The following is a 42,661-nucleotide window of genomic DNA, read 5'->3' as shown; positions in this document are numbered from 1 at the left end:
TATTAAACAACTATGGGCAAAAACCAAAGGTAACTCGGAGGTTTGCGTTGCAGTACTTGACGGTTTAGTTGACCTCAAGCATCCCTGTTTTGCAGGAGCCAATTTGACCAAACTACCAACCTTGGTGGAGGGCGAAGCTAGTCCTACAGATCAAATGTCCCTCCACGGTACTCATGTTGCTAGTATAATTTTCGGCCAGCCAAATTCTCCCGTATCTGGTATTGCCCCCCATTGTCGAGGGTTAATTATTCCTATTTTCTCAGACTCTCGTCACCGAGCTTCTCAACTAGACTTGGCACGGGCGATCGAACAAGCTGTGAATGCAGGAGCCAATATTATTAATATCAGTGGGGGCGAGCTGACAGATGATGGTGAAGCTGAAGACTGGCTTAACCATGCGGTAAATTTGTGCCGAGACAATAACGTTTTGCTTATTGCTGCTGTAGGTAATGATGGCTGTGAATGCTTGCACATTCCCGCAGCACTTCCCGCTGTATTGGCAGTAGGAGTAATAGGAGAAAACGGACAACCTCTAGATTATAGTAACTGGGGTCAGACTTATCAAACTCAGGGTATTCTCGCCCTGGGGGAAAATATTTTAGGCGCTCAACCAGGAGGCGGTACAATACAATTAAGTGGGACTAGCTTTGCAACGCCAGTAGTATCAGGAGTGGCAGCATTACTGATGGCTCTACAGTTGCAGAGGGGAGAAAATTTAGACCCACAAAAAGTCCGTACTGCCTTGCTCAAGACAGCTATTCCATGTCTGAGTGAAGACACGCGCCGTTGTTTAGTAGGTCAGCTCAATATCTCAGGTGCTGTTGCACATTTAACAGGAGAAACAATGTCAGAATCAGAACAGCAAAATAATAGTATCGAAGCCAGTGGTTGTGGTTGTGAGTCAACTCCAGAAGTGAACTTGCAAGCCTCAGCTAGTCCAGAAAATAATAATGAGATTCCATCGGACACTGGCGTGGTAGCTGCTGGCACCATTGAAGCTAGTGTCACTGCCTCACAACCATTATCAACAACTAATACATCAGATAGTCAAATTTCTTCTATGCCAAATAATAATACAAATGGAATAACTGCCAGTCAACCCCCTCAAGAAATGGGAAATTTAGTCTACGTTATCGGTACATTGGGCTATGACTTTGGAACAGAAGCCAGACGCGACTCATTTAAACAGTTGATGCCGGCGGTTACTATTGAAAATACCCAAATTCCAGCTAACCCTTATGATGCACGCCAGATGGTGGACTATTTGGCAGCTAACCTTTCAGAAGCTAAGTCTCTGATTTGGACTTTGAATATGGAGTTAACTCCCATCTACGCTCTCGAACCTTCGGGGTCATTTGCACGGGATGTTTATGAAGCTTTTCAGCAGTTGCTATCAGGGGAAGTGCAAGCAGAAGATGCTGAGGAGTATATTGAGCGGGTGAGTATTCCCGGACGACTAACTGGGCGTACAGTGAGGTTATTTTCAGGGCAAGTGCTGCCTGTAGTTGAGCCTGTTAGTCCTCGTGGTCTTTATGGCTGGCGGGTTAATACTTTAGTGAATTCGGCTTTGACAGCAGTGCGTGGGGAACAAGCAGAAGCTGACGATGAGCAAATGCGGAGGAGTTTGAGTAGTTTCTTGAATCGAGTTTATTACGATCTACGGAACTTGGGCCAAACTTCTCAAGACCGGGCGTTGAATTTTGCTGCTACTAATGCTTTCCAAGCAGCTCAAACTTTTTCTCAAGCGGTGTCTGTGGGCATGGAGTTGGATAGTATTGCGGTGACAAAGAGTCCATTCTGTAGGATGGATAGTGATTGTTGGGATGTGCAGTTGAAGTTTTTTGACCCTGAAAATAACCGTCGGGCGAAGAAGGTATTCCGGTTTACTATTGATGTGAGCGATCTAATTCCGGTGACTTTGGGTGAGGTTCGCTCTTGGTCTTCTCCTAATTAAATGCTGCATTGAAATCAGGAGTCAGGAGGGAAGAAAGGAGTCAGGAAGAAAGAAAGAAGAAGAAAGAGAAAGTTTTTTTGGTCGCGTAAACGGAACAGAGTTCTATCGCGCTCTTATCCGGACATGATATAATTTCAAGAAATTATATAGCAGTCGAAGTAAAGCTTAAGACAGTTCAAAAGTTAAAAACTTAGACAAGGTAATACTTTTCCTTCTTCCTTCTTCCTTCTTCCTTCTTCCTTCTTTATCCTAAAACAAAAAAATCATCCGATAAAGAAAATTTTTGACATATTTAACTCCTTAAAAAAATTAAATTTATAGTGCTGTGCGCAGGTAACAGGCAACAGGCAACAGGGAAGAAAGATAAAAGTACCTCACTTACCTGAGAAATCCTATAATAGAACTCTAAAAAAAATGCTACTAATAATTTTTATCTCATATCATGTCCGGTAGCATCGGAGCGTGTATAAAATCAAGGTGACAATGGGAGAAAACCTTCTGCCTCCTGCCTCCTGCCTCCTGCCTTCCTTCCACCAAAGTCTAATTATTCAACCGGACATGATATCACTAAGGAAATGGGGAGTGTAATTACCAAACTCCTAGAAAAAACTGTTTTCTTAATTTTTATCCGTTAAAATAGACTTTATTTCCTTACCAATAAATCAAATTATTGGTTTGCTACATATAGCATTTTAGGGAACAGCTTAACTAGGAAATGTATCTCGTTGATTGGAGAAATTATATATCTATTATTGCCTGGTAATTAGTTTCTTCAGCGATTAAAAAAATCTGTCATATTTATCATCCATAATAAAATTTATCGTCGGGCAAACTGCCACCAAAAAGTTTAGGATTTTGCTCCAATAAACGAGAATACCAAAACTCTAAATCCTCTTTTGCATCCTTAGCACTCACCATTTCTAATGGAGTATATCCCAGAGATTTTTTAATAACAGGAGCTTTCAAACCTAGATATTTTGCTCCCAAAGCAGCAGCATCATCAGGATTTTTTTGAGACCAATTTACCGCTTCAACTAATCCATTTTGAATAGTCTGAATTATATCGGGATATTTATCAATTAAAGAAGTTAAAGCTAAAGTTCCTGCCTGGGGAAAACGAGGCGCTCTACCTGTTACTTTTCCCCATTCTTCTTGTAAATTAATCGCCAGTTTTATATCTAATCCTTGTTGTTGACCGCGAAGTTCAGCACCAGTACCAGCAGGTTCAGATAAAAGAGCTGCATCACCACGACCAGCTAATAATAATTGCACTGCTTGAGCAAAGTCTGTGGTGTATTGAATTTTTAAATCTTTTTCTGGATCTAATCCATTTTCTTTGGCTAAATAAAAGAATAATTGAGCAGGCAAACCGCCCCGGAAAGCTATTAGTAATGTTTTGTTTTTTAAATCTTCAAAACTGCGGATATTTTGGCTAGACCAAATATTTAATACTCCCCAAACCAGTACATTAAGTAATTTTATCGGAACTTTTCTTTGATATAGATTTGCTGCAAGGGATGTGGGAGTTGCTGATACTTGTAGCTTTCCAGAAACAGCATCTGCTCGGAGTTGGTCGTGAGTTTTCCAAATGCGGAAGTCTACTGTTTCTACTAAGTTTTTAATTGAACTTTGTTCTGCTAAATAGGCTAGCAGAATTGTAATCATAATTGGAGAGCCACCAATGGCTAAGTTTGCCAGTTTTTCCTGAGACTGAGCGATAACTTTTTCTGCTTTTCCCTCAGATAAATTAGTAGTAAATGTTAAACCAGTAGTAGCTAATATTAATTGTAAAAATTGACGACGTTTTTGATTAAGCATTCTTAATAATTAATAATTAATAATTAATAATTAATAATTAATAATTTCCTCTCCTTGAAAAGAAGAGGATTGACTCAAAGGAAAAATTTTTCTCTCTTGGTCGATTGGATATGGTTAGGAAACCCATCCATCCCTCGACCGCTTGTTTCTCCTTGAAAGGAGAGGCTTTAAATCTTTATTATTCGGTAAAATTAGAATCAAAAAAAGTAGGCGACTAACGTAAGCAGTCAGCTAGCCTCTTCCAGAGGAACTGCGTTAACAACAACAAGAATATCTCCTTCAGAAAAGTGTTTAAATTAATAACTGACTTTAAGAGCAAGGGAGGTCACTTTTGTAGTAAGACAATTAATAAAGCTTTGCTCCTAAACTAAAAGCAATAGCTGATAACTGATAACTGATAACTGATAACTGAAATGACTAACTGCTAGAACCAACAAATAATCCAGTTGATAGTCGGAAACAGGTCGCTACTTCTGGAATCATCAAAAGTTGAGAAAGTGTTTTGTAAATGTATGCCTCATCTCTTGCTGTTGGCGGTCGATCGGGTTGCCACTCATAGACAATGTTACTAGGAGAGGGTGATAAAATAATCAAGTTGTCTGCTACTAAGACTGCTTCTGCTAAGTCGTGGGAAACTAAAATAGCCGCCATATTACGTTCGCTCAATAACTTTAACAATAGCTTCTGGAAATCGCGTTTTCTACCAATATCTAAAGCACTAAAAGGCTCATCTAGCAAAAGTAGATCGGGTTCCACTGCTAATGCTCTACCCAAAGCAACTCGCTGCTGCATTCCACCACTAAGTTGATGTGGGTATTGGTTAGCTGCTTCGTTAATACCTAATTGTTGAGCTAGAGCGATCGCTATTTTTTGACGTTGTTTTTTCCTTATTCTTTTTGCTTTTAAACCAAAAGCAATATTTTCTAAAGTGGTACGCCAGGGAAGTAGTCTTGCTTCTTGGAAAACATAACTTGTCTGTACAAATTGATTTTTTACCTTACCTGAAGTTGGTTTAATTATGCCTGCTATGATTTGTAAAAGAGTAGTTTTTCCGCAACCAGAAGGTCCTGTCAAACATAATATTTTACCTGGTTTTAGGTGAATATTAATATTATTAAGTACCGTGAGGTTACTGTATTTATGGTGAATGTTTTCTAAGACAATCATATTAGCATAATTACTAACTATAGGAATATTTTTTAACTCTTGGTTTAGTGGTATTTTGGAGACCTGCTTCTTAAATTCCTAGATTTTATTCTCTAATGAATTATTTTTAAGCTCCTAATATAATAGCGTTATATATTATAAACAATAGGTTTAACTCTGTCAAAAGACAAACTGTCAAAGTTCCTCTTAACAGGATTTGATATGACTGGGAAACTTTCAACTAAATACATTAGGTAGATGAAAAAATTAACAGAAGAAGAAAAAGCAACCTATCAATGGCAGATGTGGGTACCTGGTTTCGGCGAACAAGGACAGGAAAAACTCAAACAAGCATCGGTTTTAATATCCCGTGTTGGTGGTGTTGGTAGCGTCGTAGCTTTAGAACTCGCAGCTGCAGGAATAGGAAAACTTGTCTTAGCTCATGGAGGCAATATTAAACCTTCTGACTTAAACCGACAGCTTTTGATGACTTATGATGGTATAGGTAAATCGCGATTAGAATCAGCAGTACGTCGGTTAAAGGAGTTATATCATGTCCGGTTGAATACTTACACTTTGGAGGAGGTAAGGCAGGAGGCAGGAGGCAGGAGGCAGAAGGAAAGAAAAGGTGAGAAGAGAAAAGGTTTTTTTATCACGCTATTATCCGGACATGATATTAAACCCTCATGTAGAAATTGAAGTTATTCCTGAAAACATATCTAAAAGCAATGTAGAGCGCTTGGTGAGAGAAGTCGATTTAGTTGTAGACTGTGCTCCACTCTTTGAAGAACGTTTTGCCATGAACTCCGAAATAGCTCGCCAGAAGAAACCTCTGGTAGAGTGCGCCATGTATGAAATGGAAGCGCAGATTACAACTATTATTCCTGGTCAGACACCATGTTTGTCTTGTTTGTATCCCGAAAAACCTAACATTTGAAAAAGAGAGTTTCCAGTATTTGGAGCTATTTCAGGAACAATTGCTTGTATGGCCGCGATGGAGGCGATTAAAGTAATTTCCGGACTAGGAGAACCTCTGTTAGGAAAACTATTAATTTGTAATTTACGACAGATGACATTTCGGAAACTTGATATTTATAGGCAGCCAAATTCTTCAGTTTGCGGAGATATTTGAAGAAGGAAGAAGGAAGAGGGAAGAGGGAAGAAAAAATGGATGGGGACAGTCAACTACCTGCCACTTCCTGTCTACAAACCCCAATTAAAAAAAATAATGTTACGAATAATTTGGGGTGATTAAAATATTTTACCGAATAATTAAGGTTTAAAGCCTCTCCTTTAAAGGAGAAAAAAGAAAAAATTTTCCCTACCGCGTCAATCCTCTTCTTTTCAAGGAGAGGTAATTATTAATTATTAATTGTTGAATCCTACCTCCTCGCTCATTCTCATTTCTCCTGTTTTCCCCTCCACCGGAGGGGCAGGGGTGGGTTGTCTCCTGTCTCCTGTCTCCTGTCTCCTGACTCCTTCTTTCTTCCCTACTTATTTTTTTCACCATAATGCCAAGGTTCTAAAAATCTGCGGATAGGGCGAATAACTAAATATTCAGATATCAAAATCAATACCACTGTTACAACCACCCATGCCATTACTTCCGCTGTATCAAGATTAATTCTAGCTAGATTCATTTCTGCACCAATACCTGTTTCTGATGATAATAACTCAGACATTATTGCTACTCGCCAAGCTAATCCTAATCCAGATGATATTGAAGGAAATAAACTTGATAATAAATGTGGATAATATAAGTCTAATAATAAATTTTTAATGGGAATTTTAAAAGTAAAAGCCATTTCGATTAGCTGTGAATTGATATTTATCACACCTTCCACAGCACCAATAAAAATAATTGGTAAAGTAGCAACAGCAACGGTAAATATTGAAGTAGAATTACCAGTGCCAAACCAAAGTAATGCAATTACAATCCAAGCAATAGGTGGTACTCCTTGCAAAGCAGTAATCAGAGGTCTGACTGCTCGACTAATCAATGGTTTTATACCAGCTATTATTCCGAGGAAACAGCCACTTAATGTTGCTATTGTGAAACCACTAATTGCATTTAAAGTAGTAGTTGAAATAGCCAGAGTTAATTTATTTGCCGTTGTCAAATTTTTCAGAGCGACTAGAGTTTCTAGAGGAGAAGGTAGAATGATTGAACTATAGTGCATTGCTAGTAGTTGCCATATAGCGATCGCTCCTAGAAAGCCGATTAATTCAGGTAAAATAACTTGAATTAGTTTGAATATATTTTTATCAAATTTATCAGATTTAATCATCAACCTGACTCTGCTATTTTCAACTTGAATATAATCTTGACAGGATTTAATATTTGCTACTACATATTTTCCAGAATTATACTTGAGATGATGAGCCCATGGGTAATATTATGTCCGTTTAATTAGATTTTTAGTATTTTTCTATTTTGGCGCGATCGCTCTCTCATAGCAGAAGATAATAGAGATTACAGTAATACTCGGAAGGAAGCAGAAACTTTCCTAATTATGTCGCGGAGTGAGTGGAGCAAAATGCCCCTACTCTTATCTTTAATACTGAATAACACCGATGCTACCGGATTTGATATCAGCTCTTAAGAAAATACCAATCTGCGTAATTCAAAAAAGAATAACATTTCAGAATCTCCTACTACTCTGTCTATGTGAATTACTTTATTGCAAATGTGAAAGGCTAGATGCTTCTCAGAATCTGTTAAAGGCTTTAATGCCTCCAAAGCAAAATTAAGAGCTGCGCCAGGATTTTTTGCAGCATCTTTAGATTGATAAATTCCAATCCATAGGTCGCTCAAGTTTCTTATTTCATCTTGGGAAGTTCTCAACAAATAAGAACCTTCATCAACAATGAATTTCTTTTCTTCGTCTGTAGCTTTACCATCTATAACTGCAGCTAGCGTAGCCAATTTTACAATATTTTCAGCAGCAATATCCATAATTTCCTTCCATTAAGGTGATTAGAGAAGTGGTTATTCATTGAGGCAATTACATCAATAACTAACTAATCTTCCTATCCCCTAGCCTAAATCAAAATCATCAATTTTCAGTTAATTCACCTATCAATATTTCGCAGAAAATATTCCGATGGCAATTAGAAATTATCATAACTTCTGGTGAACTAATTTTTCCTATTTGTAGTAAAATAATTTTTTCTCAAAATATAAATAATATATAAAATTTTATTACTTCTAAGTCAGTTCTTGATATAATAAATATTTATCTTAATTATAATCATGTGATGGGGCTTCTTTCTAAAGCCTGAAGAATGAAAATCAATCAAAATCAACTAAAAAATAACCTTTTATTCCTCTAATTACAGCCATTTATTATCTGCTAGCCTAGTCATAAATCAAGAATTATTAAACCTCAAAAAAACAGTACAATTATTAACTATAAATACCTAAATTAGATTTTTTGTGTTTCTCTATACATTGTGATAATTAAGATTATCTCTAAGATAAAAACAGTTTCCAAACAAACCTATTTCCTGTTTGACAGCAGAAATAATAATGTCAATAAAAGTCAGTATTAATCATCAACTTATTTATAACTTTGACCGCCCGATTATTCTCGGTCCCCATTTATTATGCTTACCGAATTATTAATTATTAATAATTAATAATTAAACAATTCTGGTTTAAAGCCTCCCCTTTTAAGGGGAAAAAAAGAAATAATATTTCCTTATTTTCAATTCCGTAACGGTTTTAACCAGAGGTAATTATCAATTATCCATTATCCATTATCAATTAATGAAGACCTTCTCCTCATTGTCGTACCCCCATTCAAAATTATTCACTAAAAATTGAACCTCAAGAACATCAAATTACTTGGCAACAAGACCTCTACAGTAATTTCATTAGCAAAATAAACTTTCTACAAAAAACAAATAAACTCAAAATAGAAGTCGATCTAATAGCCGAACTCAAACCAATAAATCCCTTTGATTTTCTCCTAGCAAATTATGCAGAAAAATATCCTTTTGCTTATGAAAATCAACTCAACAAAGAACTAATCCCATTTTTAGAAATAAGTGAATCAGGAAACTTAATCCAGGAATGGATAGAAAAAAACCGACAAACAACAACTTACACCACCAATTTTATTTATCTTATTACCCAACAACTTGCTCAAGATATTACCTATGAAATTCGACTAGAACCAGGCATTCAAACTTCTGAAGAAACCCTCAAGAAAAAAATTGGTTCCTGTCGAGATACAGCCTGGTTATTAGTACAAATATTACGTCATTATGGTTTAGCATCTCGGTTTGTTTCCGGGTATTTAATTCAACTCAAAGAAGACATACCGCCCCTTGACGGCCTCCCTGGCCCTGAATCTGACAATGCAGACCTACACCGCTTGGACCGATTCTTTCCTTCTGCCTCCTGCCTCCTGCCTTCTGCCTTACCTTCTCCAAAGTATAAGTATTCAACCGGACATGATATAACTACATTTGATAGAAGCTAATGATATTCCTTGGGAAGATAAAAATAAACAACCATTTGTATATATTGATATCATGTCCGGTAGCATCGGAGCGTGTATAAAATTAAGGTGACAATGAAAGAAAACCTTCTGCCTCCAGCATAGCTGCCTCCTGCCTTCCTTCCACCAAAGTCTAATTATTCAACCGGACATGATATGAATCCTTTGATGGCATAGAAAAACTACTAAATAAAAATGTAATTTCTACAGAGTTAAAAGCATCTGGACTTTCTGCATTAGGTATAATGGTTGATGCAGATGATAATTCAAATTTTACCGACTTCCTTCCCAGTATTTTTGACGAAGCTTACCCTTTTGCACTTTGCCACTAGGTGTTCTTGGTAAAGATTCAACAAAATCTACACTTGTAGGTAACTTGAAATCAGCAATTTTTCCCCTAGCAAAATTGATAATATCTAATGTCCTTGTCTTTTCTCCAGCTTTTAAAACAACAATTGCTTTTATACTTTCTCCTAGAAACTTATCCGGAATACCAATTACAGCAACTTCAGCAATTGCAGGATGTTCATATAAAATGTTTTCAACTTCTGCTGGATAGACATTCTCTCCTCCATAGCAGATCATATCTTTAATGCGATCGCAAACATAAATGTATCCTTCCTGATCAAAATAGCCTGCATCTCCCGTATGAATCCAACCATCCACTAAAGTTTTCGCTGTAGCTTCAGGTAATTTCCAGTAACCTATCATGTTCGCAGGAGAATTTATGCAAACTTCACCTATTTCAAAAGGAGGTAACTTTTGACCTTCACTACCTAAAACAGCTAAAGATACTCCAGGAAAGGCTTTACCAGCAGACTTCAATAGCTTAGGACGACCGGACAGATGAGCATCAGCGGGTAGGTATACAGCACAATTTCCAGTTTCTGTCATACCATAAATTTGTCCAAAGTCACAGGAAAATATTGCCATTGCCTCCTTCAATACAGATTCCGCGATGGGCGAACCTCCATAAATAATGTGTCCTAATGATGAAAAATCTGTTTGTTTACATTCGGGTTCTACTAATGTAATTTGAATCATTGCAGGAACCATGCACATTTTTGTAATCCGATGCTTTTCAATTGCGTTGAGAACTTCAAAAGCATTAAAACTTTCTAGAATAAAATTTTCTGCTCCTGCAACCAAACCCCGAATAGCCCACCATAAACCTCCAATATGAAATGAAGGCAAAATCAATAGGTTTTTATCGTTTTTGCTCCAATTTATCCAGTTCTCACCTCGTTTTGCAAATTCTTTAGCAACAGCAAAAAAGCTATAATGTCCTAGTTGAACACCTTTAGGTCTCCCAGTTGTTCCACTGGTATACATTTGAACAGCTACGTCATTTGGGTTAACTGTAATATCAGGCTTTACATCACTATACTGCTGATACCAACTACTATAATCAATCCAATTCTGGTCAGTATTTTCTAAACCGATAAAAGCTTTGATAGTCTTAACTTCTTCTCTAATTAATTGAACTAAAGGATAAAACTCAGCTCCAACAAAGAGAATTTCGATATCAGCATCTCTAAGTATATAGCTAACTTCGGCTGCAACTAAACGCCAATTAATTGGTACTAACACTGCATTGATTTTGGCACAAGCAAATAATATTTCATAACTCTTTAATGAATCTTTGGCTAACAATGCTACTCTAGATTGAGCTTTAATTCCCTCTGCTAATAGCCCATTAGCTACACGGTTGCTTTGTAAATCAAGCTGTGAATAAGTTAGGGATTGATCTTTAAAAATCAAAGCTCTATTGTTGGAAAACTTTTTCCCTTGAACTAAGGATAAATCGGCTAATGTTAAAATGTCATTATCATATATCATTAAATTAATCTTCCCTGTTTGCTAACACTGCTTCATAAAACCGATATAAAACATCAAAAAACGCGACATTTTAATGTTTACTTCCTGCTTCAACTGAGGCCGTCATCCCAACCAGTCTATTGCTTTAATTAACTACAGCTTCTTTGGTCTCATTTAGACTTTTTTCTGACTCCGGACTTAAAACAGCAATATTTATATCACCCTCAGCCCAGCCGTCATTTTGATCGTAAAAAGCGCAAGATGTCTTTAACATAATCAAATTTCTACGAGTGGAGTATTTATGAATGGATAGAGTTCCTTGAAAATTATCAGAGTTAATTGGCTTTCTGAAGACACTAGAAAACCTACTAATCAGGAAGTTACTGAGCTGATAATACTTATAAGTTTCTAAATCCCAGTCTGCCATCGCATTGAACAACTTATTTTGCACTAAGTAAGCGATCATCAGATAAAATAGTTGGTTGTAGCAAATGTTAAATTCTACTGAATTGAAGTGTCCAGTGTCAGCAATATAACAAGATTCTGGAATAGAAAAATCAGCTTGCATATACCCTATCTCCTGATTGCGACTTTCCGATTTTTCTGATAAGTCTGTAGGTTCTAAAAATTGAAATCTAGCCTGCTTTAAATATTTACAGTTTTCTTTGTATGGTTCAATAAATCTCTTGACTAAATCTAGACTGACATTATCTATATTGGAAAACTTTTGGTTGATATTAATAACCATATTTCTATTCCTTATTAGTATTAGACATTGTGGTGTCTAGTCCTTTTCAGTAAAGTGTTCCTCGATCATGTTGGCCAGGCTTGTTCATACTCTAAACACTATCGGTACAAAACCCACTTCCGATTGACGCACTTTAACGCTGTCCTTAATTTAGAGCGACCAGCACATAAGCTGGAGTTCACTTATGGTGGTCGTTACCTGCCAACGTAGTCATTACTGACTTGATCTGCAACCTTTGAGAGACAACCTTAGAAATCTCTAGGGTTGGCTAGGTTTTTCAAAGGTGCTATCATGAGGCCAAAGCTTCCGTTATGGTTTTAGGGTTAACAGAAGAAGGTGAAGATACATAAAATGGTAAGCCATCATAGACACCAATACGATAGTTGAGACTTTCTTCACTTAATACTGATATAGATGCCTTATGATTTAGAGTTCTGTTTTCCCATAAGATAAGATCGCCATCATTCCATTTATGCTTATGAATAAATTCATCACGTTCCATAAAAGAGAATAATTCTTGCAAAATCTTTTGGTTAGTTTCATAATCAAGACCTATAATGCCAGTAGTAAAACCAGAACTCATGTACAAACTCTTTTTCTGAGTAACAGGATGGGTAATGACAGCAGGGTGTTGAACAGCCGGAAACCTGTTTTCAAAATCGTGCATAATATCTATAATTGCTCTATCTAGATCGCACTCTTGCACTTTGTAACGCCACTTAGCTTCATGTTTGAGATATTTTCCCTCAACATACATTTTTAAATGAGCAGGTAATTTTTCATAAACCAGCTCCATATTAAGATAATAAGTTTCCCTATTTGATTGAGGTATAATTTGTGGATAAAGCATTGTAAAAGGTAGAGGTTCATCGAGAAAGGCACAGTCAGTATGCCAATATCTACCCGTTCCAGGCATTCCAAACTTCTTCCCATCTTTGAGAATATTAGAAGATACAAATATTTCAGGATGATCTGGGTGATGATAGTTATCTTGAGGGTATATTTGTGGTGTACCAATTTTCTGTGAAAATTCTAAATATTGCTTTTCATTCAGGCTTTGGTTTCTAAATATCACCAATTTATGATCGTAAACAAGTTCTTTAATAGCGATCGCCTCTGCTGAACTTGTTAATTTAACATCTAAATCTAAAACTTCTGCTCCAATAGATTCTCGTTGTGGTTTATGGACTTTCACTGTTATTTACCTCTCTGTTTAATTAATTTGTGATTATCCTATGAGGAATATGTTAAAAATTTGACATCCTCACCCGGCCTAAAGGCACGGGGATTCCTACCGAGCCATAGCTCCTCGGCGGGTTGACGTTTCACAGGCTGCTGCTACCTTGACGGTAGTCTTACGCTTGCCTCCGCGTCCGTTTAATGTCTCAGACTGCCCGCCCGCGACTAATATGTTTATCGCTGCGTTGGTATCGCGATAACCTCCGGTTAAGCGTAAGCTATCATGTTTTGTACCACAGTTAAGGCATTCCCACTCTCGTACTTGAAGGTCTAATTTGCCTCCACGAAAACCACAGCAACTGCATTTTTGGCTGGTTGGCTCCCAACGATTAATTACTCTGAAATCGCGACCGTATTTTTCTGCTTTACCTTCTAGAAGTGTTCGGAATTTCCGCCAACCTAAATCTGATATTGATCTGGATAATTTACGGTCTCTTGGTGCGCGTTCCCTTGCGACTGGCGTCGTCGCGGGGTCGCACCGCTTTTTGACCATTCCGGAGACATTCAAATCTTCTAAAACAATTGTTTGGTTTTCACGAATTATTTCAGTGGATAATTTATGCAGAAAATCTGTCCTAGTATCTTTGAGTTTGGCATGAAGTTTAGCTACTCTCAATCTAGCTTTTTCATATCGTTTAGACCCAAAGGTTTTTTTTGATAATGATTTACTTAACTTTCGATACTTTTTAATCCGTTTTTTCAATGGTTTAGGAGCGTCAACCTTCGTACCATCGCTAAATGTAGCAAAAGTTTTTATGCCTAAGTCTATCCCCACTGAATTATCAGTATGAGGCAAGGTTTTAGCACAAGTTTCTACTACAAAACTTAAGAAATATCTATTAGCTGAGTCCTTGATAATAGTTACTGATGATGGAGGAGCAGGTAACTTTCTAGACCAAACTATCTTGAGTTTTCCAATCTTAGCTAAATAAACTTTATGTTGACCAACTTTAAAACCTCCCCTTGTAAATCTAGCAGTTGCGCATGACTTTCTACTTTTGAATTTAGGAGGTTTAACAGGCTTACCTTTTCTCTGGCCTTTTGTTGATTTAAAAAAGTTTTGATAACCTTGGTTTAAATCATTCAAAGATTGCTGCAATGGTATGTTAGAAACTTCTTTAAGCCACTCCCTATCTTCAGTCTTTTTTGCTTGAGTAATAAAGAGTTTTTGTAGTTCAGAATTAGTGGGTTGATTTTTTCCTAGTTTGTATTTTTCTTGACAGCAAGCTAGACTATCATTCCAAACAACACGAACACAACCAAATAGCTTTGCTAATCGATGCTTTTGTCCCGGTGTTGGATATATACGATACTTAAATCTAGCTTTCATAGTCCGATATTTAAATTAATAGTATTGTAACATATTTATTGAAACATTTAGCAACTAAAAAGTCGCCCTTGAAGGGCGAGGCTTGAGACCCAATTTTTCGGTCAATACTTGTCGCTCAAATTTTGTTGAATTACCACTCAAACAAAGGTTTTGCATGATTGATATGATATCGATTCTAATTGCTTAGTGGTATCTATACATTAGTGGCAGAAGGCAGCTATGCTGAGGGCAGAAGGGAATATTGGTTCAAAGGGAGAAAGTTTTTTATCACTAATTAGGGTTTGCTGAAAAAGTCTTATGGGTAAGGGTAGGAGTCAGGAGAAATGGGAATTATAGAGAAGGTAGTCGGAAAAATTGTCCCTCAACTGTTCTGCCATAATCATCCTAAAATACTAGCTTTATGCAGCTCTTGCCACCGAAAAGCTAACACTTTAATTCACCAACGCTGAATTAATCATTGCGTGAATGTTCAAATTCATAAACGTAAAACAACCGACTGAACTTTTTCAATAAGTAGCCTATGGTTGCTAGAATAATTGCTCCTACAATTGCCACCCAAAATTCAATTGAAGGTATGACTGTGAAAGGAGATATATTCGTCTCTACAGTTGTTGTCATACTAAATGCTACAGTTCGCGCATCGATAACTATTCCTATCAATAAACAGACTAAAGCCCCTACATAACTTAATACTTTAAGACGATTGATGTTTGTCAGAGCATCTTGACAAACAACACAATCTTTAGTGTGTGTGTTCCACACATCAAAAAGCTGCCGTTTATCTGACTCTGGATTGGGAAGTTGACCATTACATCCTGAATCCCAAGGAATATTACCTCCTGCTCTTATTTTAAACCATTGACGAAAGGTTGTTACCATTTTGTCTTGAGGATTGGGGGTATAAACTGCATTAAGCCAGTCTTGCTGTTGTTGTCGAGCCAGATTTTTTTCTTGGTAATGAAGTAATACTAAATCTTGATGCAAAAATAGTGAAGTCATAACATGACCAAACCAAGTTGGCATTAGTAAAGGAAATGATGATAATCCTTTTGGATTTTTTCCTGCTTCATTTTTGACTAAAACCTGACAACCAATATAGCGACACCAACCAGGGCGAGTTGGAATAGTATACATGGGTAGGATTAATTTTCCACCATTTTTATAAGTGACAGTCATTGTTGTATAACAGGGAGGTTTAAACTCATGAACTTTTTCAGCTACTGTTTCTTCAACAGGAGTAACAGCAAAGGAAAATCCTTCTTCTGTAGACATCTGCCTAATACTAGACAGATTGCAATACTTTGCATCTTTATAACGATTACCTACAATACCATGATGGGAGATACCTACATGGGCTGGATCGATAACATTTTCAATAAAAAAGTCCCAACCATAGGGGAAGTCGCGGATATTCCACAAGAACTTAACTACTCGATCCGAATCTGATTCTAGTTCGGGAATTAAACGGGGTTTTCTTAACTGACTTTCTTGTTGAGCCTGTAGTCCTGACTCTGCCCATACCCATATTAAACCCTGATTTACCTGAGTTGGATAGGCAACAGCACATGATTTAGAATTCGAGCAGTGTTTAATTTCAGTCTGCTTGTCTTTGGATTGAGGAATGCTGACACAATTTCCTTGAGCATCGAAACGCCAAGCATGATAGGAACACAATAAAGTTCCATCTGACTCCACACGTCCTTCAGAAAGAGGAGCTAATCGATGGGGACAAAAATCTTCAAAACAAGCCCATTTAGCAGAGCCATCCCTCCATAAGACAAGTTCTTTACCTAGTAGCTGTATTTTGTGAGGACGAGATGGATCTAGGAATTCAACAACAGCTACTGGATACCACTGCTTTGTCCATTGAAATGTTTCTTCTTGTTTGAGGTAAAGTTGTTCGCTTGACCAATCAAGAGTTTCCTGAGAACTAGGTAAATTCACTTCAATAGTCATATCTATAGAATTAGGGATAATTTTTCTTGTGTTGGTAAATCAAATAATAATCATAATCATATAAAAAATCAGAGATAAAGTAAACCCCTGATTGTATAAATTTTTGTAAAAAAAAAGCGATTGTGTTGTGGTACATGGGAGAGTTAAGTAATAAATATTTATCAAAATTTAGCAGTATCGCCTAAGTTTTTAGAGATACCAAATGGGTTCTATAATTTAGATCTCATAAGCTGACCCAAAAAATATAGTAATCTGAAAACTTATAAACGTTGGGAACTCAGTGAAACAGCCTAAAAAAGAAACTTCAAGTCCAGAATATATGGAAAACTTAACTTTTGAAGACCAAAATCAGCCTGTAGTAAATAGTTTGAAAAGTAAGAACCTAATCACAGAAGAAGAACTTCAGGATTGGCTAGTATCCTATTTGTCACAAATGTTAGATATTGCTATCGAAGAAGTCTCTACTACAACTTCTTTTGCTCGTTACGGTCTAAATTCATCAGCATTAATTTCTCTGATTCATAATTTGAGTGATTGGATAGAGCAAGAAATTGATCCAACAATTGTGTATAGTTACCCCACGATTGAAGCTATGGCAAAACACCTAGCTGGATAAGAACAATATTTAGTTAATCACCATGAACTGATTCGTGGATTAACCCGCTTCCACTGGTGGCCTCAATTTTCGTAGTATGTGCAATTAACCGAATTTGATATTATAGCGTTACGCGCTAGGGAATAGGGAATAGGGAATAGCGAACTGTAAAAGGGTTTTAGGTATTAAAAAATGTCCTAACCAATTCTTATAGTGCTATAACTAGCTATTATATGAGCTTAGAGGTTTCTGCCAGTAGTCTTCGATGAAACATTTAAGCTTGTCTCCAATGCTCAAACTATAATAATTTGGATAAGTTCTGGTAAGTTCAGTAGCACCGAAAATCATCATAAAAACTATATTTATTATGCCTAGAGAACCCATTGCAATTATCGGTATCGGATGTCGTTTTCCAGGAGCTAAAAATCCAGCAGCATTCTGGCAATTACTATGTAATGGCATAGATGCGATAACAGAAGTACCAACTTCCCGGTGGGACAACCAGTTATTTTACGATCCTGACCCCTCCAAGCCAGGAAAAATGAATACCAAATGGGGCGGTTTTCTAGAGCAGGTAGATCGATTTGACCCCCAGTTTTTTGAAATTTCTCCCAGAGAAACCCAAACCATGGACCCCCAACAACGGCTATTGTTAGAACTAGCTTGGGAAGCCTTAGAAGACGCTGGACAAGTTCCATCAGAATTAGCTGGTCAGTTGGTAGGTGTATTTATAGGAGCATCGGGCTTAGACTACTATGAACTCATTGCCCAAAATACTAATAACTATACAACCTATACAGCTACGGGAAATAGAAATTGCATCAATGCGAATCGTCTCTCCTACTTTTTTGACTTTCAGGGACCGAGCTTAACAATAGATACTGCTTGTTCTTCATCCTTAGTAGCCTTTCACTTGGCTTGCCAAAGCTTAGAAAGAGGAGAATCAAACTTAGCTTTAGTAGGAGGAGTCAATATTCTGACATCACCCTGGATGTCAGTAGCTACCTCCCAGGGTGGATTTATGGCCCCGGATGGTCGCTGCAAAACGTTTGATGCCAAGGCCGATGGTTATGTTCGCGGTGAAGGTGCAGGGTTAGTGATTCTTAAACCACTATCTCAAGCTTTGGCTAATAGAGACCGTATATATGCCTTAATCAAGGGAAGTGCAGTCAACCAAGATGGATGTAGCAATGGACTGACTGCTCCCAATCCTTTAGCCCAGGAAAATTTATTATGGGCGGCGTACCAAAATGCAGATATTGCTCCTGCTCAGGTGCAATATATAGAAGCCCACGGAACTGGTACCAAGCTCGGAGATCTGATAGAAATGAATGCTCTAGGGGCAGTGCTATCTCATAATCGCGCTTCGGATGACTACTGTACAGTAGGTTCAGTGAAAACCAATATTGGACATTTAGAGCCAGCAGCAGGTATTGCGGGATTGCTCAAAGTAGCTCTGTCACTCTACTATCGGCAGATTCCACCAAGTCTGCATTTTAATGAGCCTAACCCTTATATTAAATTTGACCAACTGCTTCTACGAGTTCAGGAGAACCTTACCCCCTGGCCAGAGAAATCAATTCCGGCGATCGCTGGAGTTAGTTCCTTTGGTTTTGGGGGCACTAACTCCCATATAGTGATGGCAGAAGCTCCTATTCAATTCAAAAGTCAAAAATCAAAAGTTAAAAGTGAAGAAGATTGTCTAGAACGTCCACTTCATCTACTAACCCTGTCAGCTAAAACAGAAAATGCTCTGGAGCAGTTAGTGAAAAGTTATTACCATCACTTGAATAACTATCCAGAATTACTAATAGAAGATATTTGTTATACCGCTAATGTGGGGCGATCGCATTTTCCACATCGTTTGGCCATGCTCGCCAACTCAACAAAGCAGTTAGAGGCACAATTAAAGGCTACAGAAATAGGAGAAGAAATACCAGGAGTAGCAAAGGGTCAAAAGATTGGTCGCAAGCATCTCAAATTAGCTTTCTTATTCACAGGCCAAGGCTCCCAGTATGTGAATATGGGAAGACAACTGTATCAACAAGCACCAATTTTCCGTCAAGCTTTAGAGCAATGCGATCGAATTCTACGTCCCGATCTAGAACATCCACTCTTAGAAATTCTTTATCCTCAAGAGGCACAAAAGTCAAGCTCCTCTTTACTAGACCAAACAGCTTATACTCAACCAGCACTATTTGCTCTTGAATATGCCCTCTTCAAATTATGGCAATCTTGGGGAATTAAGCCAAATGTAGTAATGGGTCATAGTGTAGGAGAATATGTGGCCGCTTGCATAGCAGGAGTTTTTAGTTTAGAAGATGGTCTGAAATTAATCGCTATGCGGGGACGGTTAATGCAACAGTTACCTGCTAATGGTGAGATGGTCTCAATTATGGCATCAGAATCTCAGGTAAAAGAGGCGATCGCGAACTATAGTTCACAAGTGACAATAGCAGCGATTAATGGGCCAGAAAGTATAGTGATTTCAGGTGAAAGTGAAGCAATAGGAACTATTTGTAGTAAGTTAGAGGCTATGGGAATTAAGACCAAGGCTCTACAAGTGTCCCATGCTTTCCATTCCCCATTAATGGAGCCAATGTTGGCCGAATATGAAACCGTAGCCAAAGAAGTAACCTATAGTCAACCTAAAATACCACTGATATCTAATGTTACTGGTCAAAAAGTGGGTTTGGAGATAACTACTGCCAAGTATTGGGTAAATCATGTCCGAGAACCAGTCAGATTTGCTGAGAGTATGAAGACTTTACATGAGCAAGGATATGAAATCTTCTTGGAAATAGGAGCGAAACCAATATTGTTGGGCATGGGAAGGCAATGTCTACCAGATAATGTGGGAGTATGGTTGCCATCACTACGTCCGAATAAAATCCCCCTGCTGTCCCCCTTAGAAAGGGGGAAGCCAGAGGATGCTTCGCTTTTGAAGGATGAATGGCAACAAATGTTGGATAGCTTAGGAAAGTTATATGTCCAGGGAGCTAAAGTAGATTGGTCAGGATTTGAGCAACAGAATAACCGTCAAAAAATATCATTGCCTACTTATCCATTCCAACGAGAAAGACATTGGATAGAAACAAATAATAATAATTTCCTGAACAAACAGCATTTTTCAACAGGCAAAAATCTGCACCCGTTCTTAGGTGAAAGACTAAATTGTGCAGGGGAACAACAAATTTTTGTATCACTAATAGGAGAAAATTCCCCTAATTACCTTAGTCACCACCGAGTATTTAATCAAGCACTATTTCCCACAGCAGCCTATTTAGAAATGGCCCTAGCAGCAGGAAATCATCGATTAAAAACTCCCCATTTATTAGTGGAAGATCTAATCATCCAACGTGGATGTATTTTACCAGAAGGAGGATTGACATCAGTCCAAACTATACTTACTCCATTAAACAGTCAAATCCTCCAATTCCAAATATTCTCTCAACAGGAACAAGAAGAGCAAGAAGAACAAGAGTGGGTAATTCATGCCACAGGAAAAATCCGGATCGATACAGAAACAACTCAGAGAAAAATAGATCTAGACAAATATCAAAGTGAGTGTAGTCAAACCATAGAAGTTAAGCAACATTATCAACAATGTCGGCAAATTGGGATAGACTATCGTAGTAGCTTCCAAGGCATTCAAAAATTGTGGTCTGGTTCAAGCCAAGCATTAGCTCAGGTTAAATTACCAGAAGAATTGATAGGACAAACAACTGATTATTACTTCCATCCAGCATTATTAGATGCAGCTTTGCAAGTAGTATTTCAGGCTCTACCACAAACAGATAGTGGCAAAACTTATTTGCCAGTAGGAATAGAGGAATTTCAATTATATGGTATTCCAGGACTTGAGGTATGGGCTTACGCATCAGTAACTCAACAGCTAGAAACTCAAGAAAGTTTGGCCACTCAAATTACCATAGTGAGTCCAGAGGGAGAAATAATTGCCACAGTCAAAGGCTTACAAGTAAAACTTGCTACTCAAGAAGCTTTACTAGGAAAAGAAATCGAATCAATAACTAATTGGCTGTATGAAGTAGAATGGAGAACCAAAGGTCGTTTGGGTAAACTATTACCTCCTGATTTCATACCCATCCCTGTAGAAATTTCCCAACAATTAACTTCCCCTGTGACAGAATTAGTCACTCAGTTAGATAATGCTCGTATCTCTGGAATTGGCAAAAGCTTAGAAGAATTAAGCGTAGATTATATAGTGCAAGCATTGGTGTCAATGGGTTGGCCATATAAACCAACAGAAAGCTTCGACACAAATGCAGCAGTTCAACATTTAGGCATAGTCCCAAGCCAACAACGACTATTTATACGTCTGCTACAAATATTAGCAGAAGTAGGAATACTTAAGCCTAGACAAGAGCAATGGGAAGTTCAAAAAACCTTAGAGAAAGTCAACCCTACTCAAAAAAGCCAGAATTTACTGAGTCAATATCCAGAGGAAGCAGCAACATTGGAACTACTGGATCGTTGTGCATCTCAATTAAGTGGGGTACTAACAGGAACAATAGATCCAGTACAACTGGTATTCCCTGAAGGAGATTTAACTACAGCAACTCAACTTTATGAAGAGTCTACTGTAACTAAAGTGATGAACACTATAGTGCAAAAATCCATCACTAAAGCTATAGAGAAATTACCATCCAACCGAGGGATAAAGTTGTTGGAAATTGGAGCTGGAACAGGAGGGACAACAAGTTCTATCCTGCCTCATCTCAATCCTAACCAAACAGAATATGTGTTCACTGATATAGGAGCATTATTTACAAGCAAGGCGCAAGAAAAATTCGGGGATTATCCATTCATCAGTTATCAAACCTTAGATATAGAAGTAGATCCGACAACCCAGGGTTTTGATTCTCATCAGTATGATGTAATTATTGCTGCTAACGTACTTCATGCAACTACCAACATGGAGCAGACATTATCTCATGTGCGACAACTGTTAGCACCAGGGGGGATATTAGTATTGTATGAAATAACAACTCGTCAGCGATGGCTGGATTTAGTATTTGGGCTATTAGAGGGATGGTGGAAATTTACCGATCTTGAATTACGACCAGATCACCCTCTGTTGAGTTGCTCCCAGTGGAAAAAAGTGTTGAGGAAAACAGGTTTTCCTGAAGTTGTCACCTTGCCAGAAATAGACGGAATTTCAGAAGCTTTGTCTCAACATACGGTGATTGTTGCAAAAGCAGATGAAACAGGTTTAGAGCAAACGAATGAGACATCGAATAGTTGGTTAATACTAGCAAATCAAGAAGGAATAGGTCAACAGTTAGCAAAGAAACTGGAGTCAAAAGGAGAGATTTGTACCTTAGTTTTTACTGGAGAAAAATATCAACAAATAGCTCCGGCAGAATTTACCATTAACCCCAAAAAACCAGAAGACTTTGAGGAACTTGTAAGAGCGATCGCCGAAAAAACTCAATTTTTACATGGAGTGGTGCAATGTTGGAGTATGGAAGCAGGGGTGGGTAAAACTATTAACTCCTTAGAATTAGAATATTTATCTCAACTTGGGTGTGGCACAACTTTATCTTTGGTACAAGCGTTACTCAAGGGAGGGTTATCAACTGTACCCCATTTATGGTTAGTGACTTCTGGTGCTCAACCACTACCGTTAAATCATCCGATAATTCCTGGTGTAGCCCAATCTTCACTATGGGGGATGGGGAAAGTGATTGGCTTAGAACATCCAGAATTGAATTGTACTTGTATAGATTTAGATCCAGATGATACTATAGAGAATCGAGCTGATGCACTATTTCAGGAAATATGGTCTGAGGATAAGGAAGACCAGGTGGCAATGCGTGGACAGTCTCGTTATGTGCCTCGATTGGTGTCTAGTCATCATCGGCAAACTATTATACAACAAGATGCTACTACCGAAAAGCCTCTGAGTTTCCAGGAAGATGTTAGCTACCTAATAACAGGAGGTTTGGGAGGTTTAGGATTACTGGTTGCCCGTTGGATGGTATCTAATGGAGCTAAACATTTAATCTTGGTAGGACGTCGATCGCCCGATGAGACTGCTAACAAAAAATTAGCTGAGTTAGAAATGGCTGGAGCGGAAGTCGTAGTAGAGAAAGCAGATGTGTCTGATGTTGAATCCATGACAAAAGTGTTCTGCAACATTGAAAAGTCAAATATACCATTAGCAGGAGTAATTCATGCGGCGGGGATGTTGTCGGATGGGGTTCTACAAAACCAGAGTTGGTCTAGTTTTGAGAAGGTGATGGCTCCGAAAGTTCAAGGAGCTTGGAATTTGCATCAATTGACTCAAGACCAGTCATTAGAATTTTTTGTACTGTTTTCTTCCGCAGCGTCTTTGTTAGGTTCACCTGGGCAGGGAAATCATTCCACTGCTAATGCTTTCCTTGATGGTTTAGCCCATTATCGTCGCGCTCAAGGATTACCTGGATTAAGTATTAATTGGGGAGCTGTTGCTCAAATAGGAGAGGCAGCAGAACGGGGTGCAGATGCTAGGGCATATAAACAGGGTATGGGTTCAATATCTCCGAATCAGGTATTAGAATCCCTAGAGTTACTGATGAGTGGTTCTGATGTGGAAGTAGGAGTGGTTCCCATTGAGTGGTTAGCGTGGCAGGATAAAGTAGAACAATGGCAGTTTTTAGCCGATTGGCGGGAAATAATCCAGACAAGTTCTGAAATATCTAAGTCAGAATTTCTCTTAAAGCTCAAGGAGACGGAACTTAGTAGACGTACTTCATTATTAATGGATCATATCCGTCGTCAATTAGCCATAGTGTTAGGAATAAATAATCCCGAATCCATTTCATTAGAAACAGGGTTTTTTGATCTAGGTATGGATTCTTTGACATCTGTGGAATTTAGGAATAAGTTGCAAGCTAGTTTAGAGTGTTCGCTACCATCAACTCTAGCTTTTGAGTATCCAGATATTCAGTCATTAACTGATTACCTAGAGGAAAAAATAATTCAGTCATTAGATGATACAAAATCTGAATCTGAAACAGTAGATGAGGATTCTTTTGAGTTAGAGGAATCAGAAAGTCTACTATATGAAATTAATCAACTGTCTGAAGATGAAATTGATATAGCTCTTGATGAAGCCATAACTAAACTCGATGAACTTCTATAAGTAATATTCCTTGTGCCTGACAATAACTTATTACAGACGAATAAAATAAAGATGGAACCTAACTCTCAAACAAACAAACTCTCAAATCAGCAACGTTTACTGCTGAAAATTCAACAAGCAACTGCTAAACTGCATGAAATTGAAACAGCAGCTACAGAACCAATAGCTATTATTGGCATTGGTTGTCGTTTTCCTGGAGGCGTTGATAGTCCTGATACTTACTGGAAATTTCTCAAAGAAGCAAAGGATGTCAGGACAGAGATTCCAAGAAACCGATGGGATATTGATCGCTACTACGATCCAGATCCTGATGTCCCTGACAAAATTTATGTTCGTCAAGGTTATTTTCTCCAACAACCGATAGACAAATTCGATCCAGCATTTTTTGGAATTTCTGGTCTAGAAGCAGCTAAGATGGAACCTTCACAACGGCTACTTTTAGAAGTTACTTGGGAAGCATTGGAAAATGCAGGTATCTCACCCAGGAGTTTGAAAAAGACTGATACTGGGGTATATATTGGTCAGATGAACAATGACTATGGAATAATAGGTACAGATTTACAGTCTGACAAGTTACCTGATTTTTATTTAGGAATAGGCACTGCGATGAGTATGTCAGCAGGCCGACTGGCATACATTTTGGGGTTACAAGGGCCTGCTTTATTCCTAGACACATCCTGTTCTTCGTCTTTAGTTGCCTTACATTTAGCCTGTCAAAGTTTACGCTCTAGGGAGTCTAATCTAGCTCTAGTGGGAGGAGTAAATTTGATGCTTGCTCCTAATGCTACTCATGCACTTTGTCAAGGTAGAGCGTTATCACCTGATAGTCGGTGTAAAACTTTTGATGCTAGTGCTGATGGTTTTGCTAGGGGTGAGGGATGTGGCATGGTTGTCCTGAAACGTCTTCGGGATGCTACAGCAGATAATGACCGTATTTTAGCATTAGTCAAAGGTTCAGCAGTTAATCATGATGGGCCTAGTAGTGGATTGACAGTTCCAAATCAGCAGGCTCAGAAAAAGGTAATTCGTCAAGCCTTGAAAAATGCTAAGTTAAAGCCGTTAGAGATTGACTATGTTGAGTGTCATGGTACGGGTACATCTCTGGGAGATCCTCTAGAGGTAAGAGCAATAGATGAGGTTTATTGTCAAAAAAGAACTAAAGAACAACTTCTAGTTTTAGGTGCGGTAAAAAGTAATATAGGTCACTTGGAGGGGGCAGCAGGAATAGCAGGTTTGATTAAAGTTGTTCTCGCTTTGCAGAATGAGGAGATTCCAGCAAATCTACATTTCAATCAGCCTAATCCTCAGATTGATTGGGAGGAAATGCCGCTAAAGGTGCCAACAACAGCTTTTCCTTGGAAACAACAAGGAGAGAAACCGCGTTTAGCTGGAATTAGTGGATTTGGCATGAGTGGAACGAATGCTCATATAATTTTAGAAGAAGCTCCAGGTGAAGTTAAAAGTCAAAAGGCAAAAGGCAAAAGTGAAGATGTTTTAGAACGTCCGTTGCATTTATTAACGTTGTCAGCAAAAACAGAAACAGCTCTGCAAGAGTTAGTTAGTAATTATGAGAATTATTTCAAAACTCATCCAGAATCAGAATTAGCAGATATTTGTTATACAGCTAATACAGGACGTAACCATTTCAATCATAGACTAGCAGTTGTTGCTTCCAACCAACAAGAGTTACTTGAAAAACTCCGACAACAAAAACAGGAAGAAGAAGTTGGCGGAATATTATCAGGAAAAATACCTCACAACATCGCTACACCTAAAATTGCCTTCATATTCACAGGTGAAAATCCCCAGTATCTAAACATGGGGCAACAACTTTATGAAAGTCAACCAACTTTTCGTCAAGCCTTAGATAAATGCGATCGCATCCTACGTCCAGAGCTAGAAAATTCCCTCTTGGAAGTTCTTGATCATCAAAAGCCACAAAAGTCAAGTTCTGATTTACTAGACCAAAGTACCTATAGTCAACCTGCCCTATTTTCCATAGAGTATGCTTTATTCGAGTTATGGCAATCATGGGGCATTAAACCAGATGTGCTTTTAGGTCAAAATGTCGGTGAATATGTAGCAGCTTGTGTAGCAGGAGTCTTTAGTTTAGAAGAGGCTCTCAAATTAATTGCTACTAGGGGCAGGTTAATGCAGCAACAGAGGAATAGTGGTGTAATTATTGATACAGAATTGAAAAATATAGCACAAGAAATCACCTACAGTCAGCCTCAAATACCACTAATTTCTAATGTTACTGGCCAAAAATTAGGTAATGAAATGACTTCAGCCGAATATTGGGTGAATCATTCCTGGGAATTTGTCCCCTTGACTCAGGGCATTAAAACTTTAAATGAGGAAGGTTATGAAATATTCCTAGAAATTGGAATGTGTAAAGCCTTAGAAACCAAGTCCCTACAGGAAAGCCAGGTCCTACTTTCAGCTCAAACAGAATGGGAAGAAATATTAGAAACTCTAGCACAACTATATATTAAAGGAGTAAATATTGATTGGTCTGGATTTGATCGAGATTATATTCGTGAGAAAGTAGCACTTCCTACTTATCCGTTTCAAAGAGAACGTTATTGGATTGAAACTTTTGAAAAAGAGAAGCCAAACAAGATTCCTGAAAATGAGTCAAGCTTAATTTTTAACTTACTAAACCAAGGAGATATAGAGGGATTAACTGCAGAATTAAATCAAGCTCAAGATTTGACATTAGATGAGAAAAAATTGTTACCAAAATTCCTGAAATTATTAATAAATCAACATAAAAATAATCAAACAAATTCATCTGAAAAATCGGGTATTTTAGAAAAAATTGAGAAAAAGCCAGAAAAAGATCGGCAAAAATTAATAATTAATTACTTACAAAGTTTATTAAATAAAATATTAGGATTAGATGAATCAAATCATTTAGATGCACAATTAGGATTTGCCGATATGGGCTTAAATTACTCATTAATGCTAGAACTAAAAGAAACATTACAAACAACTTTTGGTTGTGAAGTTTCAGTATCAACATTGCTTGATTATTTTAATATTCAAGAGTTGTCTAAATATTTACTTATCCAGATTTTTGCAGGAGGAGAATTAGAAGAAAAAAATGAGACTTTAGACTTGACAAATCAAAGTCAACAAATTACTGTTGAAAGTGAAATAAAACCGCTATACGAAGACGCGATCGCAACTGCTATTCAGGAAACAGAAGTGGCCAAGGCCATTGAAGACGAACTGAAAGAGATTACACTTTTACTTAATAATGAAGGGGACTAAAATGACTAATGCTTCGGAAACAGAAAAACAAGTTGTTTCCTCCCAACAAGTGCTTCAAACTATCAAAGAAATGCGAAATAGACTTGAAGCAGTTAACAAGGAAAAAACTGAACCTATTGCTATTGTGGGAGTTGGATGTAGATTTCCTGGTAATGCTAACGATTCAGCCTCATTCTGGAACTTATTACATGAAGGAATAGATGCTGTAGGTGAAGTACCATCAGGTCGTTGGGATGTTGATGCTTACTACGATCCAAACCCGGATACACCAGGGAAAACCTACACTAAACAGGGGGGGTATATTAAGGAAGTCGATCGCTTCGACCCCTTATTCTTTGGGATTTCGCCCAGAGAAGCAGTTAGTTTAGATCCTCAACAAAGGCTACTGTTAGAAGTTACTTGGGAAGCATTAGAAAATGCTGGTATTGCACCTACTAATTTGAGAAATAGTAAAACAGGTGTATATGTGGGTATTTGTACTGATGACTATGGCCAAAGGGGTATGACTTGGGAAAACATACCCTTGATGAATGCCCACTCTGGTACAGGAAATGCTCGTAGCATGGCAGTTGGTCGCCTTTCTCACCTACTGGGTTTACAAGGGCCAAATATTCAGTTAGATACAGCCTGCTCTTCCTCTCTGGTAACTGTGCATTTAGCTTGCCAGAGTTTGCGTTTAAAGGAGAGTAATTTAGCGATCGCTGGCGGGGTAAATTTAATTCTCTGGCCTGTCGGTACTATTGGTCGTTGTCAATTGAAAGCAGTCGCCCCTGATGGTCGCTGCAAAACCTTTGATGCTTCTGGAGATGGTTATGGTCAGGGAGAAGGATGTGGCATGGTTGTGCTGAAACGTCTTTCTGATGCTATTGCTGATGGGGATAGAGTTTTGGCAACGATCAGAGGTTCAGCAGTTAACCATGATGGGCCTAGTAGTGGTCTGACTGTTCCCAACAAAATGGCTCAGAAAGAACTAATTCAGCAAGCACTACAAAATGCCAGAATTGAAGCAAGTCAGGTAAGTTATGTAGAAGCTCATGGTACGGGTACACCCTTGGGCGATCCGATTGAGTTAGAGTCTTTGGCAGCAGTTTATGGCAAAAACCGCCCCATCAATCAACCCTTGGTAGTGGGTTCAGTGAAAACCAATATAGGACATTTGGAAGCAGCAGCAGGAGCATCAGCTCTGATTAAAGTAGTTTTATCGCTGCAAAATCAAGAAATACCACCCCACTTACACCTGAAAAATCCTAATCCCCACATTCCATGGCATCAACTGCCGATAGTAGTTCCCACTGCAGCTACTCCATGGAAACGAGGCGAACAACCAAGGATAGCAGGGATAAGTTCTTTTGGTATTAGCGGGACAAATGCTCATATCATTTTAGAAGAAGCTCCACTAGAAGTTAAAAGTCAAGAGGCAAAAGGCAAAAGTGAAGATTTTTCAGAGCGACCTTTGCATTTATTAACACTGTCGGCAAAAACAGAAACAGCATTGGCAGAGTTGGTTGGCAATTATCAAAATTATCTAGAAAATAATCCAGAATTAGAGATAGAAGATATCTGTTACACGGCAAATACAGGACGTTCCCATTTTAATCATCGACTAACGGTTATCGCTGCTGATAAAACTGAACTATCAACTAAACTAGGCGATCGATTAGCAGGAAAGGAAGTCACAGGAATATGTTCTGCTTACCTTCGTAACACCACAACTTCACCTAAAGTAGCATTTTTATTTACTGGTCAGGGTTCTCAGTATCTCAACATGGGAAGACAACTGTATGAAACTCAACCTGTTTTCCGTAGATCTCTAGACCAATGCAACCAAATTTTGAGTTCATTTTTAGAGAAACCTTTATTAGATGTTCTCTATTCTGATTCTGAAAATGGGAAAGAAAATTCTTTACTAGACCAGACTCGTTATACTCAACCTGCCCTATTTTCGATTGAATACGCATTAGCGCAATTATGGCAATCTTGGGGTGTGAAGCCAGATGTGGTAATGGGTCATAGTGTGGGAGAATATGTGGCAGCTTGTATTGCTGGAGTATTCAGTCTAGAAGACGGTCTGAAACTGATTGCAACTAGGGGACAGTTAATGCAGGAGTTGCCTAGTGGTGGGGAAATGGTTTCTGTGTTTGCATCAGAATCTTTGGCCAGCGAGGCAATAGCGCCCTACGCGTCACAAGTAAATATAGCAGCAATAAACGGACCAGAGAGTATTGTTATTTCTGGTGTGGGTGAAGCTATCCAAGCTATTTGTGAGAGTTTGTCAGACAAAGGTGTCAAGACGAAACCTCTCCAAGTTTCCCATGCGTTCCACTCTCCACTTATGGAACCTATGCTAGGAAAATTTGCAGTTGTCGCCAAAGAAGTAACTTATGCTCAACCACAAATTGATTTAATTTCCAATGTTACAGGAAAACTAGCGACAGCAGAAATTGCCACCCCAGAATATTGGGTAAATCATATCCGCCAACCCGTGCGTTTTACCCAGAGTATGGAAACGCTTCATCAAGAAAACTATCAATTGTTCTTGGAAATTGGACCTAAACCAATATTACTGGGAATGGGTAGGCAATGTTTGCCAGAAGATGTGGGAAGTTGGTTGCCTTCATTGCGTCCACCTCAAACAGATTGGCAACAGATTCTTAACAGTTTAGGGCAACTGTACGCACAGGGCGTTACAGTAGATTGGTCAGAGTTTGACCGCGACTATTCTCGTTCTAAAGTTACGCTCCCTAGCTACCCATTTCAAAGACAGCGTTATTGGCATGAAGTCAAAGAAAACGGACATAAATCTCAAGATGAAACTCTCTCGACTCCCATTGTGAAGTTGCTTAATCAAGGGGAAACACAACAGTTAGTAGACGAAGTAGAATTAGCAGGGGAACTAACAGAACAAGAACGACAAATTTTACCAAAATTGCTCGAACTTCTGGTAAAACGACAGCAAAATTATCTGGAGTTCAAAGGTGGAACTGTTCACGAGTATTATAATGCGGTCGCAACCTTAGGTCAAGTACAAGATGGCAGTCAGGCCGATGGATTAGCAGAATCACCGTTTTTAACCTTCGGTTTGTTTCCCGATAAAGTACCTGATTTTTCCTGGATTAAATGTCTAACTGAATCCAATCAGGAAAAGAATCGTGAGATGATTTTTGAGTCTCAAAAAGAGTTGAGACAACTATTGTTTGCCCAAGTCAATTTTTCAGCTTGTCAAAAAGTTTTAGATTTTGGTTGTGGATATGGTTCAGATTTGGTTCAGCTTGCTCAAAAATATCAACACCTACAATTGAATGGATACACTATTTCTAGCGAACAAGCTAAATTTGGTAGCACAAGAGTCCGGGAAAATCAACTGCAAGAGCGAGTAAAAATTTATAACCGAGATAGTGCCAAAGATGAGTTTCCTAATCATTACGATCTGGTATTTGGGTTTGAAGTTGCTCACCACATTTTGGATAAACAGGCACTGTTTAACAATATTGGCAATCATTTGAATCAAAAAGGATATCTGGTTTTGGCAGATTTCATTTCTAACAGCGATCTGGCGATCGATCATGAAGAGACTTCCTCCTATTTTATTACCAAATCAGACTGGGTAGAATTTTTATCTCAACATCACCTCCAATTAGTGGCAGCAATAGATGTGAGTCCAGAAATTTCTAACTTCTTGTACGATCCAGATTTTGAAGGACGCTTGGAACAGTTGTATCAAAGTAATCAGGATGAGAATGTACGTTCTGGATTCAAATCTTACTATCAGTTGGGTAAGGTTTTGAGTAAGGAAATCGCAAGTTATGTATTGTTAACAGCTCAAAAGCAAGAACAGTTATCAACTGAAGAAATTGCCGAGTGGAATCAACAAATTTTGGCTCAACTGACATCTTATTCGGAAGTTACTCCGCAGCGTTGGTTGTATGAACTGGAATGGCAAGCTCAACAGGCAAAAGGCAAAGGGAAAAAAGCCAAAGGGAACTGGTTGTTGTTTGCAGAAGATGGTGCTGTAGCATCAGGGTTAAAGGAAAAATTGGGAGATGGATGTGTTATAGTTTCTCCTGGTAATAGTTATCAGCAGATAGATGGGAAACACTACCAGATTAATCCTACCAATCCTGAAGAATTTAAGCGTCTGTTAAATGAAACTAAGGATATACAAGAAATAGTTCATTTGTGGAGTGTCGAGACAAATAGCGATCGCTTAGAAACAGCTATAGAATATGGTTGTGCTAGTTTGTTACATTTAGTGCAAGCTGTAGTCGAAACAAAACCAGAGCAGATGCCACATTTGTGGGTAGTGACTCAAGGTGCAATGGGTGTGGTTACTGACGAAACAGTACAAGTGCAACAAACACCAGTTTGGGGATTAGGCCGAGTTATTGCCCAAGAACATCCAGAAATGGAATGTCGGTTACTTGATTTGGAAACAGGTACGAAAGCAAAAGACATAGTAAAATTGTTGTCCCAAGAACTTATGTCTCCAGAGGAAGAAAACCAAATTGCTTACCGTCAGGGAGAACGTCAGGTAGCGCGACTGGTACGGCGACAACAAATAATTACAGAAGAAAAACCAGAGATTAATATTGTTGCAGAAGGCAGTTACCTAATTACTGGTGGCTTGGGTTCCCTGGGATTACAAGTAGCTCAATGGTTAGTAGATAAAGGCGCTCAACATTTGGTACTTACCGGACGTCGTGAACCATCAGAGACAGCTAAACAGACTATTGCTCAACTCGAACAAAGAGGCACAAAAGTATCTGTACTTTTAGGTGATGTTTCTGTAGAGCAAGATGTAGCAGGTATGATTGAGCAAATTAACACATCCTTACCACCATTACACGGCGTTATTCATGCAGCAGGTGTTTTGGATGATGGAGTTTTGCAACAGATGAACTGGGAACGGTTTACTAAAGTCATGGCTCCCAAAGTTAAAGGTGCTTGGCATCTCCATCAGTTTACTCAAGATTTACCATTAGATTTCTTTGTTTGTTTCTCCTCCGCAGCATCCTTACTAGGTTCCACTGGCCAAGGTAACTATGCAGCAGCTAACGCGTTTATGGATGGTTTGGCTTATCATCGCCGAGCATTAGGTTTACCAGGATTGAGTGTGAACTGGGCAGCTTGGGGAGAAGGTGGTATGGCAACTCGTTTGGCAAGTCAGTTCCAAAGTCGGATTCGTTCTTTAGGTATGAGTAGCATTCCACCAGAACAGGGATTAGAAGTTTTGACTCAGTTGTTGGCAGAGTCAGCAACTCAAGTAGGAGTTATACCTATTAATTGGTCTCAGTTTGTGGCGCAACTGCCTGCGGGGATGGCAATGCCAGTTTTGGAAGAGTTTATGAGTTCCGAGTCTGTGGTAGCAGAAACCAAAAATAACGAATTTTTGATGGAACTCCAGAAAGCAAAAGCTAGCGATCGCCCACAGATAATGACAAATTATCTCCAAGGTTTGGTAGGTAAGTTACTAGGATTTTCAGAATCTCAACTGCCAGATACGCAGTTAGGCTTTTTTGATATGGGAATGGATTCTTTGTTGTCTTTAGAACTCCGAAATTTACTACAAAAGAGTTTTGGTTGTTCGGTATCTTCTACAGTCTTGTTTGAGTATACAAATATTGAAGCTCTAGCTGAGTATTTAGTTACCGAGGTTTTGGTAGAAGAATTAGAAACAACAGTTGAGACTCCAGAGGAAGAACTGCCGGAAACACCAGCCGTCGAGGAGGAAGAAGTGACAGATGCGATCGCGCAGAAGTTCCAACAAATACAAAATTTACTTAACAATAACTAAGGTAGATATAGCAGTTCTCTAATCTGTGAGGTGTGGAGAAGACGCGGGGAGGGGGAGACACGGAGATAGGAAGACGCACAGATAGATGGACGCGGGGGTTTTCTTTAATGAACAGACTGAGTAAATTGAATCAATTACTCAATTATCCAATCTCCGCCTCCTCCTTTCACCGCGTCTCCGTGTTATATCAAATCCGGTAGCATCGGTGTAATTAGATAGTTAATCTAGGAGTCAGTCCTCAGGAGTCAGGAGTCAGGAGAAAAGAGAATTTAGAAAGATTTGCTCTTTAGGTGAAGATGAAAATTTTTTATACCGAACCCGAGCGGATTTGATATTACTTCTTACTTCTTTATTTCTTGCTTTTGACTTTTGACTTTTGACTTTTGACTTATATTTTTATGCTACATTTTGACGTGCGGAATGTAGAATGCAAATCTTCAGGATTCAAATTAGAATTAACAACTTTACCATCACTAAACCAAACAATGCGTTTAGTTTGTTTTGCCACTTCTGGTTCGTGAGTCACCATTACCACTGTAATTCCACTAGCATTTAATTCTGTGAAAATATCTAGAACTTCCTGAGTAGTTTTAGTGTCTAAAGCACCAGTGGGTTCATCTGCTAATAATAATACTGGACGATTAACAATTGCACGAGCGATCGCTACTCTTTGTTGTTGTCCTCCTGATAGTTGATTTGGTTTACTATTCATCCGATTTTCTAACCCTACTAACTTTAAAGCTTCTGCTGCTCTTTCTTTTCTTTCCTTACTAGAAATTCCAGCATAAAGCATAGGTAAAATAACGTTATCGAGAGCTGTTATTTGTGGTAATAAATGAAATTGTTGGAAGACAAATCCGATTTTAATATTGCGAATTTTAGCTAAGTCTTTTTCTAAAGTATTAGCTATATCTAAACCATCAAGATAATAATTACCAGATGTTGGGCGATCGAGACAACCAATAATATTCATACAGGTAGATTTACCAGAACCTGATGCTCCCATAATGGAACAATATTCTCCTTCTTCTATGGCTAAACTAACACCATTTAAAGCACGAACTTCTACATCACCCATGACATAAATTTTCGCGATATTTTCTAATCCGACAATGACTGGTTTTTGGGTTTTATTCTCTGGTAGAATTAACGAATTATTTTCAGAATATTTGTATTGCATAGCTGGAATTTTCAAAAAAAAATTAAAGTAAAGTAAAATAATTTCAATCATTTATAGGAAATTCAAGAATTTAGAATTACCTCTCTTTTAAAAGAAGAGGATTGACTCAAAGGAAAATTTTTCTTTTTATCCTCTTAAAAGAGGAGGCTTTCAACCACAATTTTTCGGTAATTACACTTGAATTTACCTCCAAAGGAACCCTAACATTAGCTTTATATTGAGCAAAAACGTCTTGATTTTATTGTAAACACTAAATAATAACGAAATCCTTTTTTTTGCCATTTTGTTTTCCATTTTTCTTTATCTTTACTTTCTTCAGTTGTTAACAGGAATATTACGGAGTTGTGAGTTCAAAAAAACGAAAAAATAGAGTGCTTTCCCTGTAGTAAGTTCAAAAGTTTTCAGGCATAATTAAAATAAATTTAAGTCACTAATTGGAAATGCTCTAATAGACATCTCTAGAAAAGGAACTCAAACCCTGATGCTTCCCTTCCCAAGTTGGTTTTTTTTTGGAAAAGCCTAAAGTGGAATCCAACAGGCCAAATTTAGGAATTCTAGTTTTGAAATTGGGCATATCTATCAGTCTGTGGTAGAGCGATCGCTCAAACCCTTGAAGTCTTAACATATCTATTCTATTCAATAACATGAAAAAATTACTATCCTGCTTACTGTTAAGTGTAGCAGCTATATCTACACCGATCGCCTCTGCTCAAGCTGGGACTTTCTATGTGTCAACGAGCCGTAGTCAAGTTGGCGTAATCGATGACTTAACTGGATTTTATACTCAGCTTGCATCAACTCCAAGATTCACTGATATTGCTCTCGATCCTCTGGATGAACTCTGGGGTATTACCTTCAGCCAACTATATTCGGTAAATTTAGATGCAGGAACATATAACTACGTTGGTAATTTAGGAGCAAGTCTTAATGCTCTAGGTTTTACTGATGATGGCGCTTTGTACGGCTCAGGTGGTTCAGGTTTCTATTCTGTTGACACCAGTTCTGGAGCAGCATCACTTATATCTTCTATCTCAGGTTTTTCAAGTAGCGGGGATATTGTATTTGATGCGGCTCGCAATCTGTTTTGGGCAACCTCTAGTGGCGATTCGCTCTGGAGTATTACACAAGATGGTACAGCCACAAAAGTTGGTAATATTGGTTATAGCGCAGTTTATGGTCTTGCTTTTGGTGACAATGGAACGCTATTTGGTTATACTGCAAATGGAAATCAACTTGCACTCAATCTAGCAACGGGTGCTGGAACTTTCGTTAGACAAATTTCAGGTTTGAATTCGGGAGAGAATATTTGGGGAGCTGCCTCTGAACCAGATGCAACAGCTCCAGTTTCAACTCCAGAACCTTCTGTTCTAGCAGGTTTTGCCGTAATTGCACTAATTCTTGGTTGCAAAGCAAGCTATAAGTTGTTAGGCATAAACTTGGAAAATTAGTGTTATATCATCAGGATTTACACAACAACACTAAACATAGTAGATATATCTGGAATTATAACAAACTTATACGCTATATATAGTAGTAGTGCGTAAGTCCCGATAATATAATTATTCATTATTAATTATCTAAATGCTTCTCAAAGCTACAATAGGATCTAATTGAGCCGCTTGTTTTGCAGGAACAACTCCAAAAAACAAACCAATAGCACCAGAAACACCAAAAGCAATAGCGATCGCTGTTACAGGAATACCTGTTTCTAAAGGAGTTAAAATACCTAAAATCAACACTCCACTAACACCAATTCCAGTACCAATTAATCCACCCACAGTAGACAAAATCACTGACTCAATTATAAACTGAAATAAAATATCTTTCTGAGAAGCACCAATAGCTTTTCTTAATCCTATTTCTCTAGTTCTTTCTGTTACTGAAACTAACATAATATTCATAATACCAATACCACCTACTACTAAAGAAACTGCCGCTGTAGTTGCCAATAATAAAGTCAAAGCTGCCGTAATACCTCCTAAAGTTTGCAATAAATCTTTCTGACTTCTGACAGTAAAATCATCTTCATTAGTAATTTTATGTCGGAGTCGTAATAGATTTTCTATCTGAAACTGAGCAGCTTTCATACTATCCTCATCCTTCACCGATACAGAAATAAAAGTTACTTGAAGACCATAAGGAGAAGACCTACCAACAATTCTATTTGCCATAGTAGTAATCGGAATAAAAGCATTCATATCCTGATTACTACCCAAATTAGTACCTTTAGATGCCATTACTCCAATGACTTCCAGAGTAACATTTTTAATGCGTACTCGTTTACCAATGGGATTTTCATTACCAAATAATTGTTCTGCTAATTCTGAACCCAAAGCTATTATATTTTCTTGTCGTTGTAAATCTAAATCTGTTAAAAATCTACCTTTAGCAACATCAAAATTCCTGACAGTTAAATATTCTGGAGTTGCACCAGTTAAGCTGGATGATGCATTGTTATTACGGTAGCTAACTAACTCGTTAGCAGTAAGACTAGGAGCAACCTCTTTAACTGTTGGGACTTGAGAAGCGATCGCCTCTGCATCTGCTAAGACTAATGTTTGGGGTGAGTAAATAGGTTGTCTTTGAGCTTTAGGACTTCCTGGCACAATAAATAGAACATTTGGTCCGAGAGAAGTAATCTGATTATTAACATATTTTTGCGCTCCTTCGCCAATTCCAATCATGGCAATAACAGAAGCATTACCGATGATAATACCTAACATGGTTAAGCTACTGCGAACTTTATTAGCTAGCAGTGCTGTTGTTGCCATTTTTATGTTTTCTAAGATGTTCATTCGATATTGTCCAAGATATGATGAATTTTAGTCCCCAGAAAAAGTCTTATTATCAAAGGGGATTAAAAGCTCTGTCAATCGAATATACTATTTAATTATTTATCCGAAAGATATTACCATTCATCAGCAAAATACTTAATATAAATGGCTGAAAAAATAGTGAGTTATTTCAGTTATCAGTTATCAGTATAATTTCTGGCTTTTGTTTGTGAAGATTTTTCTCAATGGGCGAGACGATCAAAAATTAATGAATAATTGACAATGGATAATTATTTTTGTTTCTTTATAAATTGCTACAAAAGTCGTATAAAAATCTAATTGAGGTGGGATATATCACTTCTAGATGTATAGATAAATTACCGAATAATTAATCATTAATCATTAGTAAGCATTCAGCCGTCAGCTATCGGCTATCAGCTATTGCCTTTAGTTATATCATGTCCGGATAATCAGTGATAAAAAAACCTTTTCCCTTCTAACCTTTTCTTTCCTTCTGCCTCCTGCCTCCTGCCTTCTGCCTTACCTTCTCCAAAATGTAAGTATTCAACCGGACATGATATTAGTGATAAAAGCTTTCTTAATTGAGAAACGAAAAATCTTACTACAAAAGTCAGTTCCAAAGTCTATACTCATTTAAACTCCTTTCTTAAGCACAAGGTCTTATTGCTGTTAACGCAGTTCCTCCGGAGGAGGCTAGCTGACGGCTAATAGCTGAATGCTTACAATCATTAATCATTATTAATTAAATAATTCAGCTTACTCTGCCTCCCCTTTCAAGGGGAAAATAAAGAAATAATATTTCCTTTTATTTTGATAAAAATTAATGTAAAATTACTATTAGTATCTTAAGTTTGTCTGCATTCTTCCTAGGAGGTTCTCCCTAGACTATTACCGAATAATTAATAATTAATAATTAATAATTAATAATTAAATAATTCTGGTTTAAAGCCTCCCTTTTTAAGGGAAAAAAAACGATCGAGGGATGGCGATGTCTCCTCGCAATCCCTCGACCAAGAGAAGAAATAATATCTCCTTATATTCAATCAAGAACGGTTTTAACCAGAGGTAATTATTAATTATCCATTATCCATTATCCATTATCCATTATCCATTATCCATTATCCATTAATGAACCCTGTTGAATACATTTATATTACTTTATTTAGCAATAATAATGATTACAGAAAAGTTTCGTCGCCAGCTCCGTAAAGAGGCAAAACTATGGCAAACAGAGGAATTAATTAGCGATCGCTTTTATCAACAACTATCAGAGCGATACCAGTTTGATGCTTTAGAGGAAACCGCCAGCGCTCGTTTTATTACTATCTTAATTTCTCTAGGTGGTATTCTCTTAGGATTAGGTATTATCACTTTTGTTTCTGCTAACTGGCAACAGTGGTCGCGAGAAGTAAAAACACTTCTATTATTAACTCTATTTATCTTAGTTAATACCTGCGGTTTTTATCTCTGGCGACAGCCAAATAATCTACCGAATACTACCAGTAAAAAACAAAGATTAGGTCACGGACTCTTAATATTTGGAGCCTTAATTTTAGGTGCAAATATAGCATTAATGGCTCAAATGTTTCATCTCGGTGGTTCTCCCTACGGATTATACATTGTTTGGGGATTGGGAGTTTTGGTAATGGCTTATAGTTTACAACTAGAAACTCTGGGAATTATGGCTATCCTGTTAATCGGATTAGGCTATTTAATGGGTTTATCAACTATATTTTTTTCAGTGGAATTTTCCTGGTTAGAGGCAATTATCAAATATATGGCTTTGGTGACATTATTGTTGTTAATTCCACTAGCTTATTGGTGCAGTTCCAAGATTATTTTTTTCCTCGCTACATCGATATTGTTAATAGCTCTAGAAATTAGTTTGTGGCAATTTTTTTACTTATCAAATAATGGTTTTTGGGGAGCGATCGCTTTGACTTTACCTCTGGCTTTATTATGGGGGTATGACGATACTATTTTGCCTAAAATAGATAGTCGATTTTTTCAACCATTAGCCAGAAGTTTAGCTATTTGGTACTTGAGTATTGGATTTTTATGTTTATCTTTTCGGGGAGTTTGGAATTATGTTTTAACTGAAAATTTGAGCGATGGAAATACATCATTACAGTTTAGTTGGTTGACTTTAGTTGAAGTTCTAATATTTATAGGTTTTTCTGTTTGGGAATGGTTTAATTTAGCACGAACTAATAGAACAAATTCTCACCGTTGGCAATTAGATTCAGTCAGTAGTGTAATTTTAGGCTTCATTTTTGTAACTACAATATTATGTTTCTGGCATCTGAGTATCAATGAAATTCCAGAAATAGCAACTTTTATAATAAATATAGAAATGTTTCTTTTAGCAGCAGGTTTAATTAGAATTGGATTGATGCGAGGAATTAGAGGAGGTTTCTGGGGTGGTTTGGTATTACTAACTTTACAAATTCTCTGTCGCACTTTTGAGTATAATACCGGATTATTACTTAAATCTTTTGTATTTATTTTATGTGGTGTAGGAGTTATAGCTGCTGGTTTATGGTTTGAACGTCATTTATTATCTAAGAATTAAGGGCGTTGGTGAATTTAGCTATGATTTTCATGCTTAGGGAATAGGGAATAGGTAGGGAGGTTGCATGCAACGTCCCTACAGGGTTTTGGTTATCAAAATAATATTGGTCTAAAATCCCGCCTTTTAAGGCGTAATATTTTTGGAGCGGGGCTTAAATCCCCTACTTCCCCTCCCCTCCTGGGAGGGGCTAGGGGTGGGTTGGGAGGGGCTAGGGGTGGGTTGGGAGGGGCTAGGGGTGGCTTGGGAGGGGGAGGGGCGAGGGGTGGGTTAACTTCTGACTTCTGACTTCTGACTTCTGACTTCGTTAAGGCAATGTGTTTCATCAATTTGGAAAGCGCTGTAATTCATAGTTTGATTCACCAACACCGAATTAAGAATATAATTTTTAGAAGATCTTATATCACGTCCGGTTGAATAGTTACACTTTAGAGGAATGAAGGCAGAAGGCAGAAGGCAGAGGGCAGAAGGGAAGAAGAGATTAGAAGGGATAAAGTTTTTTATCACTAATTATCCGGACATAATATTAGGTGGCACTGTAAGATTTTTTCAGCTAGGATATAGGATATATAGCAATCAGGAATCAGATGTGAGAATTGAGGTGTTCCTTTGAAGTATAGGATATAGCAGTTATCTTAATTCTTATGTATTCGTTTTTTTCTTCTTCCCTATTCCCTATTCCCTGTTCCCTGTTCCCTGTTCCCTGTTCCCTGTTCCCTGTTCCCTAAGAAAAGAGAGAATTAACATGAAATTTATCAACCCTTTTAAGCAAAGCAATTTATCAACTAAAGAATCTGATTATTCTGAAGAATTAAACCCACCTATTAATCAGATAAAAAAATCAAAAAATCAGATACCAATTTGGCGATTTATTTTGCCATTAACTGTACAGTTAGCATTAATTTTGTCAATTCCTGCTCAAGCTATTTATACTACGATTACAGGTAGAACTGTAGTTTTACAAACTGTACCTGTAGACCCCTATGACTTTTTGCGAGGCTATTATCAAGTTTTAAATTATGATATATCCCGCAAAGATAATTTAAGTAAACTTCCTGGTTGGAATAAATTTGAATTGGAAAGCTCAGGAAAACTTTCTGCACAAAATCAAACTAATATTTATGTGATTTTAGCTGCACCTGAAACAACAGAAAATTTAGACATTCCCAAAGCATGGAAACCTATAGATGTAAGTGCAAAACCTCCTCAAAATTTGCCAGATAATCAAATAGCTATTCAAGGTAAATTTAATGGTTGGACAGTTACATATGGCTTGGAAACTTATTATATGCCTGAAGATAAACGCGAAGATATTAATCAGGATATTCAAACAGCACAAACTACTGTTAACTTAGAAGGTGAAATACCTTTTGTAGTAGAAGTCAAAGTTAATTCTCAAGGCCAAGCTATACCTGTGAGTTTATGGGTACGCGATCGCAACTACAAATTTTAATTGAATAAGGCAGAGAGAGGAGTAGGGGAGTAGGGGAGTATAGTTAGGGCTTGCTGAAAAAGTCTTATGGGTGAAGGTAGGAGACAGCTATACTGGAGACAACCCACCCCTCGCCCCTCCCCCTCCCAGGAGGGGGATACTGGAGAAATGGCTTGGGAGCGAGGAGGTAGGAGTAAGAATTTTCTCAAGATGGTTCTGCCCTACTATGCACCCAAAATCCTGAATTTTTGAACCATTACCACCGAAAACCTCGCACTTTTTCCAGATCTCAAATTGCTCAAAGCAATATCAGTCAATAAGCGCGATATTTAATCAGCAAACCCTAGTTATAAACATATACTATATAACCGGATTCTATATAAAAGCTAAAGTCTTCTTCCTTCTTCCTTCTTCCTTGCCTGATTAAAATTCCGGTGCCCAGACTTCAGCGACAGTTAACTCCCACCCTGGTAACAATTCTGGTACTTGTAAAACATCCCCATCCCTAAGCACAACTTTCTCAGTATTGAGACGATATACTTCCATTGTGCGAGTGCGGGGATCTACTAATACTCCTACAGTCGTGCCATAAGTGAGAAACTGTTGAATTTTCTCTTGGAGTTTGGTTACAGAATCAGTCTTAGATTTGACTTCAAAAATTAGGTCTGGTACTATTTCAGCATAATTTTCTGTAGTTTGAGGTAGACGATCGCTTCTAATAAAAGCAGCATCCGGTGCGCGAACATCTCCATCTGCATTTGGTAGACGAAAACCTGCACTGGAAGCTGTCACCCTGCCTAGTTTTCGAGGTCGCACCCAATTTAATAATAGGGTGATAATCATTGCTGCTACTTCATCTGACTCTAAACCTGACGGACTCATAATGATAATTTCTCCTCCTACTAATTCCATTTTATGGTCTGGATGTTCGGTTGTTAATTTTTCTAAGTCTCTTGTGGTTAGATTTGGCATAGTTATTATCTCCGAATTGAATTGAGACTAAAATAGGGCTTGCTGATTAAATCTAAAAGTCTTTATAGATAAAGGTTTTAGCCTTTTTAAGTATCAAAAAGTGTGAGGTTTTAAGTGGTAATAGTTCAAAAATTTAGGATTTTGGTCAAGATTTGGGTAGAAAAATCAAGGGACAATTCTTACTCCTATCTCCTCGATCATTCCCATTTCTCCTGTCTCCTGTCTCCTGTCTCCTACCCCCACCAAAAGACTTTTTCAGCAAACCCTAAAATATGTATTATAACACGCAATTGACGATTATATATAGCATTTTTGATTGCTTTTATGTAAGCATTTCCTGCGGAATGCTACGCAAACAGCTATTAGCTGTCAGCGAGCCTCCTACAGAGG

General features: G+C 37.9%; 25 protein-coding genes and 1 pseudogene. 11 read left to right on the top strand and 15 right to left on the bottom strand.

Annotation, left to right across the window (positions count from 1 at the left end; all coding sequences use genetic code 11):
- Nucleotide 1: 1 nt before the first annotated feature.
- Nucleotides 2-1,954: a PatA/PatG family cyanobactin maturation protease gene (locus F6K54_RS08725; RefSeq protein ID WP_293076551.1), complete on the top strand. Its 1,953-nt coding sequence runs from the start codon at nucleotides 2-4 to the stop codon at nucleotides 1,952-1,954.
- 801 nt (nucleotides 1,955-2,755) lie between these two features.
- On the opposite strand, the gene F6K54_RS08720 is transcribed toward F6K54_RS08725, so the two are convergent.
- Both F6K54_RS08720 and F6K54_RS08715 read right to left on the bottom strand, forming a co-directional pair.
- Nucleotides 2,756-3,772, bottom strand: coding sequence for an ABC transporter substrate-binding protein (locus F6K54_RS08720; RefSeq protein ID WP_293076549.1), 1,017 nt, complete (start codon nucleotides 3,770-3,772; stop codon nucleotides 2,756-2,758).
- Between the two features lie 417 nt (nucleotides 3,773-4,189).
- Nucleotides 4,190-4,939, bottom strand: coding sequence for an ABC transporter ATP-binding protein (locus tag F6K54_RS08715; protein WP_293076547.1), 750 nt, complete (start codon nucleotides 4,937-4,939; stop codon nucleotides 4,190-4,192).
- 237 nt (nucleotides 4,940-5,176) lie between these two features.
- Between F6K54_RS08715 and F6K54_RS08710 the strand changes: the two genes are divergently transcribed.
- Nucleotides 5,177-5,617 carry a ThiF family adenylyltransferase gene (locus F6K54_RS08710; protein ID WP_293076545.1) on the top strand — a complete coding sequence of 147 codons (441 nt, stop codon included), beginning with the start codon at nucleotides 5,177-5,179 and terminating at the stop codon, nucleotides 5,615-5,617.
- Nucleotides 5,589-5,855 carry a ThiF family adenylyltransferase gene (locus F6K54_RS43725; protein WP_293076543.1) on the top strand — a complete coding sequence of 89 codons (267 nt, stop codon included), beginning with the start codon at nucleotides 5,589-5,591 and terminating at the stop codon, nucleotides 5,853-5,855. Before F6K54_RS08710 ends, F6K54_RS43725 begins: the two co-directional genes overlap by 29 nt.
- Nucleotides 5,856-6,408: 553 nt before the next feature.
- On the opposite strand, the gene F6K54_RS08700 is transcribed toward F6K54_RS43725, so the two are convergent.
- Together F6K54_RS08700 and F6K54_RS08695 are read right to left on the bottom strand one after the other, a co-directional pair.
- Nucleotides 6,409-7,206: an ABC transporter permease gene (locus F6K54_RS08700; protein WP_293076541.1), complete on the bottom strand. Its 798-nt coding sequence runs from the start codon at nucleotides 7,204-7,206 to the stop codon at nucleotides 6,409-6,411.
- A gap of 311 nt (nucleotides 7,207-7,517) precedes the next feature.
- The gene (locus tag F6K54_RS08695) at nucleotides 7,518-7,874 is read right to left on the bottom strand and encodes a hypothetical protein (protein ID WP_293076539.1); all 357 of its coding nucleotides are present in this window, start codon (nucleotides 7,872-7,874) and stop codon (nucleotides 7,518-7,520) included.
- Nucleotides 7,875-8,703: 829 nt separating this feature from the next.
- On the opposite strand from F6K54_RS08695, the pseudogene F6K54_RS08690 reads away from it, so the two are divergent.
- Nucleotides 8,704-9,192, top strand: a pseudogene (locus F6K54_RS08690) (transglutaminase N-terminal domain-containing protein); the annotation flags it as partial.
- A gap of 37 nt (nucleotides 9,193-9,229) precedes the next feature.
- On the opposite strand, the gene F6K54_RS08685 reads toward F6K54_RS08690, so the two are convergent.
- The 6 genes from F6K54_RS08685 to F6K54_RS08660 form a co-directional block, all read right to left on the bottom strand.
- Nucleotides 9,230-9,370, bottom strand: a complete 141-nt coding sequence (locus tag F6K54_RS08685; RefSeq protein ID WP_293076537.1) for a hypothetical protein — start codon at nucleotides 9,368-9,370, stop codon at nucleotides 9,230-9,232.
- Between the two features lie 326 nt (nucleotides 9,371-9,696).
- Nucleotides 9,697-11,262 carry a long-chain-fatty-acid--CoA ligase gene (locus tag F6K54_RS08680; protein ID WP_293076535.1) on the bottom strand — a complete coding sequence of 522 codons (1,566 nt, stop codon included), beginning with the start codon at nucleotides 11,260-11,262 and terminating at the stop codon, nucleotides 9,697-9,699.
- A 124-nt stretch (nucleotides 11,263-11,386) separates the two neighbouring features.
- The gene (locus F6K54_RS08675) at nucleotides 11,387-11,989 is read right to left on the bottom strand and encodes an FcoT family thioesterase (protein WP_293076533.1); all 603 of its coding nucleotides are present in this window, start codon (nucleotides 11,987-11,989) and stop codon (nucleotides 11,387-11,389) included.
- A gap of 289 nt (nucleotides 11,990-12,278) precedes the next feature.
- Nucleotides 12,279-13,184 (bottom strand): TauD/TfdA family dioxygenase, encoded by a 906-nt coding sequence (locus tag F6K54_RS08670; protein WP_293076531.1) that lies wholly within the window; start codon nucleotides 13,182-13,184, stop codon nucleotides 12,279-12,281.
- Nucleotides 13,185-13,280: 96 nt separating this feature from the next.
- Entirely contained in the window at nucleotides 13,281-14,558 is a 1,278-nt protein-coding gene (locus tag F6K54_RS08665) for an RNA-guided endonuclease TnpB family protein (protein ID WP_293076529.1), read from the bottom strand.
- 450 nt (nucleotides 14,559-15,008) lie between these two features.
- A complete protein-coding gene (locus F6K54_RS08660; protein WP_293076527.1) occupies nucleotides 15,009-16,514 on the bottom strand; it encodes a Rieske 2Fe-2S domain-containing protein in 1,506 nt (501 codons plus the stop codon).
- A gap of 280 nt (nucleotides 16,515-16,794) precedes the next feature.
- Here F6K54_RS08660 and F6K54_RS08655 point away from each other — a divergent pair, with 280 nt between their 5' ends.
- The 4 genes from F6K54_RS08655 (at nucleotide 16,795) to F6K54_RS08640 (ending at nucleotide 33,323) form a co-directional block, all read left to right on the top strand.
- Nucleotides 16,795-17,130, top strand: coding sequence for an acyl carrier protein (locus F6K54_RS08655; protein WP_293076525.1), 336 nt, complete (start codon nucleotides 16,795-16,797; stop codon nucleotides 17,128-17,130).
- Nucleotides 17,131-17,476: 346 nt separating this feature from the next.
- Complete coding sequence (locus tag F6K54_RS08650; protein WP_293076523.1) at nucleotides 17,477-24,256, top strand: type I polyketide synthase; 6,780 nt, start codon at nucleotides 17,477-17,479, stop codon at nucleotides 24,254-24,256.
- Nucleotides 24,257-24,307: 51 nt separating this feature from the next.
- Nucleotides 24,308-27,532: a beta-ketoacyl synthase N-terminal-like domain-containing protein gene (locus F6K54_RS08645; RefSeq protein ID WP_293076522.1), complete on the top strand. Its 3,225-nt coding sequence runs from the start codon at nucleotides 24,308-24,310 to the stop codon at nucleotides 27,530-27,532.
- A 1-nt stretch (nucleotide 27,533) separates the two neighbouring features.
- Nucleotides 27,534-33,323 carry a type I polyketide synthase gene (locus tag F6K54_RS08640; RefSeq protein WP_293076520.1) on the top strand — a complete coding sequence of 1,930 codons (5,790 nt, stop codon included), beginning with the start codon at nucleotides 27,534-27,536 and terminating at the stop codon, nucleotides 33,321-33,323.
- A 388-nt stretch (nucleotides 33,324-33,711) separates the two neighbouring features.
- Here the strand turns inward: F6K54_RS08640 and F6K54_RS08635 are convergent, their stop codons facing one another.
- Together F6K54_RS08635 and F6K54_RS08630 are read right to left on the bottom strand one after the other, a co-directional pair.
- Nucleotides 33,712-34,503 carry an ABC transporter ATP-binding protein gene (locus tag F6K54_RS08635; protein WP_293076518.1) on the bottom strand — a complete coding sequence of 264 codons (792 nt, stop codon included), beginning with the start codon at nucleotides 34,501-34,503 and terminating at the stop codon, nucleotides 33,712-33,714.
- 445 nt (nucleotides 34,504-34,948) lie between these two features.
- Complete coding sequence (locus F6K54_RS08630; RefSeq protein WP_293076516.1) at nucleotides 34,949-35,149, bottom strand: hypothetical protein; 201 nt, start codon at nucleotides 35,147-35,149, stop codon at nucleotides 34,949-34,951.
- Between F6K54_RS08630 and F6K54_RS08625 the strand changes: the two genes are divergently transcribed.
- A complete protein-coding gene (locus F6K54_RS08625; protein WP_293076514.1) occupies nucleotides 35,148-35,951 on the top strand; it encodes a hypothetical protein in 804 nt (267 codons plus the stop codon). The genes F6K54_RS08630 and F6K54_RS08625 overlap by 2 nt on opposite strands.
- 129 nt (nucleotides 35,952-36,080) lie before the next feature.
- On the opposite strand, the gene F6K54_RS08620 is transcribed toward F6K54_RS08625, so the two are convergent.
- Nucleotides 36,081-37,298: an ABC transporter permease gene (locus F6K54_RS08620; RefSeq protein ID WP_293076512.1), complete on the bottom strand. Its 1,218-nt coding sequence runs from the start codon at nucleotides 37,296-37,298 to the stop codon at nucleotides 36,081-36,083.
- Between the two features lie 449 nt (nucleotides 37,299-37,747).
- A complete protein-coding gene (locus tag F6K54_RS08615) occupies nucleotides 37,748-37,918 on the bottom strand; it encodes a hypothetical protein (RefSeq protein WP_293076510.1) in 171 nt (56 codons plus the stop codon).
- 554 nt (nucleotides 37,919-38,472) lie between these two features.
- Between F6K54_RS08615 and F6K54_RS08610 the strand changes: the two genes are divergently transcribed.
- Both F6K54_RS08610 and F6K54_RS08605 read left to right on the top strand, forming a co-directional pair.
- A complete protein-coding gene (locus F6K54_RS08610) occupies nucleotides 38,473-39,870 on the top strand; it encodes a DUF2157 domain-containing protein (protein WP_293076508.1) in 1,398 nt (465 codons plus the stop codon).
- A 742-nt stretch (nucleotides 39,871-40,612) separates the two neighbouring features.
- On the top strand, nucleotides 40,613-41,320 hold the full coding sequence (locus F6K54_RS08605; RefSeq protein ID WP_293076506.1) for a GDYXXLXY domain-containing protein: 708 nt from the start codon (nucleotides 40,613-40,615) through the stop codon (nucleotides 41,318-41,320).
- 402 nt (nucleotides 41,321-41,722) lie between these two features.
- On the opposite strand, the gene F6K54_RS08600 is transcribed toward F6K54_RS08605, so the two are convergent.
- On the bottom strand, nucleotides 41,723-42,271 hold the full coding sequence (locus tag F6K54_RS08600) for a Uma2 family endonuclease (protein ID WP_293076504.1): 549 nt from the start codon (nucleotides 42,269-42,271) through the stop codon (nucleotides 41,723-41,725).
- Between the last annotated feature and the right edge of the window lie 390 nt (nucleotides 42,272-42,661).

This window comes from Okeania sp. SIO3B5, from assembly GCF_010692555.1.
Taxonomy (GTDB): Bacteria; Cyanobacteriota; Cyanobacteriia; order Cyanobacteriales; family Microcoleaceae; genus Okeania.
Note: the sequence above shows the minus strand (reverse complement) of the source record. Positions and strands in the feature narration are given on the sequence as shown.

Excerpts from the sequence above, each read along its gene's own strand:
- F6K54_RS08715 (WP_293076547.1), bottom strand. The coding sequence starts at position 4,939 with ATGATTGTCTTAGAAAACATTCACCATAAATACAGTAACCTCACGGTA.
- F6K54_RS08610 (WP_293076508.1), top strand. The coding sequence starts at position 38,473 with ATGATTACAGAAAAGTTTCGTCGCCAGCTCCGTAAAGAGGCAAAACTA.
- F6K54_RS08620 (WP_293076512.1), bottom strand. The coding sequence starts at position 37,298 with ATGAACATCTTAGAAAACATAAAAATGGCAACAACAGCACTGCTAGCT.
- F6K54_RS08630 (WP_293076516.1), bottom strand. The coding sequence starts at position 35,149 with ATGTTATTGAATAGAATAGATATGTTAAGACTTCAAGGGTTTGAGCGA.
- F6K54_RS08695 (WP_293076539.1), bottom strand. The coding sequence starts at position 7,874 with ATGGATATTGCTGCTGAAAATATTGTAAAATTGGCTACGCTAGCTGCA.
- F6K54_RS08680 (WP_293076535.1), bottom strand. The coding sequence starts at position 11,262 with ATGATATATGATAATGACATTTTAACATTAGCCGATTTATCCTTAGTT.
- F6K54_RS08605 (WP_293076506.1), top strand. The coding sequence starts at position 40,613 with ATGAAATTTATCAACCCTTTTAAGCAAAGCAATTTATCAACTAAAGAA.
- F6K54_RS08635 (WP_293076518.1), bottom strand. The coding sequence starts at position 34,503 with ATGCAATACAAATATTCTGAAAATAATTCGTTAATTCTACCAGAGAAT.
- F6K54_RS08665 (WP_293076529.1), bottom strand. The coding sequence starts at position 14,558 with ATGAAAGCTAGATTTAAGTATCGTATATATCCAACACCGGGACAAAAG.
- F6K54_RS08640 (WP_293076520.1), top strand. The coding sequence starts at position 27,534 with ATGACTAATGCTTCGGAAACAGAAAAACAAGTTGTTTCCTCCCAACAA.
- F6K54_RS08600 (WP_293076504.1), bottom strand. The coding sequence starts at position 42,271 with ATGCCAAATCTAACCACAAGAGACTTAGAAAAATTAACAACCGAACAT.
- F6K54_RS08675 (WP_293076533.1), bottom strand. The coding sequence starts at position 11,989 with ATGGTTATTAATATCAACCAAAAGTTTTCCAATATAGATAATGTCAGT.
- F6K54_RS43725 (WP_293076543.1), top strand. The coding sequence starts at position 5,589 with ATGATATTAAACCCTCATGTAGAAATTGAAGTTATTCCTGAAAACATA.
- F6K54_RS08710 (WP_293076545.1), top strand. The coding sequence starts at position 5,177 with ATGAAAAAATTAACAGAAGAAGAAAAAGCAACCTATCAATGGCAGATG.
- F6K54_RS08660 (WP_293076527.1), bottom strand. The coding sequence starts at position 16,514 with ATGACTATTGAAGTGAATTTACCTAGTTCTCAGGAAACTCTTGATTGG.
- F6K54_RS08645 (WP_293076522.1), top strand. The coding sequence starts at position 24,308 with ATGGAACCTAACTCTCAAACAAACAAACTCTCAAATCAGCAACGTTTA.
- F6K54_RS08625 (WP_293076514.1), top strand. The coding sequence starts at position 35,148 with ATGAAAAAATTACTATCCTGCTTACTGTTAAGTGTAGCAGCTATATCT.
- F6K54_RS08700 (WP_293076541.1), bottom strand. The coding sequence starts at position 7,206 with ATGATTAAATCTGATAAATTTGATAAAAATATATTCAAACTAATTCAA.
- F6K54_RS08650 (WP_293076523.1), top strand. The coding sequence starts at position 17,477 with ATGCCTAGAGAACCCATTGCAATTATCGGTATCGGATGTCGTTTTCCA.
- F6K54_RS08720 (WP_293076549.1), bottom strand. The coding sequence starts at position 3,772 with ATGCTTAATCAAAAACGTCGTCAATTTTTACAATTAATATTAGCTACT.